The sequence below is a fragment of the Pseudomonas sp. NBRC 111131 genome, assembly GCF_001320525.1.
Lineage (GTDB): Bacteria > Pseudomonadota > Gammaproteobacteria > Pseudomonadales > Pseudomonadaceae > Aquipseudomonas > Aquipseudomonas ceruminis.
In genome coordinates this window covers 1-57,671 of sequence record NZ_BCBH01000015.1, presented here as the reverse complement: position 1 = coordinate 57,671, position 57,671 = coordinate 1, and the positions used below count along the sequence as shown (strand labels likewise).

Below are 57,671 nucleotides of genomic sequence, written 5' to 3'. Positions count from 1 at the left end.
CAGGCGCAGGTTGGGCAACGCGGCCACGGCGTTGGCCAGTGCCGGCAGGTCTGCCGGGGCGCAGCCAGATTTGCTCTGTTCGCCGCTGACATTTACCTGCAGGCAGATGTTCAGCGGCGGCAGGGCACTGGGCCGCTGTTCTGACAGGCGTTGGGCAATTTTCAGGCGGTCCACGGAATGTACCCAGTCGAAATGCTCGGCGATGGCTTTGGTCTTGTTCGACTGAATGGGGCCGATGAAGTGCCAGATCAAGGGCAGGTCGCGCAGTTCGACCTGTTTGGCCAAGGCCTCCTGAAGGTAGTTTTCGCCGACATCGCGCACACCTGCGGCATGGATCTCGCGTATCGCGCTGGCCGGTTTGGTCTTGCTCACCGCCAGCAGGTGGACGCTGGCCGGCTCACGCCCAGCGGCCCGGGCTGCGCTATCGATACGGGTGGCGAGGGCGGAAAGGTTGTCTGCTATGGTGGACATGGATCGATGCCGTCGGCTCAGGAGTCTGCGGCATTCTACCTGCTTGATGGCCTTTGGGGAGTCTCATGGACGTGACCGACCTGCTGGCCCGGGCTGCGGAGGCAGGGGCCAGTGACCTGCACCTGGCTGCGGGCGAAATACCGATGTTGCGCCTGGATGGCGAGCTGCACCGCATGAACCTGCCTTGCGTACTGCCGGCGGCACTGACCGATAGCCTGGCGCCCTGGCTCGATGACGACCAGCGCCAGCAGTGGGCGCAGGGTGATGAGCAGGATCTTGCGCTGGCGTTACCGTCGATCGGCCGCTTTCGTCTGAACCTGTTTCGTCAACTGAAGGGGCCGGCGGCGACCTTTCGCCTCATTCCAAAGCGAATCGCGACCCTCGAGGAACTGAACCTTGAAGAAGTGTTTCGAGCTGTTGCGCAGTGCACGGATGGTCTGATTCTGGTCGGAGGGCCCACTGGCAGCGGTAAATCCAGCACGCTGGCAACCCTGATCGACCAGATCAACCGCGAGCGGTCCTTGCATATCGTCACACTGGAGGACCCAGTAGAAGTTATCCACAGCAGCCAGCGCAGCCTGGTCAACCAGCGTGAGGTCGGTCGGCACTGCCGTGACTTCGCTCACGGGTTACGCAGCGCGCTGCGCCAGGACCCGGACGTGATCATGATTGGCGAGCTGCGTGATCTTGAAACCATTCGCCTGGCATTACGGGCGGCGGAGACGGGGCACCTGGTGCTGGCGACAGTGCATACACGCTCGGCGGCGAGCAGCGTCGACCGGCTGGTAGAGGTGTTCGCTGCCGAGGAGAAGCCATTGGTGCGGGCAATGTTGGCCGAATCACTGCGCATGGTGGTGGCTCAGGTGTTGGTAAAGCGTGTGGGCGGGGGCCGTGTGGCTGCCAGGGAGGTGCTCATGGCCACGCCTGCGGTGCGCAACCTGATTCGCGAAGGGCGGATGGCGCAACTGTGCTCGGTGATGCAGGCGGGGGCCTCAGAGGGGATGCGGACAATGGAGGGGGCGCTGCGGGGGTTGAGGGATAAAGGGTTGATCAGCCCGTGCTAAGGGCGATCAGGGCCTCTTGCGCCGAGTGACGCGAAGAGGCCCGAATTGTCAGCGCTTGGCCAGCGCCAATTGCTGTTGATCCTTCGGCAGCACCCGCTTGGCGACCACATAGTGCTGCTGCCAGTAGGGCTTGCTCAGGTTGTCGATGCTCACTCGCTTGCCGCGCCGCGGTGCATGGATGAAGCGGTCGTTGCCCAGGTAGATGGCAACATGGTTGACCCGGCGGCTTTTAATGTTGAAGAAGATCAGGTCGCCTGGCTTGAGGTCACCCTTGGCCACCTTCACGCCGTGGCCCTGGGCCATGGCATTGGAGGTGCGCGGCAAATCGACGTCAGCCACATCGTTGAAGGCGTATTTGACCAGCCCGCTGCAATCGAAGCCTTTTTTAGGGCTGCTACCGCCCCAAACGTAGGGCGTACCGAGCACGTTGACGGCGCGGCTAAGGACGTCGCTGCTCTGCTTGGGCGACATCGCCGCCACGGCCGGCAGGTTATGGGCCTTGGCGGAAGAGCCCGGGCGGGCGCGCAACGTGGTCTGTTTGACCGGGGCATGTTTCACCGTGGCGTTGCTGGTATAGCCGGTGAAACCGCTGGGAAGACGTTGCTCACGGTTGGTGGCATGAGCGGCCAGGGGCAATAATAGGCAGAGGGTCAGCCATGTCTTGAATAAAGGCGGCATAGATGAAGCTCTTATGAATGTTGTGTGTAGGCGCGCAACTTTATAACAGCTTTTTGATCAGTTTCTGGGCCGTTGGTCGATTGTCATGGTGCCGTACGTCGGGCTGTGACGGAAAAGTCACATTTTTTCTTAGAAAATTTTCAGATAACCCACGGGGGCTATGAATGAACAGTTATCAACAGGGGGCGCCGTATCACGACACCCACAGCAAGGTCATTGGCTACCTGCTGTGGATTTTCGGCTTTACCGGTTCGCACCGTTTCTATTACGGCAAGCCGATCACTGGGACGATCTGGTTCTTCACCCTGGGCCTGCTGGGCATAGGCTGGCTGATCGACCTGTTCCTGATTCCGTCCATGGATCGGGAGGCCGACATGCGCTTCCAGTCTGGGCGCATCGACTACAACATTGCCTGGCTCCTGCTGACATTCCTGGGCATTTTTGGCGCGCATCGCCTGTACCAGGGCAAATGGATCACCGCCATCATCTACTTCTTTACCGGCGGGCTGTTCCTGGTCGGTGTGCTGTATGACTTCTGGACGTTGAATGGCCAGATTTCCCAGGCCAACACCGAACGCCGCTAGGCAGAAAAAAGGCCTTGTCGCGCTGAGCGGCAAGGCCTTCTTCGTCACTGGCGCGTCTGGCGCTGTTGCAGCAACAGATTACTGAAACCTGCCCCTGCCAACTGCTTCTGCGCCACGGTCAGTTGTTCGCGGTTGCTGAATGGACCGACCAGCACGCGGTACCAGGTCTCATCCTTGACGGTGCCCGACTCCACCTTCACCGCCTGTCCGAGCAGAATGATCTGCGCTCGCACTTTATCGGCGTCGGCCTCCTTGCGGAACGAGCCGGCCTGCAGGAAGAACAGGGTGGTTGCCGCCGGCTTGATCACCGGAGGTGCTGGCGGTGGCGTTTGCCCCAGCAGGGCCGCCTGAGCCCGAGCGGTATCGATCTTCGCTGCTTCAGCAGGCGTAACCGGGGGCACCGGTTGTGCGGGCACGGGCGGCGTTTTTTCTGGCACCGCTTCTGGCGGCACGATCACTTCCGACTCGGGCAGCAAGGTGTAGAAGTCGTACTTCGGCTTCACGGGCTGCTGCTGTTGCTGCTGGGCGCTGGCAGGCGTGGACTTGCTGGACTCGACGACCTTCTCCGACTTTTGTGGCTCGGGCTTGGCGCGTTTGATGTCGCCGCCACCGGGCTCGAGCTTCATCAGGAAGACGATGAAGGCGCCGACGGTGAGACCGACCGCCAGCCAAACCCAGCCGGGTATCGGCTGTTTGGCCGGCGCCTGGGTGCGGCTGGCGCCGCGCTTGGGTGCGGGTTTTTTCTTGGCAGCCAACTTACATGCGCTCCAGGGTTTCCAGGCCGAGCAGCTCCAAGCCTTGTTTCAGGGTGCGACCGGTCAGAGCGGCCAGGCGCAGGCGGCTTTGCTGCTGCTGCGGGGTTTCGGCTGCGAGGATCGGGCAGTTTTCGTAGAAGCTGGAGAACAGACCGGCGAGGTCGTACAGGTAGCTGCACAGCACGTGGGGCGTGCCCTTTTCAGCCACGTTGTTGAGGATTTCGCCGAATTGCGCCAGGCGTGCGGCCAGGTCCTGCTCATGGGCGGCGTGCAGCTCGATCTTACCGTCCACCTCGTTGAAGCCTTTGCCCAACTTGCGAAACACACCCGCCACACGGGTATAGGCGTACAGCAGGTAGGGCGCAGTATTACCCTCGAAGTTGAGCATCAGTTCGAAGTTGAAGCTGTAGTCGCTGGTGCGGTGCTTGGACAGGTCGGCGTATTTCACCGCGCCGATACCCACCACTTCGCCGATGTGTCGCAGTTCTTCCTCGGCCAGGCTCGGGTTCTTTTCCTTGACCAGCGCGTAGGCACGGTCTTTGGCTTCAGTGAGCAGGTCGATCAGCTTGACCGTGCCGCCATCGCGGGTCTTGAACGGGCGGCCATCGGCGCCGTTCATGGTGCCGAAGCCCATGTGCTCCATCTGCATCGGGTGGCCGACGAAACCGGCGCGACGCGCAACTTCGAACACCTGGTTGAAGTGCAGCGCCTGGCGCTGGTCGACGAAGTACAGGGCGCGGTCGGCCTTGAGCACGTTGCTGCGGTAGCGCACGGCTGCCAGGTCGGTAGTGGCGTACAGGTAACCGCCGTCAGCCTTCTGCACGATCACTGGCAGCGGCTCGCCTTCGCTGTTCTTGAATTCATCAAGGAACACGCACTGGGCGCCCTGGTCTTCGACCAGCAGGCCCTTGGCCTTGAGGTCGGCAACCACGTTGGCCAGGTCGGCGTTGTAGGCGCTTTCGCCCATCACGTCGGCCATGGTCAGCTTGACGTTGAGCAACTCGTAGGTCTTCTGGCAGTGGGACAGCGAGATGTCTTTGAAGCGCGTCCACAGGGCCATGCATTCAGGGTCGCCAGCCTGCAGCTTGACCACCAGCCCGCGGGCGCGGGTGGCGAACGCTTCAGACTCGTCGAAGCGCTTCTTGGCGGCGCGGTAGAAGTTCTCCAGGTCCGACAGCTGGTCGCTGGTGATGGGATTCTCTTCCAGGTAGGCCAGCAGCATGCCGAACTGGGTGCCCCAGTCGCCGACGTGGTTTTGACGGATGACCTGGTCGCCGAGGAACTCCAGCACGCGGGCCACGCTGTCACCGATGATGGTCGAGCGCAGGTGGCCGACGTGCATCTCCTTGGCCAGGTTCGGTGCCGACATGTCGATCACCACCTTCTGGGCCGGGCCAGCCTTGCGCGCACCCAGGCGGGCGTCGGCCAGGGCGGCGTCCAGGCGGTTGGCCAGGGCATCGGTGTTCTGGAAGAAGTTGAGGAAGCCAGGGCCGGCGATCTCGACCTTGCTGATGTCGGCGCTGGCCGGCAGGGCGTCGATCAGTTTTTCGGCCAGCTCGCGCGGCTTCATGCCGGCCGGCTTGGCCAGCATCATGGCGATGTTGCTGGCGAAGTCGCCATGGGTCTTGTCCCGGGCGTTTTCCACCTGAATCGCCGGCGACAGCCCTTCAGGCAGCACACCGTCGGTGACGAGTTGGGTGAGGGCTTGCTGGATCAGCTGGCGAATGGTGTCTTTCATGGGGATCTCTTTTCGACCGCAAGCGCGGTGGAGCGCCTGGATGCGCAGGTGGAAAAACTGGGCATTATCCGTTGCCGGGGCCGGGTTGCCAACCTTTGAAGCGGTAAGCGTCAAGCGGCAGGCTGGTGGCATGCAGCCTGCTATTGTCTGCAGCTTAAGGCTCAGTACAGGTCCACCGGGTCCACATCCAGCGACCAGCGCACCTGGCGCCCACTCGGCATGTGCTCCAACACTAGCAACCAGGCACTGATCAGTCGATGCAGTGGCGCACGAGTGTTGGCCTGGATCAACAACTGGGCACGGAAACGCCCGGCTTTGCGCTCCATGGGAGCGGGCACCGGGCCCAACAGTTCAATGCCAGGCAGGTGTTGTTCAGTCACCAGGCGTTCTGCCGCGTTGCAAGCTTCGTCGAGGAAGCCTTCGGCTTGGCCCGGCTTGTGCGCTTCGGCGCGCAACAGTGCGAGGTGCGAGTACGGGGGCAGACCGGCAGCGCGACGCGCTTCCAGGGCCTGCTCGGCAAACGCGAAGTAGCCTTGTTCAGTCAACTGCACCAGCAGGGGGTGGTCAGCCAGATGGGTCTGGATGATTACCTTGCCGGGCTCTTCTGCGCGACCGGCACGCCCGGCCACCTGCACGATAAGCTGGGCCATGCGCTCGGTGGCACGGAAATCGCCGGAGAACAGCCCGCCATCGGCATCAAGGATGGCAACCAGGGTAACCCGCGGGAAGTGGTGTCCCTTGGCCAGCATCTGGGTGCCGACCAGAATGCTCGGCTGGCCACGCTGGATGGTGCTGAACAGGTTGTGCATGGCGTCCTTGCGCGCCGTGCTGTCGCGGTCCACCCGCAGGATCGGGTAGTCAGGGAACAGCACCTTGAGCCGCTCCTCGGCGCGCTCGGTACCTGCGCCCACCGGGCGAAGGTCGACGTGGCTGCACGTAGGGCACTGGTGCGGCAGGCGTTCGTCATAGCCGCAGTGGTGGCAGCGCAACACCCCAGAGCGCTGGTGCACGGTCATGCGCGCATCGCAGCGCGGGCATTCGCTGAGCCAGCCACAGTCATGGCACAACAGCGTCGGAGCGAAGCCGCGGCGGTTGAGGAACACCAACACTTGCTGGCCGGCTTCCAGGGTCTGACGAATGGCTTGCTGCAAGGGGCCGCTGATGCCGCTGTCCAGCGGCAGGCTTTTCACATCCAGGCGCAGCATGCGTGGCGGGCGCGCACCACCGGCGCGCTGGTCCATGCGCAGCAGGCGGTAGCGGCCGGTCAGTGCATTGTGCAGGGTTTCCAGCGATGGGGTGGCCGAGCCAAGCAGGATCGGAATGTTTTCCTGGTGGGCGCGCACCAGCGCCAGGTCGCGGGCGTGGTAGCGCAAGCCTTCCTGCTGTTTATAGGAGCCGTCATGCTCCTCGTCGATGATGATCAGGCCGGGGTTCTTCATCGGTGTGAACAGCGCCGAACGTGTGCCGATGATGATGTCGGCTTCGCCATCACGCGCCGCCAGCCAGGCATCGAGGCGCTCGCGATCATTTACCGCCGAATGCAGCAAGCCGATGCGGGCGTTGAAACGCTGCTCGAAGCGCGCCAGGGTCTGTGGGCCGAGGTTGATCTCCGGGATCAGGACCAGCGCCTGTTTGCCGGCTTCCAGGGTTTCGCGGATGAGCTGCAGGTAAACCTCGGTCTTACCGCTGCCGGTAACGCCTGCCAGGAGGAACGCATTGAAGCCGTCAAAACCTTCGCGCACGGCGTCGAACGCTTCACGCTGTTCCTCGTTAAGCGGCAGCTCCGGTTGGGCCAGCCAGTGCTCATGACGTTGCGCTGGCAGATGGCGGCGAACCTCGAGCTGGACCAGTTCCTTGGCCAACAGCAGGTCCAGGCTGTCCTTGTTCAGGTTCAGCTTGCCCAGCAGGCTGTGCGCTACCCCGTGCGGGTGCTGGGCCAGGGTCTTCAGGGCATCGCGCTGGCGCGGGGCGCGGGCGATCCGGGGGTCTTCGAGGCGCGCACCTGGGGCCACATGCCAGAAGCGCTCCTGACGCATCTCGGCCGGTTCACCCTGGCGCAGCAGCGTCGGCAAGGCCCAGCTCAGGGTATCGCCCAGGCTGTGCTGGTAGTATTGGGCGGTCCACAGGCACAGCTTGAACAGCGACGCCGGCACCGGTGATACGGGGTCGAGCAGGGAACTGGCAGGCTTGAGCTTGTCGGCGGGGACCTCGCTGTGGTCGCACACCTCGACCAGTACGCCGATCATCTCGCGACGGCCAAAGGGCACGCGAATCCGCATGCCTGGGGTAAGCGCCTGGCGCGCCATGCTCGCCGGTGCCCGGTAGTCGAACAGGCGACGCAGGGGAGAGGGCAGGGCAAGGCGCAGGATGACGTCGGACACGCGGAAGGTCTCGCAGGGCGTTTCAAGACTGGCGAGCCTAGCAGACGACGGTCGGTACAAGCGACAACTTGCGTCGACGCGGCGCTCTGGTATTATTCCCCGCCTAATTACGTGCGGTATTCAACAATTGGTGTTGGGTGGCGGCACGCAGCTCGAGGAAGTGACCATGAAAGCAGATATTCATCCGAACTACGAAGTAGTTGCAGTCACCTGCAGCTGCGGCAACAAATTCGAAACCCGTTCGACTCTGGGCAGCACCCTGGCGATCGACGTTTGCAACCTGTGCCACCCGTTCTACACCGGTAAGCAGAAAGTTCTGGACACCGGTGGTCGCGTACAGAAGTTCGCCGATCGCTTCGGTATGTTCGGTACCAAGAAGTAATCATGCGCATGGCGAATCCTTCGGGCTTCGCGTTGTTGCTGAAAAAGGCGCCCCTTGTGGGCGCCTTTTTTGTGGCCGCGATCTGGCACTTCCCGGCCCAGGCGTTCTGCCCGTTGCCGGGCAACCTACAAGCGGTGGCGGTGCGCCAGGTGGTCGATGGCGATACGTTGCGTCTCACCGATGGCCGTAGCGTGCGCATGATCGGCATCAATGCCCCGGAAATGGGGCGCAAGGGGCGCGCCAGCGAGCCTTACGCCGAGGCTGCCAAGCGGCGCCTGCAAGCGCTGGTCAAGGCCAGTGATGGGCGCGTGGGGCTGGTGCCGGGCGTCGAGTCCAAGGACAAGTACGGCCGCACCCTGGCGCACGTTTACGACCGTAGTGGTAACAATCTTGAAGCGCAATTGCTCAGTGAAGGGCTGGGTTACCGCGTGGCGATTGCACCCAATGTGCGCCTGGCTACCTGCCAGCAGATTGCCGAACAAGCGGCGCGCAAGGTGCGGGCAGGCTTGTGGCGCACGCCTGCGGTACGCCGTGCAAGCGACATCAGGCAATCGGGTTTTGCCCTCATCACGGGCCATATCCGCTCTATCGAGCGCAATCGCGGCGGCGTCTGGCTGGAACTGGACGGCACCGTAGTGCTGCAGATTCCCGCTCGTCTGCAACGCAACTTCCCGTCCAGCTTCTTCGATAACCTCAAGGGGCGCCATGTCGAGGCGCGCGGCTGGGTGCTGGATCGTTCCCGCAAGGGTGGGCTGAAGCCGGGTCAGCGACGCTGGCTGTTGCCAATCACCGATCCGAGCATGCTTGAGCGTGTTTCGAGCTGAAAGATGTAGACATTTCGCTATTGGATTGTACACACTGCTAATCCAACGCCCCCGCGGGTTATAGCGTAAAGTCGTAGGCTAAAGGCCTTGACACAAGTGACCGACCAGTCTTGTGGCTCCCCGGCTCTTTGCGTATCCTCGGCGGTCCGTCAGAACAGTAAATAGCGGAATGCCCACCATGTCAGACCTGAAAACCGCCGCTCTCGAATACCACGCTCACCCTCGTCCGGGGAAACTGAGCGTCGAGCTTTCCAAGCCCACTGCCACCGCCCGTGACCTCGCCCTGGCCTACAGCCCAGGCGTAGCAGAACCAGTGCGTGAAATTGGCCGTGATCCTGAGCTGGCTTACAAATACACCGGCAAGGGCAACCTGGTCGCGGTAATTTCCGATGGCACCGCCATCCTCGGTCTGGGTGACCTCGGCCCACTGGCCTCCAAGCCGGTCATGGAAGGCAAGGGTGTTCTGTTCAAGCGTTTCGCCGGCATCGATGTATTCGACATCGAAGTCGAGTCGGAAAGCCCACAAGCGTTCATCGATACCGTTCGCCGCATCTCGATTACCTTCGGTGGCATCAACCTCGAAGACATCAAGGCACCTGAGTGCTTTGAAATCGAGCGCACCCTGATCGAACAGTGCGACATTCCGGTTTTCCACGATGACCAGCACGGCACCGCGATCGTTACCGCGGCCGGCATGATCAACGCCCTGGAAATCGCCGGCAAGACACTCGAAGACGCCAAGATCGTCTGCCTGGGTGCCGGTGCTGCCGCGATCTCCTGCATGAAGCTGCTGGTCAGCATGGGTGCCAAGGTCGAAAACATCTTCATGATCGACCGTAGCGGCGTGATCCACGCTGGCCGTGACGACCTGAACCAGTACAAGGCGCAGTTCGCCCACGCTACCGACAAGCGCACCCTGGCCGATGCCCTGAACGGTGCCGATGTGTTCGTTGGCCTGTCCGGCCCGAACCTGCTGAGCCCGGAAGGCCTGAAGTCGATGGCGGCCAACCCGATCGTGTTCGCCTGCTCGAACCCAGACCCGGAAATCTCGCCAGAGCTGGCCCACGCTACCCGCAACGACGTGATCATGGCTACCGGTCGTTCCGACTACCCGAACCAGGTCAACAACGTACTGGGCTTCCCGTTCATCTTCCGTGGTGCCCTGGACGTTCGCGCCAAGCGCATCAACGAAGAAATGAAGATTGCCGCCGCCATCGCCCTGAAAGACCTGGCCAAGCTGCCGGTGCCTAAGGAAGTGTGCGAAGCCTACGGCGTCGAGGGGTTGGAATTCGGCCGTGAGTACATCATTCCGAAGCCGCTGGACGCGCGCCTGATCACCGTCGTTTCCGACGCAGTGGCCAAGGCAGCCATCGAGTCCGGCGTTGCCACCCTGCCGTATCCGACGCACTACCCGCTGAACAGCGTGGACGAAGTGTTCAACGGCTGAAGCAGGACGCAAAAAAAGAACCGGCTCTTATGAGCCGGTTTTTTTTGCGTCAGCTTTCTGCGTCGTTCGCCAGGCCACGCCATTCAGCACGGGCGCGGCCGACTTGGAGTGGCGGCTTAGAACAGATCCATCGGCGCGGCTTCGTCTGCCGGCAGCGGGCTGCCTGGCGCTGAACCGTTGCCCAGCTCATCCACCGACGGCGGCGAATCTTCAGCCTTGAATAGCTCGAAGTACGCATTCGGCGTGCTCGGTGAGGCCGCACGGCCGCTGACCGGATCAACGCGCAGGCTGAGGATGCCTTCCGGTTCCGCGGGCGGATGGTTCGGTTTGTCCTTCAGCGCCGCACCCATGAAGCTCATCCAGATCGGCAATGCCGCAGTACCGCCGTATTCGCGACGACCCAGGGTTTCTGGTTGGTCGAAACCGACCCACACGGTGGTGACGTAGTCGGCGTTGTAACCGGAGAACCACGCGTCCTTGGACTCGTTCGTGGTGCCGGTCTTGCCCGCCAGGTCGGTACGGCCCAGCGCCAGCGCACGGCGGCCTGTACCGCGCTTGATCACATCCTGCAGCATGCTGGTGAGGATGTAAGTGGTGCGGCCATCGATGATCTGCTCGGCGGCCACCGGCGCTTGTGGGGTTGGCGCCAGCTGCCCAGAGGCTGAAGGTGCCTCACCTGGCATGGCTGCAGTGCTGATCGGCTGTTCGGGTGCTGCCAGGCCCGCGTGGTCTTCGGCGCCTTGAGGCACCCGCGGCGGGTTGGCGATGAACAGCGTTTCACCGTTACGGCTTTCGATGCGATCGATCAGGTAAGGGGTGACCTTGTAGCCGCCGTTGGCGAAGGTGCTCCAGCCGGTGGCAATCTCCATCGGCGTCAGGGTCGCTGTGCCCAGCGCCAAGGACAGGTTGCGCGGCAGGTCCTGTTTGTTGAAGCCGAACTTGGTGATGTAGTCGATGGTGCGGTCAATGCCCATGGCCTGCAGCAGGCGGATCGACACCAGGTTACGCGACTTGTACAACGCTTCGCGCATCCGGATCGGCCCCAGGAAGGTGTTGGTGTCGTTCTTCGGGCGCCAGACCTTGTCCAGGTATTCGTCGACGAACACGATGGGCGCGTCGTTGACCAGGCTGGAGGCGGTGTAGCCGCTGTCCAGTGCAGCGCTATAGATGAACGGCTTGAAGCTCGAACCGGGCTGGCGCTTGGCCTGCATGGCGCGGTTGTAGTTGCTCTGCTCGAACGAGAAGCCGCCGACCAGCGCTCTAATGGCGCCATTGGCAGGGTCCAGGGTCACCAGTGCGCTTTGCGCGCCAGGTACCTGGCTGAACTTGAGCTTGCCGTTGTCCAGGCGCTGCAGGCGCACCAGGTCGCCAACTTGGGCCACGTCGGCCGGTGATTGCGGCGCGCGGCCCTGTGAGTTGCTGTTGATGAACGGGCGCGCCCACTTCATGGTGTCCCAGGCGACGGTTTCTTCCTCGCCGCTGCGTGTCAGTACCGTAAGGCCACTTTTGGCGACCTGGGTGACGATGGCCGGCTCCAGGCCGCCCAAGGTGCGCTGCTTGTTCAGTTCCTGCAGCCAGGCGGTGTGTGTCCTGCCTGGGAAGCGCGCCTCAGGGCCGCGGTAGCCGTGGCGCTCGTCATAGTCGCTGAGGCCGTTGAGGACAGCCTTGTTGGCCATTTCCTGCATGTCGCTAGGCACCGTGGTGGTGACACGGAAGCCTTCGGTGTAGGCATCGCTACCGTAGCGGCCAACCATTTCGGCCCGGGCCATCTCAGCCACGTAGGGCGCATTCACTTCAGGTGTCGGCACGTGGTAGCTGGCGTTGAGCGGCTCGGCCAGGGCGGCCTGGTAGCTGGCCTGGTCAATCTTGCCAAGCTTGTACATGCGCCCCAGGATCCAGTCGCGGCGTTCCTTGGCGCGCGTTGGGTTGGCCAGCGGGTTGAAGCGTGACGGCGCCTTGGGCAGGCCGGCGATCATGGCCATCTGCGCCAGGCTCACATCGCGGATCGACTTGCCGTAATACACCTGCGCGGCGGCATCGATGCCGTAGGCACGGTTACCCAGGTAAATCTTGTTGACGTACAGCTCGAGGATCTCGTCCTTGGTCAGCTCGCGCTCGATCTGCAATGCCAGCAGGATTTCGTTGGTCTTGCGCGAGAAGCTGCGCTCACTGGTCAGGAAGAAGTTCTTCGCCACCTGCATGGTGATCGTGCTGCCGCCGGTCTGGATGTGGCCGGTTTTCACCAACTGGGTGGCAGCGCGCATCAGGCTGCTTGGGTCGACCCCGTAGTGATTGAGGAAATTGTCGTCCTCGGCTGACAGCAGTGCCTGAATGAACTGTGGGGGAATTTCCGCAAAACGGATCGGCGAGCGCCGCATTTCGCCGAACTCGGCAATGAGTTTGCCGTCGCTGCTGTACACCCTCAGGGGGATCTGCAACTGGATGCTTCTGAGCGAGTCGACCGACGGCAGGCTGGGGCTAAGATACAGAAACGCACCGCTCACACCGAGTACGAGCGCGCAGATGACTGCGACAAAAGACCACCAGAAGAACTTCAGCAGGCGTATCAAGGCTTTTGGGTGTCCAGGTTGAGGGTGAATTGCGCACGGGGCCGGCGGACGAAAAAACGCTGGGCATTATAAGCATTTTTCGCCTCGCCGGGTGACCGGCCAGGCGGTCCGCTGCACCGTCTGGCCATGAAGGCCTGGCGCTGATGCGGGTTGATGAGTGTAACAAGGGAGCAGCGATGCTTGGACGCTTTGGCAGGGATGCCGGTTCACTGATGGGGGTGGAAATTGTCCCCGGTTCTGTACGTGTTTTACAGCTCAAACGCCGCAAGCGGCGCTGTGAGGTGGCTGCCTGGGCAACTGAAGCTTTCGAGCCGTGGGGCGGTGGTGACGGCTGGCACGACCCGGTCCGCATCGCGGCCGCGTTGCGCAATGCCCACAGGCGCAGTGGCAGCCTTCAGCGCCGGGTTGCGCTTGCGTTGCCAGCCTCGCAGGTCATCTGCAAGTTATGCCAGTTGCCGGCCGATCTGCCTGAAACCCAGATGGAGGCGCAACTGCTGGCAGACGCGGACAGGCTGTTCCCGTTCCCCTTGGACGATCTGGTAATCGATTTCCAGGTGCTCGCGCCTTGCCGAACGCAGGCGGGAATGCTGGATGTCATGGTGGCTGCCTGCAGGCAGAGCGCGCTGCAACCCCTTGAGCAGGTAGTCGATGAAGCCGGATTGCAACTGGGCGCGGTGGAGGTCGACAGCCTCGCCTTGCTACGGCTGTTGTCGCAACCGAGCGCTGGCGGCTCAGCAGTGCTGCGCATCGAACCCGACACGGTGACACTGCATTGCTGGTCGCCGGAAATGTTGCCGCTGAGGCGGGAATTGCCTTTGGAAGGGGCGGTGGGCCGGCTTCATGAGCTGTTTGACCAATGCCTGCAGTTGGAGGAATTGCTTGTTGCCGGTGCTTCATTGATCGAGCAGAACCGGCTTCGTGAGCTGGGCGAGTACCTGCAGGTGCAATGCCGACCTCTGCCGCCGTTGGCTGGCCTTGAAAGTAGCGAAAACATGGCCCTTGCCTGGGCCTTGGCGCTGGGAGGTGTGCAGTGATGCTGCGTATCAACCTCTTGCCGTGGCGCGAACAGCAGCGCCTGGCAGCGTTTCGGCGCTTGCGGCTGATGGTACTGGGAGGGGTGGTCCTGGCGTTGGGTGCCGTGCTGTTGATGGACCAGTTGGCGCGTCAGCGTGCGCATCATCAGGCGCTGGCCAATGCCAGCCGCCAGGCTGCTGTGGCCGAGCTGGATGCGCAACTGGAGCAACTGGACGGTATCAGGCTTGCGCTCGAGTCTGTGCGGGGGCAAACGGACACCCTGGCCAGCCTGCATGCTGAACGCGGGCTTTTAAGCGTACTGCTTGCCGACCTGGAGCGGGCATTGCCGGAGGGGGTGCAGGTCATCGAGCTGACACTTGAGCACGCGCGGTTGCAGATCGTCGGGGTGGCTGTTTCTGGCGCCGTGGTGGCGCAATTCATGCGTGACCTTGAGCGCTCGAGCGGGTTGTTCGACCTGGAACTCAAGGGTTTGAAAAGCGTGGCAGCGGGCGATGAGTTTGTGCTGCTGGCGCGTGTGGCGGCGTCCTGGTCGTGAGCCTGCTACCCCCTCTGGATTGGCAGACGTTCATCGTTCGCTCGCGCTTGATCAGGTGCACATTGCCTGTGCTCGCGGCGTTTCTGGTGCTTGCGGTGGGTTGCCTGGTTCGCCTCCCAGAGTGGCAGCAGCTGCAGCAACGAGAGCACGCCAGGCACAAGGCATTGGATGAGGAGCATGAAGGCAAGGCCACGCGGATGCAGGCACTGGCGCAAAGCCGCGAGGCCCTGGTTGGCGCCGAACAGCTGCTGCAGGAAGCGCGCTGGCGCCTTGCGGCAGGGGGCAGCATGAGCGATCTGCTCGACCAGTTGGCAGCGTCAGGGCAAACCCATGGGCTGCACTTCGAGCGGCTCGATGTACTGGATGAGGTGAGGCAGGCGGGCTTTGTGCAAACGCCGTTGGATGTGCGCGTTGTGGGGCGTTATGCGGCGTTACGCCTGTGGCTAGAGGACTGGCTTGGGCAAATGCGCCTGCTGCGGGCTGGTGAACTGCACTTGGCCAGCGCTGATGGCAAGCCTGGGTTGTTGCGTTTACGCCTACGGGTCAACGCCTTTCACGCCCAGGGGCCCGTATCGGCACCCGCCTCGCTGGCCCTGGTGCCCGCCCGTGCAGCGGCGCTGCCGCCGGCGCTCGACCCCTTTTCGGCCTGGTCTACCCGTCGCGTCCGGGAGGGGTTGGCCCAGGTTCCGCTGGCTCAGTTGGAAATGGTCGGCAGTTTGTCCCGGGGGTTGGAGCACGAGGCGTTGCTGGCATCGGCCGGGCGCTTGTACCGCGTGCGGCCCGGGGACCGGCTCGGGCGCGATGAAGGCGTGGTGGTGCACATAGGCCCGCAGCAGGTCGCGGTGCGTGAACGGTTGTTCGTAGGGGGCATGTGGCGCGAGCGCATGACATCGCTAACGCTCAGGAAGGGCGTGGACAGGGAGGTCAAGGAAGATCATGAAGAGGCTGATGACGTGGCTGGCGCTGGCCCTGGTGCCGATGCCATTGCTGGCGGCTACCCCCCATCGGGGTGAGCCGATTTCGCTGAACTTCCAGGATGTGGAAGTGCGTGCAGTGCTGCAGGTGCTGGCCGATTACGCGGGTATCAACCTGGTCGCCAGTGACTCGGTGCAGGGCAACATTACCCTGCGTCTGCAGGACGTGCCCTGGGATCAAGCCTTGGCGCTGGTGTTGCGCAGCAAGGGGCTGGCCCGGCGTGAAGAGGGCAATGTACTGCTGGTGGCACCAGCGGCCGAGCTTGCCGAGCAAACCGTTGGTGCCCGCATCGGGCAGGCGCTGGACGCCCAGTTGCAACCGTTGCGCCGAGAGTTGCTGCCCATCCACCACGCTGACGCCGCGGCGCTGGCCGAGTTGCTGCTGGCCACGCTGGCTGACGACGGTATCCTGACCGGCCGCGGCAGTTTGAGTGTCGACGCCCGTACCAACACCTTGGTCGCGCATCAGCCCGAGGAGCGGTTGGCCGAGTTGCGACAGCTGGTTGCGCAACTGGACGTGCCGGTGCGTCAGGTAGCGATCGAGGCGCGCATCGTCGAGGCCAATGTCGACTACGAAAAAAGCCTTGGCGTGCGCTGGGGGCGACAGCTTTATGGCGAGGTCGCGCAACTGGGCAAGGACATGTTTGTCGATCTGGGGGTCGAGCGGGCGACGTCCAGCGTGGGCGTGGGGGTGTTGCGCGGCGGTGTGCTGCTCGACCTTGAGCTCAGCGCCATGGAAAAAAGCGGGAATGGTGAAATCATCTCCCAGCCCAAGGTGGTCACCGCCGACAAGGAAACCGCACGAATCCTCAAGGGCACCGAGGTGCCGTACCAGGAAACCACAAGGAGCGGTGCTACGTCTGTCGCATTCCGCGAGGCGTCGTTATCCCTTGAGGTGACCCCGCAAATCACCCCAGGCGGGAATGTCATCATGACGGTCAAGGTGACCAAGGACGAGCCCGACTTCGTCAATGCACTGAACGATGTGCCGCCGATTCGCAAGAACGAGGTGAACGCCAAGGTCCGTGTGGCCGATGGCGAAACCATCGTCATTGGTGGCGTGTACTCGACCACGCAAAACAATGTGGTGGACAAGGTGCCATTTTTAGGCGATCTGCCGTATGTTGGGCGGCTGTTTCGACGCGATGCATTACAAGAGAAAAAATCCGAGCTGCTGGTCTTCCTGACTCCGCGTATCATGAGTGACCAGGCGATTGCTGTGAGTCGTTGATTCTGTGCGAAATTTGATACTTGTAGGGCCCATGGGGGCGGGTAAGAGCACCATCGGGCGCCTGTTGGCCAAAGAACTGCGTCTGTTGTTCAAAGATTCCGACAAGGAAATCGAACTGCGGACCGGTGCCAACATCCCGTGGATTTTCGACAAAGAAGGCGAGCCGGGCTTCCGTGACCGTGAGCAGGCGATGATCGCCGAGCTTTGCGCGCTCGATGGCGTGGTCGTGGCAACCGGTGGCGGCGCTGTCATGCGCGAGGCCAATCGCCGAGCGTTGCACGCCGGAGGCCGGGTCATCTACCTGCACGCCTCGGTGGAGCAGCAGGTTGGGCGTACCGCACGCGATCGCAATCGCCCCTTGTTGCGCACCGCCAACCCGGAAGCGACGTTGCGTAACCTGCTGGAGACGCGCGACCCGCTTTACCGTGAGATCGCCGACCTGGTGGTAGAAACCGACGAACGGCCACCGCGCATGGTGGTGCTCGACATTCTCGAGCGCTTGCAGCAGTTGCCGCCCCGCTAAGCCGGGACTATTCTCGGCCAGCGCCGGGGCGAGGTTCAACGTTAGTGCGTGGGTCGCTCAGCCGGCGCCGCGCCCAAGTACATTGTGGGGATACATGCAGACACTAAAGGTCGACCTGGGCGAGCGTAGCTACCCGATCTACATTGGCGAAGGCCTGCTGGACCAGCCCGAGCTGCTGGCGCCGCACATTGCCGGCCGGCAAGTCGCCATCGTTTCCAACGAAACCGTCGCCCCTCTGTATCTCGAACGTTTGAGCAAGACCCTCGGCGCCTACTCGGTACTGCCGGTGATCCTGCCGGACGGCGAAGCCCACAAGAATTGGCAAACCCTGCAACTGATCTTCGACGGCCTGCTGACTGCCCGGCATGACCGCCGTACCACCGTGGTGGCGCTGGGGGGCGGGGTTATCGGCGACATGGCGGGCTTTGCCGCCGCCTGTTACCAGCGTGGTGTCGATTTCATCCAGGTGCCGACGACCCTGTTGTCCCAGGTCGATTCCTCGGTGGGCGGCAAGACTGGCATCAACCACCCGCTGGGCAAGAACATGGTAGGTGCCTTCTACCAGCCCAACGCTGTGCTGATCGATACCACCAGCCTCAAGACCCTGCCCGAACGCGAGCTGTCGGCAGGCCTGGCGGAGGTAATCAAGTACGGCCTGATCTGCGACAAGCCATTTCTGGGCTGGCTCGAAGACAATATGCAGGCCCTGCGCGCCCTGGAGCCTGCAGCCCTGACAGAGGCCATTCGCCGTTCCTGTGCTGCCAAGGCAGCCGTGGTGGGCGCTGACGAACGTGAGTCCGGAGTGCGGGCCACGCTGAACCTTGGGCATACCTTCGGGCATGCCATCGAAACGCACATGGGTTACGGCGTCTGGCTACACGGTGAAGCCGTGGCGGCGGGCACCGTGATGGCCCTGGAGATGTCCATGCGCCTGGGCTGGATCGACCAGGCCGAGCGTGATCGCGGGATCCGCCTGCTGCAGGACGCAGGTTTGCCGGTGGTGCCACCACAGGAAATGACCCCGGCGCATTTCATGGAGCATATGGCGGTCGACAAGAAGGTGCTCGACGGTCGCCTGCGCCTGGTGCTTCTGCGCCAGCTGGGCGAAGCCGTGGTCACCGACGACTATCCGAAAGAGATTCTTCAGGCCACGTTGTCGGCGGACTACCGCGCGCTCGTGGCCCAGCTTTGAGGTTGTGACAGCGCAATGACCAGTTTGCATGCCGATGAGGCGTTTCTCGACCACTATCAGTTGAGCCACGATCCGTTCGCGCCGCGTGTGCCCGGCTTCAAGTTCTTCCCTGCCCAGCGCAAGCCTGTGCTCGGTCAGTTGCATCACCTGGCCCGCTACAGCCAGCTGATGCTGGTTGTCACCGGCCCGGTGGGCAGCGGCAAGACCTTGCTGCGCCAGGCCTTGGTGGCCAGTACCAACAAGCAGTCGGTGCAAAGCGTGGTGGTGTCTGCCCGGGGCGCAAGCGATGCTGCGAGTGTGCTGGCGCAGGTGGCCCAGTCGCTGGAGGTGGCCCAGCCTGAGGTCCAGACCATTCTGTCCAAGGTGGTGCAGCTGGCGCTGACCGGGCAGGAAGTCTATTTGCTGGTGGACGATGCGGAACAACTTGACGAGTCGGCACTCCAAGCGTTGCTGGAACTGGCAGCGGGTGTTCCGGAAGGGCGCCCGCACGTGTTCCTGTTCGGCGAGCCGTCACTGATTGCCGGGTTGGAAGAGCTCAATGTCGAGGAAGAACGCTTCCACGTCATCGAACTCGCCCCCTACAGCGAGGAGGAGACCTGCGAGTACCTGGAGCAGCGCCTGGAAGGTGCCGGTCGGGGCCTGGAGGTGTTCACCCGTGAACAGCTTGTCGATATCCATGAAAACTCCGACGGCTGGCCTGGCAATATCAACCAGGTCGCCCGCGATACTTTGATCGAAGCCATGATCGCCAGCCGTACCACGGCCAAGCGACCATCCATGGGGTTCAAAATGCCTAAGAAACACGTGCTCGCGCTGTCCGCTGTGGTCGTGGTCGCCGTTGCTGCCGCGGTTCTCATGCCCAAGAAAGGCGACAAGGCGCCGGCTGAAGCGCCAGCGGCCCAGGCTCAGTTGCCATTGGGTGACGGCAAGTCGAACAACGGTAACCCGGCCATCGAATTCTCTGGCTCGTCGCAGCCGATGCCGCTGCCGCTGGTTGGCCAGTCGCAGCCGGTGATGCGTGAGCCGCTGGCGCAGGCCGCGGGCATGGGCGATGGGGATGAAAGTGGCCCGGCCGGTAACACGGCATTGCAGCCTGGTAACCCGCCGACGGTGACCACTATTGCGCCGCCGCAAGGCGTGGCGGCGGGGCCGGCACCGACCATGGCCCAGGCCACCACCAGCGCACCGGCGCAGCCGGTTGCGCCGGCCCAGAAGCCTGTAGCTACCCAGCCGGCCAAGCCAGTTGCACCTGCCAAGCCTGCCCCGGCGCCTGTCCAGGTCGCCACCGCCAAGCCTGCAGCCAAGCCTGTTGAAAAACCGGCGGCCGGTGGCAGTGGCAGCGGCGGTTGGTATGCGGGCCAGAAGCCAGGCAATTATGTGGTGCAGATCCTGGGTACCAGCTCGGAGGCATCCGCCCAGGCCTTCGTCAAGGCGCAGGGTGGCGACTATCGCTACTTCAAGAAAAACCTCCAGGGCAAGCCGCTCTACGTGGTCACGTATGGCAGCTTCGCCAACCGTGATGCGGCGGTTGCGGCAATCAAGAACTTGCCAGCGAAGGTCCAGGCTGGTAAACCTTGGCCACGTACCGTTGCCAGCGTCCAACAAGAGCTGGCGTCGGCCCGCTGATACCTTCCGGGCGGCATTACCCCGCCGCCCAGTTGCTGAGCGAATCCTGAACTTCGATTAGCCTGCTGCGCCACTTCGCGGCAGGCTTTTCTGTCCCAGACTGCCGGCCACAAGCCAATCTTGCAGTCATGGCTGAAACGCTTCAGACTCGAGCCAGGCCGCTATCACGGCGAATGGCGCAAAAACATTCAAAATTGCGACATAAATTTTCAATGGTGAGACATGAAAATTTGTGGGCATCGCTGTCGCTGTGCAACAATGGTTTTCCATGGCCACCGCAAAAAAGCTGGCATTTGATCGGCGTGGATGGTAAGTGGTTGTTAAAAAAGAGATTTGCCTCCGGTTGAGAGGTGAACCTGGTGAGAAAGTGTCTATGAAAACAGGTCTGTACCATCCCGAAGAATTCAAGGACAACTGTGGTTTTGGCCTGATTGCCCATATGACGGGCGAACCGAGCCACCACCTTCTGCAAACCGCCATGCAGGCGCTGACTTGCATGACCCACCGCGGTGGTATCAACGCCGACGGCAAAACCGGCGACGGTTGCGGCCTGCTCATGCAGAAGCCCGATCAATTCCTGCGTGCCATGGCCCAGGAGCACTTTGCAGTCGAGCTGCCCAAGCAGTACGCCGTCGGCATGGTGTTTTTCAACCAGGACCCGGTAAAAGCCGAAGCCGCCCGTGCCAACATGGACCGCGAAATCCTGGCTGCTGGCCTCACGCTGGTTGGCTGGCGCAAAGTCCCGATCGACACCCGCGTGCTTGGCCGCCTGGCCCTGGAGCGCCTGCCGCAGATCGAACAGGTGTTCATCGGCGGTGAAGGCCTGAGCGATCAGGACTTCGCCATCAAGCTGTTCAGTGCCCGTCGCCGTTCGTCCGTAGCCAACGCCCACGATGCCGACCACTACATCTGCAGCTTTTCGCACAAGACCATCATCTACAAAGGCCTGATGATGCCGCGCGACCTCGCGGCCTTCTACCCGGACCTGGGTGACGAGCGCCTGCAAACCGCGATCTGCGTGTTCCACCAGCGCTTCTCCACCAATACCCTGCCGAAATGGCCGCTGGCTCAGCCGTTCCGTTTCCTCGCCCACAACGGCGAGATCAACACCATCACCGGCAATCGCAACTGGGCCATGGCCCGTCGCACCAAGTTCGCCAACGACCTGATCCCCGATCTGGAAGAGCTTGGTCCGCTGGTCAACCGCGTGGGCTCCGACTCTTCGAGCATGGACAACATGCTGGAGCTGATGGTCACCGGTGGCATCGACCTGTTCCGTGGCGTGCGCATGCTGGTGCCGCCAGCCTGGCAGAACGTCGAGACCATGGACGCCGACCTGCGCGCCTTCTACGAGTACAACTCCATGCACATGGAGCCGTGGGACGGCCCGGCCGGCATCGTCATGACCGAAGGCCGCCACGCGGTGTGCCTGCTCGACCGTAACGGCCTGCGTCCGGCGCGCTGGGTGACCACCACCAACGGCTACATCACCATCGCGTCGGAAATCGGCGTATGGGATTACAAGCCGCAAGACGTTATCGCCAAGGGCCGGGTGGGCCCAGGGCAGATCTTCGCCGTCGACACCGAGACTGGCCAGATCCTCGACACCGATGCCATCGACAACCGCCTGAAGTCGCGCCACCCGTACAAGCGCTGGCTGCGTCAGCACGCCACGCGCATCCAGGCGACCCTGACCGATGACCAGGGTGCGGCCAGCTACGATGCTGACCAGCTCAAGCAATACATGAAGATGTTCCAGGTCACCTTCGAGGAGCGTGACCAGGTGCTGCGTCCGCTCGGCGAGCAGGGCCAGGAAGCCGTGGGCTCGATGGGCGACGACACGCCGATGGCAGTGCTGTCGCAACGCGTGCGTTCCCCTTACGACTTCTTCCGCCAGCAGTTCGCCCAGGTCACCAACCCACCGATCGACCCGCTGCGCGAAGCGATCGTGATGTCGCTGGAAATCTGCCTGGGTGCCGAGCGCAACATCTTCCAGGAGTCCCCGGAGCACGCCTCGCGGGTCATCCTCAGCTCGCCCGTCATCTCGCCCGCCAAGTGGCGTTCGTTGATGAGTCTGGAGCGCGAGGGTTTCGATCGCCAACTGATCGACCTCAACTACGAACAGGGCGTCGGCCTGGAAGCCGCCATCCGCAACATCGCCGACCAGGCAGAAGAGGCGGTGCGCAGCGGCAAGACCCAGCTGGTGCTGAGCGACCGCTACATCGCCCCGGGCAAGCTGCCGGTGCATGCTTCGCTCGCCGTCGGCGCGGTTCATCACCGCCTGACCGAGCAAGGCCTGCGTTGTGACAGCAACATCCTGGTCGAAACTGCCACCGCGCGTGACCCGCACCACTTCGCCGTGTTGCTGGGCTTCGGCGCTTCGGCCGTGTACCCGTACCTGGCGTATGAAGTGCTGGCCGACCTGATCCGCACCGGCGAAGTACTGGGCGACCTGGACGAGGTCTTCAAGTACTACCGCAAAGGCATCTCCAAAGGCCTGCTCAAGATCCTGTCGAAGATGGGGATTTCGACCATCGCCTCGTACCGCGGTGCCCAGTTGTTCGAAGCCGTGGGCCTGGCTGAGGAAGTGGTCGGCCTGAGCTTCAAGGGCGTCTCCAGCCGCATCAAGGGCGCGCGCTTCGTCGACCTGGAAGGCGACCAGAAGCTGCTCGCCGCCGAGGCCTGGAGTGCGCGCAAGCCGATCCAGCAAGGTGGCCTGCTCAAATTCGTCCACGGTGGCGAATACCATGCCTACAACCCGGACGTGGTCAACACGCTGCAGGCTGCGGTGCAGCAGGGCGACTATGCCAAGTTCAAGGAATACACCACGCTGGTCGACCAGCGCCCGGTGTCGATGATCCGCGACCTGCTGAAAGTGAAAGTGGCCGACCAGGCCCTGGCGCTGGACCAGATCGAGCCGCTGGAGGCGATCCTCAAGCGCTTCGACTCCGCCGGTATCTCGCTCGGCGCACTGTCGCCAGAAGCGCATGAAGCGCTGGCCGAGGCGATGAACCGCCTGGGCGCGCGCTCCAACTCCGGTGAGGGCGGGGAAGACCCATCGCGCTACGGCACCCTGCGCAGTTCGAAGATCAAACAGGTGGCCACCGGCCGTTTTGGGGTGACTCCGGAGTACCTGGTCAACGCCGAAGTGCTGCAGATCAAGGTCGCCCAGGGCGCCAAGCCAGGCGAAGGCGGGCAACTGCCGGGCGGCAAGGTCAACGGCCTGATCGCCAAGCTGCGCTATGCGGTGCCCGGCGTGACCCTGATCTCGCCACCGCCGCATCACGATATCTATTCGATCGAAGACCTGGCCCAGCTGATCTACGACCTCAAGCAGGTCAACCCGCAAGCACTGGTTTCGGTCAAGCTGGTGGCAGAGGCAGGTGTCGGCACCATCGCCGCCGGCGTGGCCAAGGCCTATGCCGATCTGATCACCATCTCCGGTTACGACGGCGGCACCGGCGCTTCGCCGCTGACGTCGATCAAGTACGCCGGCGCTCCGTGGGAACTGGGCCTGGCTGAAACCCACCAGACCCTGCGCGGCAACGACCTGCGCGGCAAGGTGCGGGTACAGACCGACGGTGGCCTGAAGACTGGCCTGGACGTGATCAAGGCCGCCATCCTCGGCGCCGAGAGCTTCGGCTTTGGCACCGCGCCGATGATCGCCCTGGGCTGCAAATACCTGCGTATCTGTCACCTGAACAACTGCGCCACTGGCGTGGCGACCCAGAACGACAAGCTGCGCAAGGACCACTACATCGGCACCGTCGACATGGTGATCAACTTCTTCACCTTCGTCGCCGAAGAAACCCGTGAATGGCTGGCCAAACTGGGCGTGCGCAGCCTGGGTGAGCTGATCGGCCGCACCGACCTGCTCGAAGTGCTGCCTGGCGACACTGAGCGCCAGCAGTACCTGGACCTGACGCCGCTGTTGGGCAGCTCGCACATTCCGGCTGACAAGCCGCAGTTCTGCGAAGTCGACAAGAACCCGCCGTTCGACAAGGGCGAGCTGGCCGAGAAGATGGTCGACATGGCCCTGCCGGCCATCCGCGACCAGGCCGGGGGTGAGTTCGCCCTCGACATCTGCAACTGCGACCGTTCGATCGGTGCCCGTATCTCTGGCGAAATCGCCAGGCTGTACGGCAACCAGGGCATGGCTGACAAGCCGATCACCTTCCGCTTCAAAGGTACTGCGGGGCAGAGCTTTGGCGTGTGGAACGCCGGTGGCCTGAACCTGCACCTGGAAGGTGACGCCAACGACTACGTCGGCAAGGGCATGACCGGCGGTAAGGTCACCATCGTGCCGCCAGTTGGCAGCCCGTTCGAAACCCAGCACAGCGCCATCGTCGGCAACACCTGCCTGTATGGCGCGACGGGGGGCAAGCTGTTTGCCGCCGGTACTGCGGGCGAACGCTTCGCTGTGCGTAACTCAGGTGCCCACGCCGTTGTCGAGGGCACTGGCGATCACTGCTGTGAATACATGACCGGCGGCTTTGTCTGCGTTCTGGGCAAGACCGGTTACAACTTCGGTTCTGGCATGACTGGCGGCTTCGCCTACGTGCTCGACATGGACAACACCTTCGTCGACAAACTCAACCACGAGCTGGTGGAAATCCAGCGTATCAGTGGTGAGGCGATGGAGGCCTACCGCAGCCACCTGGCGCGCGTCCTTGCCGAGTACGTTGAAGAAACCGGCAGCGAGTGGGGGCGTGAGCTCTCGGAAAACCTGGACGACTACGTGCGGCGCTTCTGGCTGGTCAAGCCGAAGGCGGCCAATCTCAAGCAGTTGCTGTCCAGCACCCGTGCCAACCCGCAGTAACAACAGCTGCAAGTGGCAAGCCTCACGCTGCACATCCAGCAGCGTGAGGTTTGCCGGACCCAAGTGATCGACTTGCAGCTTGCAGCTTGTAGCTTGCGACTGCGGTAAAGAGGTTTTGAAAAATGGCTGAACGTCTGAGCAACGACTTCCAGTTCATCGAAGTGGGCCGCAAGGACCCCAAGAAAAAGCTGCTGCGCCAGCGCAAGAAGGAGTTCGTGGAGATCTACGAACCGTTCAAGCCGCAGCAGTCCGTAGAACAGGCGCACCGCTGCCTGGGCTGCGGTAACCCGTATTGCGAGTGGAAGTGCCCGGTGCACAACTTCATCCCCAACTGGTTGAAGCTGGTGTCCGAAGGCAACATCCTGGCCGCGGCAGAGCTGTCGCACCAGACCAACACCCTGCCGGAGGTGTGCGGCCGTGTCTGCCCGCAGGATCGTCTGTGCGAGGGGGCCTGCACCCTGAATGACGGTTTTGGCGCGGTAACCATCGGCTCGGTGGAGAAGTACATCACCGATACCGCCTTCGCCATGGGCTGGCGCCCGGACATGTCCAAGGTCAAGCCGACCGGCAAGCGTGTTGCCATCATCGGTGCTGGCCCTGCTGGCCTGGGTTGCGCCGATGTGCTGGTGCGTGCCGGCGTAACCCCGGTGGTGTTCGACCGAAACCCGGAAATCGGTGGGCTGCTGACCTTCGGCATCCCCGAGTTCAAGCTGGAAAAGACCGTGCTGAGCAATCGTCGCGAAGTCTTCACCGGCATGGGTATCGAGTTCCGCCTGAACACCGAAGTGGGTAAAGACATCACCCTGGAACAACTGCTCGCCGAGTACGACGCCGTGTTCATGGGCATGGGCACCTACACCTACATGAAGGGCGGCTTTCCGGGCGAAGACCTGCCGGGTGTGCATGACGCACTGGATTTCCTGATTGCCAACGTCAACCGCAACCTGGGCTTCGAGAAGTCGCCGGAAGACTTCGTCGACATGCAGGGCAAGAAGGTTGTGGTGCTGGGCGGTGGCGACACTGCGATGGACTGCAACCGCACCTCGATCCGCCAGGGCGCCAAGTCGGTAACCTGCGCCTATCGCCGTGACGAGGCCAACATGCCCGGCTCGCGCAAAGAGGTGAAGAACGCCAAGGAAGAAGGCGTGAAGTTCCTCTACAACCGCCAGCCCATCGCCATTGTCGGTGAGGACAAGGTCGAAGGTGTGAAGGTGGTCGAGACGCGTCTGGGTGAGCCAGATGCCCGTGGCCGCCGCAGCCCCGAGCCGATTCCGGGGTCTGAAGAGATCCTGCCGGCTGATGCCGTGGTAATCGCTTTCGGCTTCCGCCCAAGCCCAGCGCCGTGGTTTGAGCAGCATGGCATCCAGATGGACAGCCAGGGCCGCGTCGTGGCACCGGAGAAGGGCAAGTTCAAGCACCAGACCAGCAACCCGAAGATCTTCGCAGGTGGCGACATGGTGCGCGGTTCTGACCTGGTGGTGACGGCCATTTTTGAAGGCCGTACGGCTGCTGAAGGCATCCTGGACTACCTGGAGGTCTGATCCATGGCATTCGCCGGGCACGCTCGCCCTTACAGGTTCCACGCCGAATCTATGCGGGCGGGCTTGCCTGGCGAAGGTTTTGTATACAAAAACGCTTGATCTATGGCATCCAATAGACAAAACGCATGGCCATGGCCGTGCCTTTTGGGCTGGCGTCTGAGAAAATGCCCGCACTTTTTTGCCGGATGCCGACATGACTGCCCTGAAGAACGATCGTTTCCTGCGTGCACTGCTCAAGCAACCCGTAGACGTGACCCCGGTCTGGATGATGCGCCAGGCTGGCCGCTACCTCCCGGAATACCGCGCCAGCCGCGCCAAGGCCGGGGACTTCATGAGCCTGTGCATGAACCCGCAGTTCGCCTGCGAGGTCACCCTGCAGCCGCTGGACCGCTATCCACTGGACGCAGCGATCCTGTTCTCGGACATTCTCACCATCCCCGACGCCATGGGCCTGGGCTTGTACTTCGAAACGGGTGAAGGCCCGCGCTTCAAGAAGATCATCAGCACCCCGGCCGATATCGAAGCGCTGCCGATTCCAGACCCGCAGAAAGACCTTGGCTATGTGATGGATGCGGTCAGCACCATTCGTCGCGAGCTCAACGGCCGCGTACCGCTGATTGGTTTCTCTGGCAGCCCCTGGACCTTGGCCACCTATATGGTCGAGGGCGGTTCGTCCAAGGACTTCCGCAAGACCAAGGCCATGGCCTACGACAACCCACAGGCGTTGCACCTGCTTCTGGACAAGCTGGCCCAGTCGGTGACCAGCTACCTCAATGGCCAGATCCTGGCCGGCGCCCAGGCGGTGCAGATCTTCGATACCTGGGGCGGCAATCTGTCGGCGGCGGCCTACCAGGAATTCTCCCTGGCTTACATGCGCAAGATTGTCAGCGGCCTGATTCGCGAGCACGAAGGCCGCAAGGTGCCGGTGATCCTGTTCACCAAGAACGGCGGCCTGTGGCTGGAAAGTATCGCCGAAGCCGGTGCCGACGCCCTTGGCCTGGACTGGACCTGTGACATTGGTGAAGCCCGCCGCCGTGTCGGCGACAAGGTGGCCTTGCAAGGCAACATGGACCCAACCGTGCTGTACGCCAAGCCCGAAGCCATCCGTAACGAAGTGGCACGCATCCTGGCCAGCTATGGCAAGGGCACAGGCCATGTGTTCAACCTGGGCCACGGCATTACGCCGGAAGTCGACCCTGAGCATGCCGGTGTGTTCATCAATGCCGTGCATGAACTGTCGGCGCAGTATCACCAGTGACCTGATGCACGAAAAAGAACCGGCCTGCGTGCCGGTTTTTTTGCATTAAGTTATTCAGGCATGTGGCGTAAGAGCGGGCATGGCCCGTGGACCAGGCAACGCGGTGGTTGGCCCCGGCTTGGCCGCGGTTCGCGGGGCCAGCCCGCGCCCACAGAAGCCCTGCGTCAGGCGGTCTTGGGCGCCAGCTTGCTCAAGCGCAAGGCCACCAACAACGCCACCGTCAGCAAACTGCCAATGAACAGCCCGATGCCATTCCAGCCCCATTGGTGCCAGAACACCCCACCCGCCGTCCCCGCCACGCTCGACCCTGCGTAATAGCAGAACAGGTACAGCGATGAAGCCTGCCCCTTGGCCGTCAGTGCCCGGCGGCCAATCCAGCTACTGGCCACCGAATGCGCGCCAAAGAAGCCAAAGGTGAATACCAGCATGCCGAAAATTACCAGTACCAAAGGCGTCGCCAAGGTCGTCAGCAAGCCGCCTGCCATCACCACGATACTGGCCCAGAACACCTTGCGCCGGCCCAGTTTGTCGGCCAGGGCGCCGACCTGCGCCGAGCTGTAGATACCCGACAGGTAAACCACCGACAACAAGCCGACCAACGCCTGGTTCATGTGGTAAGGCTCGGCCAGCAGGCGGTAACCGATGTAGTTGAACAGGGTGACGAAGGCGCCCATCAGCAAGAAGGCTTCGAGGAACAGCCAGGGCAGGCCGGCGTCCTTGAAGTGCATGACGAAGCCATTGAGCAGGCTGCGCGGGTGAAGCGTCTGCGGGCGGAAGTTGCGTGATTCGGGCAGTACCTTCCAGAACACCAGTGCTGCGAGCAGCGCCAGGCCACCGATGGTCAGCATCGCCGTGTGCCAGCTGACGAAGTCGATCAGCACGCCGGTAATAAGCCGGCCGCTCATGCCGCCGATGGCATTGCCACCGATGTACAGGCCCATGGCCAGGCCGATGTGCTGGGGATGGATTTCTTCACTCAGGTAGGTCATCGCCACGGCCGCCAGGCCACTGAGTGACAGGCCCACCAGCGCGCGTGTGGCGAGCACCCCTTCCCAGGTCGGCATCACGGCGCTGACCATGGTCGATAGCGCGGCGCACAGCAACGCGAACACCATGACTGGCTTGCGCCCGATACGGTCGGAGATTGGCCCAGTGATCAGCAGGCCGAATGCAAGCATGGCGGTCGAGACCGACAGCACCAGGCTGCTCTGCGCGGCGTTGATCGAAAACTCCTGCGACAGCAGGGGCATCATCGGTTGTACGCAATACAGCAGGGCGAAGGTGGCGAAGCCGCCGCTGAACAGCGCCAGCACGGTTTTCATGAAGGCAGGCGTGCCTTTTTCGATCCAGATCTCGTTCAGCGTGGCAGGTTCGGGGTCGGCGGAAAGGGGGGCTACAGCAGTTTTCACGGGTGGGTACCTCAGGCGCAATGAAAAAAGCATATAGCTGGCTAATGATTAGATCCAATATATTGTTCGACCTATTTAAGAGCTTTTGCGACTCGTTTGGAGCCCTCTATGGAACTGCGCCATCTGCGTTATTTCATCGCCGTTGCCGAAGAGCTGCACTTTGGCCGCGCCGCCCAGCATCTGGGGATCTCCCAGCCGCCACTTAGCCAGCAGATCCAGGCCCTGGAGCAGGAGTTGGGGGCGCGGCTATTCGAGCGGACCAATCGTCGGGTCGAACTGAGCGAGGCCGGGCGGTTGTTCCTCGACGAGGCCCGGCAGGTCATGGCGCAAGTGGAAAAAGCGGCCGATGTCGCGCGCCGTGCGCAACTGGGTGAGCTGGGCGAGATGAAAATCGGCTTCACCTCGTCCGCCCCGTTCACGTCGAAGATCCCCAAGGCCATTCATGCATTTCGCCAGCGGTTCCCCGCGGTACACCTGAACCTCAAGGAAATGAGCAGCCGTGACATTGCCGAGGGCGTCTTCGACGAGTCCATCGAGGTGGGGCTGATGAGGCCCATGCCGCTGCCGGACGGGCTGGTAGCCACCGAACTGTTTCGCGAGCCGCTGGTAGCCGTAATCAATGCGTCCCATCCGCTGGCCGAGGGGGCCGAGCAGGGTGTGTACATGACGGCACTGGCGCAAGAGCCGTTCGTGTTCTTTCCACGCAGTTATGGCAGCGGGTTGTACGCGCAGTTGCTCAGCCTGGCGCGGCAGGCGGGCTTCAGCCCGCATTTTGCTCAGGAGGCCGGGGAGGCGATGACCATCATCGGGTTGGTGTCGGCGGGTCTGGGCGTGTCGGTGTTGCCGGCGTCGTTCCAACGCATGCGTATCGAGGGCGTGGTGTATCGCACGCTGCTCGATGAGGATGCAACATCGGCGGTGTGGCTGGTGCAGCGAACACAGGGTGGCTCGGCGATGGCAAAGGCGTTCGCCGAGCTGTTGACGGGGCGACCGCTGGGCTCAGGTGAGGTGTAGCGACCAGTGGCGCTCAGCGATACGCCGCAGGCACAGGCGCAAGTCGCTTTCCAGGGCACGGTCCTCGATGACGGGAGGGAAATCCGCCAGCAGGGCTGCGTGCATCTGTGCCAGGGGCGGTGGCAACGGTCGGCTGCCTGTCTCGCGGCCACGTAGCCAAACGCCCTGGTTGGCAGCCAGCAATGCTGCGGCGGCGACTTGCTCGCTCAGCTCCAGCACGCGCAGGGCATCACGGGCCGCGATGGTGCCCATGCTCACTTTGTCCTGGTTGTGGCATTCCGTGGAGCGCGAAAACACGCTGGCCGGCATGGTCTGCTTGAGGGCCTCGGCGGTCCAGGCGCTGGCGCCGATCTGCACGGCCTTGAAACCATGGTTGAGCATGGCCCGCTCGGCCTGGGCTCCGGACAGGTTGCTCGGCAGGCCATGGTTGTAGCGCACGTCCACCAGCAGGGCGAGTTGGCGGTCGAGCAGGTCGGCGACGTTGGCCACCAGCGTCTTCAGGCTGTCCATGGCAAAGGCGATATGGCCTCCATAGAAATGCCCGCCATGCAGCACTCGTTCGGCATCACCGTCGATGATCGGGTTGTCGTTGGCGCTGTTGAGTTCCGTCTCGATGAAGCCGCGCAGCCAGCCCAGGCTGTCAGCCAGCACGCCCAGCACGTGCGGTGCACACCGCAGGGAATAGCGGTCCTGCAAGCGGTGCAGCGGTGGCAGCGGGGCGTCGACGGCCAGGTCCTGGCGTAGCCAGGCGGCGACCTGGGCCTGGCCTGGGTGCGGCTTGGCGGCGAACAGCCGTTCGTCGAAGTGCTCCGGGTTGCCCTGCAGGCCGATCACGTTGAGCGCGGTGATGCGGGTGGCCAGCTTGAGCAGGTAGTCGGCGCGGGCAAACGCCAGGCAGGCCAGGCCGGTCATTACCGCGGTGCCGTTCATCAGTGCAAGGGCTTCCTTGGGGCGCAGCACCAAGGGCTGCCAGCCGAGCTCACGGTGCACCTCGGCACTGTTACGGCGTTGCCCTTGGTACATCACTTCACGTTCACCGGCCAGGGTCGCGGCGACGTAGGACAAGGGCGTCAGGTCGCCACTGGCGCCCACCGAGCCTTCTTCGGGGATCAGCGGCAGGACGTCGTGGGCCAGGAAGTCGCGCAGGCGCTCCAGCAGCACCAGGCGCACACCCGATACGCCATGGCTCAGCGAGCGTAACCGCGCAGCCAGTACGGCGCGGGTGGTGGACGCATCGAGCAGGCGCCCCAGGCCGCAACCGTGGAAGGTGTAAAGGTGGCGTGGCAGGGCTTCTACGTGCTCCAGGGGCACGGCGACCACACAGGAATCGCCGTAGCCGGTGGTGACGCCATAGATCACGCCTTCCTTGTCCAGCAGCGTATCCAGGAAGCGGGCGCCGCGTTCGATACGCTCGCGATACGCCCCATCGTCCTGCAGGGTTACCGTGGCACGGCGTTCGGCCAGGGCCAGGACGTCTTCGATCACCAGCGGCAGCTCGCCGAAGGTTACAGGCTCATGCGGGTGCATCGTCATCGGTCTTCCGTCGTGTGTGGCGATTGATCTCGCGGGCAGGGTACCGTTGCCATCGGTGTCCGGCAATTGCTGCTGGCCATTGCTGCCGCGCCGCCACATACTCGGGCATTCGTTGATACACGGAGGTCTCTCATGCGGCGCGTGGTGTTCAATCAGAAAGGTGGCGTGGGCAAGTCGAGCATCGCTTGCAACCTGGCGGCGGTGAGTGCCAGCGAAGGCTACCGGACCCTGCTGATCGACCTGGATGCCCAGGCCAACTCGACTCAGTACCTGACGGGCCTGACCGGTGACGACATACCCATGGGTATCGCCGACTTCTTCAAGCAGAGCCTGTCCAGTGGGCCGTTCAGCAAGAAGAACAAGGTGGATATCTACGAAACGCCGTTCGACAACCTGCATGTGGTCACCGCCACCGCGGAGCTGGCCGACCTGCAGCCCAAGCTTGAGGCCAAGCACAAGATCAATAAGCTGCGAAAGTTGCTCGACGAGCTGGACGAGGATTACGAGCGAATCTACATCGATACCCCACCCGCGCTGAACTTCTATGCGGTTTCCGCGCTGATCGCGGCCGATCGAGTACTGATTCCCTTCGATTGTGACAGTTTCTCGCGCCAGGCCCTGTATGGCCTGCTGGCAGAAATCGAAGAGCTCAAGGACGACCACAATGAAGACCTGGTGGTCGAAGGCATTGTGGTCAACCAGTTTCAATCCCGCGCCACACTGCCCCAGCAGATGCTTGACGAACTGCTCGCCGAGGGGTTGCCGGTGCTACCGGTGTACCTGGGCAGCTCGGTGAAGATGCGCGAATCGCACCACGCCAGCCTGCCGCTGATTCACCTGGAGCCCCGGCACAAGCTGACCCAGCAGTTTGTCGAGCTGCACGATCTGCTGGAGCGCGCTGACTGAGTCGAGCGATTGGGCGCTGGCATACCGGTAGGTGGCGGTCTTGGGCATGAAGCCTAGACCCCTTGGCTACGCAGCCACTCGAGCAATGACTGCAGTGGAAATGCGCCTGCCTGGCGGCTGATTTCGCGGCCGTTCCTGAACAGGATCAGGCTGGGGATCGAGCGGATACCCAGTTGCCCGGCCAGGTTGCGGTTGGCTTCGCTGTCGAGCTTGGCCAGGCGGCAGCGGCCGTTGAGCTGGCGGGCGGCCTGCTCGAAGGTGGGGGCGAAGGATTTGCACGGGCCGCACCAGTCGGCCCAGACGTCGATCAGCAGCGGCAGGTCGCCTTTGATCTGGCTGGCGTAGTTGCCTTCGCTGAGCTCGAATGGGTGGTTCAGCAGTACATCCTGTTTGCAGCGCCCGCATTTCGGTGCATCGCCCAGGCGCGCGGCGGGCAGGCGGTTGAGGCCGTTGCAGTGGGGGCAGGGGATCAACAGTGGCTCGGTCATGTCATTTCCTTGTGTTGTTCGTCCAGGCCTCGTCATGAGGAACAGCTGATTTCCAGATGCTTGCCCCATTCTGGTGGTCGCTCGGCGTAGCCCTGCATGCCGGCCTGTTCCTCGAACGGCTTGCTCAGCACCTGATGCAGCTGCCGTACTTCACTGTAGTCGCCGGCCTCGGCTGCTTCGATGGCTTTTTGCGCCAGGTAGTTGCGCAGCACGTAGAGCGGGTTCACCGCATGCATCCGTTCCCGGCGGCCCTCTGCGTTACCGGTTTCGCGCGCGCAGCGGGCCAGGTAATCGGCACCCCAGGCATCGAAGCCTGACAGGTCGATGAAATCATCGCGCACCACCTTGAGCGCCTCGTCCACCGGCAGCTCGCCCAGTTTGCGGAAGAACAGGTTGTAGTCCACGCCGCCGTTCTGCATGCGCTGCAGCAGGCGCTCGACCAGCGCCATGTCGTCGTCCTCGGCGGTGGTCAGGCCCAAGCGGCGGCGCATCAGGTCCAGGTAATGCGCCTGGTACAGCGGCAGGAACAGCCCCAGCGCTTCCTTGAGCGGTTCGACTTCGACGACCGTGGTCATGGCCTGGGCCAGTGCACTGAGGTTCCAGTGGGCGATAGGCACCTGATTGGCGTAGCTGTAGCGGCCGCGATCATCGGAATGGTTGCAGATGAAGTTGGCGTCGAAGTCATCCAGGAAGGCGTAGGGGCCGAAGTCGAAGGTGATGCCGAGGATCGACATGTTGTCAGTGTTCATCACCCCATGGCAAAAGCCATAGGCCTGCCATCGTGCGATCAGCTCGGCGTTGCGCTCGACGAGGGTACGGAACAGGGCCAGGTACGGTTGCTCGGCGTCGCGGCATTCAGGGTAATGCTGTTGCAGCACATGATCGATCAGCACGCGTTGCTGCTCGGGCTGGCGGGTGTAGTAGAAGTACTCGAAATGGCCGAAGCGCACGTGGCTTTGTGCCAGGCGCGTGAGCATGGCGGCGCTCTCGCGGTTTTCGCGCCAGACCGAGGTGCTGGACCCGATCACGCATAGCGCCCGGCTGGTGGGGATACCCAAGGCGTGCAACGCTTCGGACGCGAGAAATTCGCGAATCGACGAGCGCAGTACAGCGCGGCCATCGCCCATGCGCGAATACGGCGTCTGGCCGGCCCCTTTGAGATGCAGGTCCCAATGCTCGCCGTGGTCGTTGAGCACTTCAGCCAGCAACAGGCCGCGGCCATCGCCCAGGCGCGGGTTATACGAGCCGAACTGGTGGCCGGAATACACCATTGCCCGTGGATCTGCTGCTTCCCAGAGCTTTTGCCCGCTGAACAGCTCGGCAAAGAGCGGAGAGTCGACTTGGGCGGGGTCAAGGTCGAGCAGGGCCATGGCCGATTCGCTTGCGACCACCAGGCGTGGGTCTGCGATGGGGTCGGGCAGCACCTGGGTGGAGAATGCATCGCCCAGGCGGGCGAAGCGGTTGTCGAAAGTGAGTTGGTCGAGGGCTTTCACGGGCTGCTCCTGGGGTGGGTACCAAGGGGCCACCTTGCGGCCCCACCGCCGGCTTGCCGGCGATCGAGGGCGCAGCCCCCGCAGGCATTCTGGGCTTTCATGCCCTATGGAGTCTACTTACACCGGTTGAGTGCCATCGGGTTTGGGCTGTTCCAGGGGAATCAACTGCTGCTTGCCGCCCTTGGGGTCCATCAGGAACACCTCGACCTGGCGTACCGAGATCTTGATGTTGTGCGCCTTGAACTCGCGGTTGATGAAGCGGTTGATCTCGTCCAGCGTCGGGTTGCGGTCGCCAAGATCGCGCACATGCATGCGCAACTCGTGGTCCAGCGAGCTCTCGCCGAAGTTCAGGAAGTACACGATTGGCTCCGGGTCCTTGAGTACCCGTGGGTTTTCGTGGGCGCCCTTGAGCAGCAGCTCGCGTACCAGGTCCAGGTCGGAGCCGTAGTCGATGCCCAGTTTCAATGTCACCCGGGTTACCGTGTCGGTCAGCGACCAGTTGATCAGTTGGCCGGTGATGAAGGTCTTGTTGGGGACGATGATGTCCTTGCGGTCGAAATCGGTGATGGTAGTGGCGCGGATGCGGATCTTGCTAACCGTGCCGGACAGGTTGCCGATGGTGATGGTGTCGCCGATCCGTACCGGGCGCTCGAACAGGATCATGATGCCGGAGATGAAGTTGGCGAAGATTTCCTGCATGCCGAAGCCCAGGCCGACTGACAGCGCGGCCACCAGCCACTGCAGTTTGTCCCAGCTCACCCCCAGGGTAGACAGGGTGCTGACAATGCCGACCCCGACGATGGTGTACGAGAGCAGCGTGGTGGTGGCGTAGGCGCTGCCCTGGGCCAGGTTCAGGCGCGACAGCACCAGCACCTCGAGCAAGCCCGGCAAGTTGCCGGCCAGGGCGAAGGTGATGCCGACGATCACCAGCGCGCCAAGCAGGTCGCCGAGGCTGATGGGCACCATGCTGGCAGCGGTGCCGGTGCCGCTGGTGTATTCGTACAGGGTGAAGTTGTTGAGGTAGGCGAATACCGAGATCAGGTCCGACCACACCCAGTACAGGCCGGCCATGAACCCACCCAGCAAGGCCAGGCGGATTAGGCGCAGTGACTGTTGGTTGACCTGTTCGATGTCCAGCGTCGGCTCTTCGGTGATGACCTCGCCATCCAGCCCTTCCTTGGCTGCCGCACGCTTGCTCAGGGCGCGTTGGTAGGCCAGGCGCCGTGCGGCTACCGACAGCCCGCGCACGAATGCCGCTTCGATCACCAGCCAGAACATCAGCAGGTAAAGGGTGTAGATCAGGCGGTCGGTGAGCTTGAGTGCGGTGTAGTAATAGCCGAAGCACACCGCCACGAACAGGGCGATCGGCAGCGCGGTGAAGGCCACCCCCACAGCCTTGCGGAACAGTGAGGTGTCGCGGTGCGCCGGGCTGCTCAGCAGCAGGCGGCTGAGCAGCCACGCCATCAAGGCGTAGCAGGTCAGCACCACGCCGATGCCCAGCACATCGTCGGCCAGCGCCGATGGCTGATGCTCGGCGACCGCCACCACGCCGACCAGGGCCAGTACCACGGTGCCCAGCCTGCGCACCCAGCCCCGCAGGAACTCGACCTGGGGCTTGTGCCAGCGGAAGTGGATTTCCGCCACCCCGCCGGGGGCAAGGATGCGGTACGCGGTATAGAACACCAGCCAGGCCTGAGCCAGTTGCCACAGCGCTGCGCCCAGGTTGGCGTTCTGCCCGCGGGCGTCGATCTGCAGGGCATAGCTGCACAGGGCCAGGCCGAGGCTGACGGGCATCGCCAGCAGGATGTTGATCAGGATCGCCTGGGGGGTGTGCCACTGGCTGTCTCGGCGGAAGTGGCCGATGTCCTGGTGCACCTTGCTCAGCCGCTGGTAAAGGTACTTGCGGCGCCAGAGCAGGGCACCGATGACCAACAGCAGCGGCAGGAACAGCAGTGGGCGCTGGCTCAGGCCATCGGCCAGTTCCTTGAGGCCGGATCCCCAGGGCAGGTCAGCGACCTGTTTGGCGAAACGCTCCGGTACATAACTCAGCCAGTCCCAGTCCAGCGGCTTGTTGCTGGGGATCCAGAACATCTGCTCGTCCAGCGTGGTGCGCAGGCCCTGGGCGGTGCCGAGCAGCTGCTTCTGGTTGAGCTGCAGGGTGATCGATTCGTTGAGCAGGGCTGACAGTTCACGGTTCAGGCGTTCGAGCAGGTCGCTGCGGGTGATGGCAACTTCCAGCAGTGCCTTGCGCAGCGCCGGTGTCGCATCTTCCTGTGGCTGGTTGGCCAGCAGCTTGTCGACATAGGCTGCGGGGCTGCTCATCTGCTCGCGCTGCTGGTTGATCTCGAACTGGTACAGGCGAATGTCGGCGATCTGGTCGGCCAGGTCGCGGTCCACCTTCAGGTGCGGCAAGGCCTGCTTCTGCTTGTAGAGGATCTTCGACAGCAGCAGGCTGCCCTTGAGCACGCTGATCTGTTCGTCCAGGGCCTGGTCGGCCTGGGTCAGGCTGTCGAGCTGCTGCTTGGTGCGCAGGTTCTGTTGGGTCAGTTCGTTGAGGCGGTCGGTGCTTTTGAGCAGGTAGTCGGACAGCTTCAGGTTGGCGGCGCTTTCGCTGGCCAGCAGGCTGCTGCCGCCTGCCTTCTGCGCTTCGATCGACTGCTGGGTGACCGTCTCCTGAGACTGGGCCAGGCGCTTTTCGTTGATCAGCGTCTGCAGGTCCTGGATTTCCTGCTCCAGGCGGGCGGCGCGTTCGATCAGCAAGTCATGCCGCGCGTTGCCAAGGTCCTGCAGCAGGCCATTGCCGGCCAGTTCCTGGCGGCGCAGCAAGGTCACTGCATTCAGCGAGGCAAGTTCGGCGGCGAGCTGGTTACGCTGGTCGGCGTTGAGCGTCTTGCCGCCGTCCTTGCCGCTTTTGAGGCTGTTGTTGATCTGTTGGGTACGGGTCTGATTGTTGCTGATTTCGGCCTGGGCACGCTCGGGGCGTGTCTGGGAGTTGATGATCAGGCTGTTGGCTTCAGACAGCGCCTTCTGCAGCTCCCCCTGTTGGGTGTTGCGCTCGCTGAGCATCTGCTCGAGCTGCGGCACTGTGAGCGTGGCATAGCGTTGGGCGACCGGCTGCGGTTTGCTTTCCTTGAGCTTGGCCAGTTCTTTCTGGCTGTCGCTGGTCTCTTTTGGTGCGCTGGCCAGCTGTTGCTTGAGCGCAGCGAGCTTTTTCTCACTGTCCTCTTTGTTGGCCAGCAGGCCCAGGGTCTGCTCCAGTACCTGCTGCAGGGCCTTCTGATCGGCTTCCGGAAGTTTGCGCTCGGCGATCTTGTCGAGGCTGTGCTGAATACTGGCAGTGGTAGGGGTTTCGGCCGCTACAGCCGCGAACGAAAGGGACAGGCACAGCCCGAGCAGGGCTGTGCGAAGGTACACGCGCAGAGACATAGGCAGACTACTTGTGGATCAGGCGAAATCGGAGTTTAGAGGAACAATCCTGGTCCGGGTCGCGTTCCTTCGGGGAATCTGACGCCCACTTTCTGGATCTTGTTCCCGTCCATGGTCGCCACGGTCCAGATCGTGCTGTGCCATTCGACCTGGTCACCTACTACTGGAGCGCCTCCGACCTTCTGTCGGATGAACTGCGCCAGCGGCATTTTCGCGTCCAGGCCGTCGAGTTTCAGGCCATACAGCGCGGCCACAGCACCCAGTTCGGCATCGCCTTCGAGCACGAAGTCGCCGAAGAAACGCAGGTCCAGGCCGCGCTGGGGCGCTTGGCTGAACAACTTGCCCAACGCCGGCAGGTCATGTTCATGGCCGATCACGCAGAGCATGTCGCCGACCTCCAGCACGGTACTGCCCGACGGGTGTAGCAGTTGCTCGCCACGGAACAGCGCGGCGATACGGGTGCCTTCAGGCATCTTCAGTTCGCGCAGGGCTGCGCCGATGCACCACTTTTCCGCACCCAGGCGGTACACGAACAGCTCCCACTCGCTGGTGATGTGCACCTCGAGTGCCGAACGCGAGATGGGGGCCGGGTCCGGCGGTACCGTCACTTTCAGCAGCTTGGCCATCCACGGCAAGCTGGTGCCTTGCACCAGCAGCGACACCAACACGATGAAGAAGGCCAGGTTGAAGAACAGCTGGGCGTCCGGCAGGCCGGCCATCAGCGGGAACACGGCCAGAATGATCGGCACCGCACCGCGCAGGCCGACCCACGAGATGAAGCCTTTCTCGCGGCCATGGAAGGCTTTGAACGGCAACAGCGCGGCCACGACCGACAGTGGGCGGGCGACCAGGATCATCCACAGCGCCAGGCCCAGTGCCGGCAGGGCAATGGGCAACAGGTCATGGGGTGTGACCAGCAGACCCAGCACCAGGAACATGCCGATCTGCGCCAGCCAGGCCATGCCATCGAGCATGTGCAGGATGCCATGGCGGCTGCGGATCGGCTTGTTGCCCAGCACCAGGCCGCACAGGTACACGGCAAGGAAGCCGCTGCCGTGCAGGGCGTTGGTCAGCGAAAACACCACAAGCCCGCCGGCGACCACCAGAATCGGGTACAGGCCCCCGGCCAGGTTAATGCGGTTGACCAGTTGCAACATCAGCCACCCACCGCCCAGACCGAGCAGGCCGCCGATGCCGAACTCGCGCAGCAGGTGGGTGAGCAGGCTCCAGTGCAGGCCGGTCTGGCCGCTGGCGATCATGTCGATCAGGGTTACGGTGAGGAACACCGCCATCGGGTCATTGCTGCCCGATTCGATTTCCAGCGTGGCGGTTACCCGTTCGTTCAGGCCTTTGCCGCCGAGCAGCGAGAACACTGCTGCCGCGTCGGTAGAGCCGACGATGGCACCGATCAGCAGGCCCTGGATCAGGCTCAGGTCGAACAGCCAGGCTGCCACCAGGCCAGTGAGCGCAGTGGTGATCATCACGCCGACGGTGGCCAGCGACAAGGCCGGCCACAAGGCCACGCGGAAACTGGCCACGCGGGTACGCAGGCCACCGTCGAGCAGGATTACCGCCAGTGCCAGGTTGCCCACCAGGTAGGCCGTCGGGTAGTTGTTGAAGATGATGCCGCCACCGTCTACGCCGGCGACCATGCCGACGGCGAGGATGATGACCAGGATCGGAATACCCAGGCGCGATGACAGCGAACTGACCAGGATACTTGCACCCACCAGCAATGCGCCGATCAGGAACAGGCTGTTGATGGTGCTTGCATCCAAAGGCAGGTACTCCGGGACGGCGGGGGGAAAATGAACTGGGTAGCATGCTTTTCGGCAAAAGCTAGCAGGTCGCGTGCCAATCGATTCTAACCTGATGAATTGGCAGCATGTAAAGCGTTTCTGCAGATGTAGAAAAGGCACCGCGGTGGGTGCCTTTTCTACGTGTGCCTGGGCGGGCCTCACCGCCGGCTTACCGGCGACCGGGCCTGTCAGCCTTGCTTCACTTCCCGCATCGGCTTGCCTTTCACCGGCGCACCGTTGGCCACATAGTACTTGGCGGTGCTACGCGGCAGCGGCTTGCGGCCACGGATCTTGTCCGAGATTTTCTCGGCGATCATGATCGTGGTGGCGTTCAGGTTGCCGGTGATGATGATCGGCATGATCGAGGCGTCGACCACACGCAGGCCCTGCATGCCATGCACGCGGCCTTCGTTGTCGACCACGGCCATGTCGTCGGTGCCCATCTTGCACGAGCACGATGGGTGGAAGGCGGTTTCGGCGTGCTCGCGGATGAACTTGTCCAGCTCTTCGTCCGTCTGTACGTGTTCACCTGGGCTGATCTCGCGACCGCGGTACGGGTCCAGCGCCGGCTGGGCCATGATTTCGCGGGTCAGGCGGATGCCGTCACGGAATTCCTGCCAGTCCTGCTCGGTGGCCATGTAGTTGAACAGGATGCTCGGGTGCTGGCGTGGGTCCTTGGACTTGGCCTGGATGCGGCCGCGGCTTGGCGAGCGCATCGAGCCCATGTGGGCCTGGAAGCCGTGCTCCTTCACGCCGTTGGAGCCGTTGTAGTTAATTGCCACCGGCAGGAAGTGGTACTGGATGTTCGGCCACTCGAACTCAGGGCGGGTACGGATGAACCCACCGGCTTCGAACTGGTTGCTGGCGCCGATGCCGGTACCTTTGAACATCCACTCGGCACCGATGGCCGGCTGGTTCCACCACAGCAGCGATGGGTACAGGGATACTGGCTGGGTGCAGGCGTACTGCAGGTAGAGCTCGAGGTGGTCCTGCAGGTTTTCGCCGACGCCCGGCAGGTCGTGCACCACCGGAATGTCGAGGCTTTCCAGCAGGGCGCGGGGGCCGACGCCGGAGCGTTGCAGCAGTTGTGGCGAAGCGATGGCGCCGGAGCTGACGATGACTTCCTTGCGGGCGCGGGCTTCGACGCGCTCTTCGCTGTCGCCGACCAGGTAGGTCACGCCAACGGCACGCTTGCCGTCGAACAGCACGCGGTCGCTCAGGGCATGAGTGACGATGGTCAGGTTAGGGCGTTTCTTCGACTGGTCCAGGTAGCCGCGGGCGGTGCTGGAACGGCGGCCGTTCTTGGTCACGGTACGGTCCATCGGACCGAAGCCTTCCTGCTGGTAGCCGTTGAGGTCTTCGGTGCGCGGGTAACCGGCTTGCACGCCGGCTTCGACCATGGCGTGGAACAGCGGGTTGTTGCCGGCTTTAGGCGTGGTGACGCTGACCGGGCCTTCGCCGCCGTGGTAGTCGTTCGGGCCGATGTCGCGGGTTTCCGCTTTGCGGAAGTACGGCAGGCAATCCAGGTAGGTCCAGTCTTCCAGGCCTGGCAGTTTTGCCCAGCCGTCGAAGTCCAGGGCGTTGCCACGGATGTAGCACATGCCGTTGATCAGCGAGGAGCCACCCAGGCCCTTGCCGCGACCACACTCCATGCGGCGGCCGTCCATGTGCGGCTCTGGGTCGGTCTCGTAGGCCCAGTTGTAGCGGCGGCCCTGCAGGGGGAAGGCCAGGGCGGCAGGCATCTGGGTACGGAAGTCGAAGCGGTAGTCGGGGCCACCGGCTTCCAGCAGCAGTACGGTGACGCCGGCGTCTTCGGTCAGGCGGGTAGCCAGGGTGTTACCGGCAGAGCCGGCACCGACGATGATGTAATCGAATTCTTGGGACATGTGAGTACCCTCGTTTGGCGGTGATCAGGGAGCGCAAACGCCCGTGCGCAGTGGCACGGGCGTGGCTAGACAGGGTTTAGAAAACCGAGTTGTAGCCGCCCAGCTCGACCTGGACCGACTTGATGCGAGTGTATTGCGCCAGCGAGCTGACGCCGTTTTCACGGCCGACGCCCGATTGCTTGTAGCCACCGACCGGCATTTCGGCTGGCGACTCACCCCAGGCGTTGATCCAGCAGATGCCGGCTTCGAGCTTGTGGATGATGCGGTGGGCACGGGTGATGTCATTGGTGCACACGCCCGCGGCCAGGCCGTATTCGGTGTCGTTGGCGCGGCGGATGACTTCCTCTTCGGTCTCGTAGCTGAGGATGCTCATCACTGGGCCGAAGATTTCTTCCTTGACGATGGTCATGTCGTCGGTGCAATCGGTGAACACGGTCGGTGCGACGAAGGCGCCCTTGGCGAAGTCACCGGCAGTCAGACGCTCGCCACCGCACAGTACGCGTGCACCTTCTGCTTTGCCCTTGGCGATGTAGCCCAGCACGCTTTCCATGTGCTGGAAGCTGACCAGAGGGCCGAAGTTGGTGTTTTCGTCTTCTGGGTTGCCAACACGGATGCGGGCAACGCGCTCGGCGATCTTGGCTTCGAATTCGGCCTTCATCGCGGCAGGGATGAACACACGGGTACCGTTGGTGCAGACCTGACCGGAGCTGTAGAAGTTGGCCATCATCGCGATGTCGGCAGCCTTGTCCAGGTCGGCGTCGGCGCAGATGATCAATGGCGACTTGCCGCCCAGTTCCATGGTCACTTCCTTGAGCGAGGAGCTCGAGGCGCTGGCCATGACCTTCTTGCCGGTGGTGGTGCCGCCGGTGAAGGAGACTTTCTCGATGCGCGGGTGCTCGGTCAGCAAGGTGCCGACTTCGCGGCCGCTGCCGGTCAGGACGTTGAACACGCCGTCCGGCAGGCCGGCTTCGGTGTAGATCTCGGCCAGTTTCAGGGTGGTCAGCGAAGTGACTTCCGACGGCTTGAAGATCATCGCGTTGCCAGCGGCCAGGGCCGGTGCGGATTTCCACAGGGCGATCTGGATCGGGTAGTTCCACGCGCCGATACCGACGGTGACGCCCAGCGGCTCGCGGCGGGTGTAGACGAAGGAGCTTTCGCGCAGTGGGATCTGCTCGCCTTCGATGGCGGGCACCAGGCCTGCGTAGTATTCCAGTACGTCGGCACCGGTGACGATATCGACGTAGCGGGTTTCGGAGTACGACTTGCCAGTGTCCAGGGTTTCCAGCATGGCCAGCTCGTCGTTGCGCTCACGCAGGATGTCGACAGCGCGGCGCAGGATGCGCGAACGCTGCATGGCGGTCATCGCCGCCCAGACTTTCTGGCCGCGCTCGGCGCTCTCGACGGCGCGCTCGACGTCAGCCTCGGTGGCACGTTGCACGTGGGCGAGGACTTCGCCGGTAGCCGGGTTGATGGCTTCGAAAGTGGCATCGCTGCCAGCGTCGACATAACCACCATCGATGTAGAGTTTTTGCGTTCCGAAACGGGCCATAGTGTCCTCGCAAGTGCAGTGTGTGATTGGCTATCCGCGTAGCGCTCCTGCCTGTTGGGCAATGCCTGCGCGCGGTTGTTCAGAGGCCTGGTCGTTTGCGTTCAGGCACTGCTGCTTAGCCAGTTGTAGTTCCAGGTATTCATAAGCAATTCGTATTGCCTGGTCGGTATCGAAAGCATCCCCTGACAGGGCGCCACGCAACCACAAACCGTCGATCAAGGCAGCCAGACCGCGGGCTGCGCTACGCGCTTCGTCCTGCGGCAACACCCGGCGAAACTGGAAGCACAGGTTGGAATACAAGCGGTGATCGTTGATCCGCTGCAGCCTGTGCAAGGACGGCTGGTGCATGCTCGCGGCCCAGAAGGCCAACCAGGTTTTCATTGCCGGGCCGCTGACCTGGCTGGCATCGAAGTTACCCTCGATGATGACTTTCAGGTGCGCCCGCGGGCTGTCGTCGACGAGGGCCTGCCGACGTGCGACGGTACCTTCGCTCAACGCGTTCATGAGGTAGCGCATGGTCGCTGCGATCAGGCCGTTCTTGTCCTGAAAGTAGTGACTGATGATGCCGTTCGACACACCGGCCAAACGGGCAATCAGCGCAATGCTGGCATCCCCCAGGCCGACCTGGTCGACAGCCTGCAATGTGGCGTCGATCAACTGCTGGCGGCGAATGGGTTGCATACCGACCTTGGGCATCTTGCGAATCTCCTCAGGCCTGCGGGCAGACGACAAGCGGCTGCCTCGGCGAAGGCCAGTCTATTTTGTTTTGATTGAACGTTCAATCAATAAAGAATAAGCTCTGCGACAATTTGTGCCATTGACAGTTTTTCAGGCTGTTTCGAAGGCACGGATTGACACCCCAGGAAATCGTGTAACCCCCGGAATACAAGGCGTTGACGGGCAAGAGCGATGCGAAACACAGATTCTGCCAAACGGTCGTGGACCCTGCGGCGGGCCCTTGGAGCGGGCGGGGTGCTCTGTGGCCAATGCGCGCACCTGAACACAGGATGCGGCTCGGCCGGCAGACCACCTGTCTGGTTTTTGCAACGTTTCGATTCGGGATCACGGTTTCCAGGGTGCTTTTATAACACCTGAAGCAGTGGGGCTATTGCACCAATTGCTCGGGAAAAGACTGATTAGCCTCCACAGCCGTACTGCCCGGAGCATTCGTGCAATGAGTTCTGCCTCCCTAACCAAGCCCCCCGCCGAGAGGGTACGGGTCAACCGCGTGGTGTTCCTCACCTCCGCGCTGATGATCCTTGTTCTGACTGCCTTGCTTATCGCTGTACCCGAAACCGCCGGCCAGGTGCTGGGCGTGGCCCAGAAGTGGCTGACGCGCACCTTCGGCTGGTACTACATGCTGGTGATCTGCGGTTACCTGACATTCGTGGTTTACCTGGCCTTCTCCGACTACGGCAAGCTCAAGCTTGGTGGCAAGGACGATGAGCCAGATTTCAGCTATGGCGCCTGGGCCGGCATGCTGTTTTCCTCCGGTATCGGCATTTCGTTGCTGTATTTCGGTGCCTCCGAGCCCCTGGACCATTATTTCAACCCACCAGAAGGCACCCCTGCCAGCCTCGAAGCGGCGCGCCAGGGCCTGCAACTGACCTTCCTGCACTGGGGCCTGCACGGCTGGGCGATCTACGCCCTGGTCGGCCTGGCCGTGGGTTATTTCGCCTACCGTCACAACCAGCCGCTGGCGCTGCGCTCTGCGCTGTATCCGCTGGTCGGGGAGCGTTGGGTCAAGGGTGCTGCCGGCAACGCCGTGGACATTTTCGGCATGTTCGTCACCCTGCTTGGCCTGGTGACCAACCTGGGTATCGGCTCGATGCAGGTGTCCTCCGGGCTTGAGTACCTGTTCGGCATGGACCACAGCAAGACCAACCTGCTGGTGGTCATTCTGGTGATGGCGGGCGTCGCGACCGTGGCCGCGGTGTCGGGTGTGGAAAACGGCATTCGCCGTCTGTCCAACCTGAACATCATGCTCTTCAGCGGCCTGTTGATATTCGTGCTGCTGGGCGGCGAAACCCTGCACCTGCTCAACAGCTTCGTGCAGAACGTCGGCGATTACCTCAACGGCATCGTACTGAAGACCTTCGACTTGTATGTCTACGAAGACGAAGCCGGCAAGTCGGAACGCTGGCTGGGCCTGTGGACCGTGTTCTACTGGGCCTGGTGGATCTCCTGGGGCCCGTTCGTCGGCATGTTCATCGCGCGGATCTCCAAGGGCCGCACCGTTCGCCAGCTGGTGTGTGGTGTGCTGCTGATCCCGCTGGGCTTCACCCTGGCGTGGCTGTCGATCTTCGGCAATACCGCGCTGGATCTGGTGCTTAACCAAGGTGCCGTAGAACTGGGTAAGACAGCCCTCGAACAGCCCTCGATGTCGATCTACCAGCTGCTGGAGTACTTCCCTGCCGCGAAGATCGTGATCGGCGTGGCGGTGTTCGTCGGCTTCGTGCTGTTCCTCACCCCCGCCGACTCCGGCGCGGTGATGATGGCCAACCTGTCGTGCAAAGGCGGCAAGGTGGACGAAGACGCGCCGCACTGGATGGTGGTGTTCTGGTCGGTGGTCATTACCCTGGTTACCATCGGCCTGCTGTTCGCGGGCAACTTCGAAGCCATGCAGACCATGGTGGTGCTGGCCGGCCTGCCATTCTCAGTGGTGCTCGTGCTGTTCATGTTTGGCTTGTACAAGGCCATGAAGCAGGACGTGGTAGTGGAGCAGGAGCGTGCTGAGCTGGCCGCCCGTGGCCGCCGCGGTTTCAGCGAGCGCCTGACCCAGCTGGAGCTGCAGCCAACCCAGGCGGTGGTCCAGCGCTTCATGGACAAGCACGTCAGCCCGGCCCTGAAGGAAGCTGCCGAGCAAATGCGCACGCTGGGCTTCGAGGTCGAGAGCCGTGTGGGCCAGTCGCGCAACATGATGGGCCTGCGCGTGATGATGGAAGAGGGCAACCCCTTCGTTTACGAAGTGAGCCTGGATGGCTACCTGGCCGCGCCAAGCGAGGCGCCCGTGGAAGGCGAGCCGGAAGTGCGCCAGCGCTTCTACCGCGCCGAGGTGTACCTGCATGACGGCAGCCAGGAGTACGACCTGATGGGCTTTGCACCGGAGCAGATCGTGCGCGACGTGCTGGATCAGTTTGAAAGCCACCGCCAGTTGCTGGGGCGTGTTTACAGCTGATGCAATGAATCAGGCCCTGCTGTGAAGCAGGGCCTTTTTTCTTTTCCAGGCATGCAATAAGTAGCACCGTGACCGCAAACGCTCGCGCCACGCTTCTGGTTCCTCTACCAGAAGGTCACGCGTATGCCCCGTTCCGATACCTCGACATTCGATTTCAGGCGAGCTGCAGCCCTGCAGTTCGCTGACCGCCCCACCTTGCGCCAGGTCGTCAGCGAACAGTTGCTTAAACTGATGCTGGCCGAGCTTCCATGGTTGGCATCGGTGCATCCGGCCTTGCCGTGCGCCGATGTGCTCACGCTCGACAGCCCGGACCCTGCGTCGACTTACTGGACCACTCAGCCATTGGTCGATCGTGTGCTACAGGCCATGCTCGAGCGCAACCCTATCGACCTGGAGCCCATCGCCGGCCGTCATCATAATCTCGGCGTGCTCGATCCCTACCGCTTCGCTGGCGCCAATAGCCCGTTCGCCACTCGGCAGCTCAGTGGCCTGACAGACCCAGTGAATGAACTGATCGCGCAACTGCCGCAGCATTTCTGCCAGGCTCAACTCGACTACTGGCGCGCTCAAGGCAGTGCCGGGGTAAGCCGTGACGAATGGCTTCAGTTGCTGTTGAAGGCCGCCTTGTTGCGCGGCTTGCCCCTACAAGGCCTGGACAGCCAGGAGCAGGCATGCCTGCGGGGTCTGATCCGCGGTGGCGCCGACCAGCCGCCAGTGAGTTTTGTACAGGCGCGCCTGGTCAGCGGCGTCGAGCCTGCCGACGAGATGCTGTGCCACCTGCTGGTCAGCGCAGAGTGGGATGAGCGGCAAGTGGTGCTGTGGTGCGCGCCATCCGGCAACGTGAGCCGTTTTGCTTCATTGGCTGCGTTTGCCGTGGGGCTGCGTGATGAGCTGGCGCAACGCTACAGCTTCAACGGTATGTCGTGGCAGCGTTACCCAGTCGAGGGCAATGTGTTCGCTCAGCAGGCCGCATTGCTGCACGAGGCCATGTGCGACCGGGTGCATCGAGTACGCTACGGGCGTATCGCCGACATTGCAGCCCTTGAGCGGTTGTTCGCTCAATTGAGCGACCCGGCACAGTGGTTTGGTAGCTACCTTGACGAAAGTGCCGCTGTCAGCCCCCCGCCTGGTCTGCTGGCCAGCACTGGCAGCGACAGTTTTGCTTATCAGGCGGGGTTACTGCAGCTAGCAGCCGATCAGTTGGACGCTGAAGGGGTCGCTGCCTTGGAGGGGGTCCAGTCCCTGGCCGACTACACCCGTGAGCAGCTTGCCGAGCCCTTGCGCAAGGCGACCGGGGGCGACCTGTGTGCGGACGAACTGGTCCTTGAATTTTTCGTGGCGCAAGGCATGCCGGGTGGTGCCGCAACCGGAGCAGGCGGGGGTGAGCCTCTGGTCTTCGAGGGGCAGAAGACTTTGACCGAGTTTGCAATCGGCAGCCTCGGCGAGCTCAGGAACGCAACGATCAGGCGGATTCGCCGCCGAGACGGCGCGGACCTTCCCTTGGGGCTGAGTGTGGGCGCTGTGAACCAGATGGTCAGCCAGATCGATGTGGGGGGCCGTTACCCCCTCTATGTCGCGCGTAAGCTGGACGACCCGCAACAACGGCCGCAGCGCATCAGGCGTTTTGCCCGTGAATGGCGCAGTGCGATGCGCTTCAGTGCACTGCATGCCAAGCTCGACGGCAAGCTGAGCGAAGCCGGGCTGCAATGTGTGAATGATTTCTGCGCAGGCCATGACAACCCGTTGGCGCCGCGCATGATGCTGATGCCGTTGACGTTCAAGCGTCAGCCCGACTCGCACCAGCAGGACACTGTACGGGGCATGTACCTGTTGTTCTGTGCCGAGCCGGCGTTGGTGCTGTTGTATCGGCCTTTGTATGCCCAGGACACATTGCGCGAGTATGCAAGCTTTGACGCACTGCTGGAGCATATCCAGGAATCCGTCCGGCTGCAGTCGAGCATACTGGACTGGCTCGACCCTTTCGTTCGCCCTATCTACGATAACGGCGGGTTTCGCGAACCGCATGTCGGCAGCCTCGGTGTCGACCCTTATGACCTGCCTGAAAAACCGCTGCCACCAGTGATTGATCCGCCATTCTGGCGCTCCGGCCTCGACGACAAGCTGTATGACGCCAATCGCGATCTGCTGGTAGAGCTGGCAGACCTGCACTCCACCTCCAACGCAGAACGACGTTGGCAAGCCCTCGCTCAGGGTGCCTGGTTGCTGTTCGATACCGTCAGTCTGGTGCTCAGCGGCCCCATCGCCGCCGTGGCATGGCTGGTGCAATTGCTGGGGGCGTTGGAGGACGATCTGCTGGCGATCGAGCAGGGTGGCGCATTCGAGCGCTGCGCGGCGGTGGCGGACCTGATCGTGAACCTGAGCATGGTGCTGCTGCATGCGCGGCAGCCGCCGCTGACGCCTGGCCCGGTTGCAGAGCCGCCCGAAGCTGGGCTGTTCGAGGGGCCGGCGGCGCAGCGCGGGGCATTCGGCGAAGTCAGCGTGTTGCCGACCGGGGGTGAAGAAGCAGCCCTCGGCACCCTGGCAAGGTTGCCGGAGCGCCGGCTGGATTTGTCCTGGCGTGGCAACCATGGCTTCAACTGGTTGCCGCCTGCGCAGCGGCAGGTATTGCGGGCGATGCGTTCTGGTATAGCGCTGGAGGAGTCGATGTTGCAGGCCGACGGGGCGGCGCAGGGGCTGTATCAGGTCGACGACCGCTTTTATGCGGCGATGGGCGCCGATGTTTATCCCGTTCAGGTGCTACCTGAGGGGGTACGGGTGATCGATGGCCATGGTGGATATGGGCCGTGGTTGAGCTTTGCCAGGGGGGCCTGGCGGGTGGACACGTCACTGCGCCTCGCTGGCGGAATGAGGCAAGCCGGCACGCGAGCGAGCCTGGTGGCCCGCTTGAACAAACTGGAGAAAGCTGCCGATGCACTCACGCGTCAGGCCAATGCAGCGTCGGAGCGTTTCACGATGGCGGGGGCGGACGTTACACAACTGCGCGAGAAAATAACCAGGCTGGAAGATTTGCGTGCGCGGGAACAGGCCAAATTGGACAACGGCATGGACGATACCCAGCGCACTACGTCAACAGCCCTTATCGACCGGTACGATACGCGAATCGCCGAGTGGCGGACGGAACTATCCACCAAGCGCGAAGAGGCGGTTCGGGATCTAGAAGCAGCAGTGCGCTGCGACAACGAGGTGCTGGTCAAATATCAGGCGATTCTGGAACCCAAATTCGCCTCTGTTCGCCCAGCGATGGCGGAGCAGGTCCTCCCAGAGCAGGTGAATGTTATTCGCACCGCGCTCATTCGCCACAACGATTTTATCTACAACGAGTTGTTGAGCTTGGCGGACTACCCAGGTTTGGCTGAACTGCAACAGGCCCTCCACGGCCGTTCCCTGCACGAGGGACTCGAAACCTATCGTGCGTTTCGCCTCAAGCTCCAAGGGGTGGTTGATAGACAGGAGCGCATGCTGGCGGCGTACGAATACCTCGACCAACTGTTGACCGATGCGCCGCTGGACTTGCTCATCAGCCACCCCGACACAACGCCACGGCGAACGGTCGCCTCGCTCATTGCCGAACGCGAGTTGAGCACGGTGCAATTGCGTTTTCATCAGGTGATGAACCTCGCCGACCTGGCTTTGCACCTGGATTCCAGCACCGGGCGGGGGAAGCTTCGTGGTTTCAGGGATGAACTGATGGGCCTCGGCCTGCGCAGTGCTGCAGGGGCCCATGGTGACCTTGGGTTCGCCAGGCTGCCGCTGGATGACCGCATCACAGTCCTTCAGGAGGCCTGGGACGAATATGCCGCAGCACTGCTTAACAGTGCGCGGATTCGCGATCAGGGGGGCGCGCTGGTGGAGGTGTCGATGCTTGACCGTTATCGCACCCATCTGGAGAAGCTCAAGCTCGATGCAGGGCGTCGGCTGGTTGATGCCATGAAGGAGCAGGAGGGTGCCAGCGTTACCCCGGGCCGTGTTCCCTACGCTATCGCCAACACGCCACAGCGGGCGGTGCGCAACAGTGAGGGGCAACTGCTCATTGGCAACGAGGTCGTTGTGAATGGCCAGCCCATGGTTGAGGTGCGCGAGCCCTTCACCAAGGAGATCCTCACCCGTTTCGAGCAGCGGGATGGCCGGTGGGTCGAACAGGTGTCGGAGCCAGCGCCAGTGGACGCCGAGCAGGTGCCGGCGGATACCGCTTTTCGGGTGCAGGCCTTGCAGGATGAAGCCAGGGCGCTGTCACAGAAAGCAGATGAATACGTCAGCTACGACCTCAACGGCATGAAGATCAGGCGGATGTTCGAACGACTGATCAACAAGCTCGGCCGAGAAGCAGCCTCGCTGACTGAGGAGGGCGCGGCCGCAGGCTTGATAAGGATCGTGGAGAATGCCGCTGACCAACTGCGTTCTGACATGAACTACAAGTTGACGAAGCTCTATACCGATACGAAGTATCCGACGGCTGAGGGCCTGCAGTTCTTGCACGAGCAGAAGTTGATCAGGGTGGAGTATGTCAGCCCGAGAAAGACCATGGCCAACGGCAGTGCATTTGACGAGTACAAGGTCCTGCGCTTGACGGGGGCAACAGGGGGGCGACCCCTGTGGGTTGCGCATTTTCACCTGCCCACGCTCGACGCCAATGCGCAGGACTTCACCCAGGGCCATCTGAAGACGTGGAGCCAGCGGCGTATGAGTGGCCGTGAAGAAGCGGCTCTGGGGCAGCGGGTACACCGCGGCAAGCTGACCCTGGAGCAAGCGCGCGGCATCATCCCGTTCGATTGAGGCGCGTCAGCGGTTGCTGTAACGGCCATGCCTGCCATGGGCTGGCATGGCCTGATTACCGCGTTCGGCGATCATCTGGTGCAGCCCGATGAGGACAATCCCTTGTGCCTGGAGCCGAGGTAATTCCCGCTCCAGCACCTGCAGCGTCTGAGGATAGGGGTGCCCGATCAGCACCGCCGACCCCTGCCGACGCGCCAGCTCGACCCCTTGCTGCAATTGGCCGGCGATTGCCTCGACCGTACGCTCGTCATCCAGGAACACATCACGCGATACGTGCGCCAGCCCGACTTCCTGAGCTTGGGCTGCCGCCACGGTGGCTGCGCTGGTACGGCTGTCGACGAAGAACAGGTGACGCCGCTGCAACTCGCCCATTAGCCAGGTCATGGCATCACGTTGCGAGGTCATACGGCTGCCCATGTGGTTGTTGATGCCCGCGGCGTAAGGCACTTTGGCCAGGGCGGCGTTCAGACGCTCGGCCAGTTCCGGGATTGCCAGGCCGGGGTGCCAGGCGTAAGGCCCGGTCGCAGGGTCCATGGGCATGTGCAGGATCACCGTCTTGCCGGCCTTGTGCGCCTGCCGGGCGAAATCGCTGGCGTGCGGGGTGTCGGGCATGATCGCCATGGTCACCGGGCCAGGGAGCGCGAGGGTGCGGCTGTCGCGCTCGGTGCTTTGGCCCAGGTCGTCGATGATGATGCTCATGTAGGCCTTGGCGGGCGCCGCATGAGCAGCGCCCGCCAGCAGGCATAACAGCGTGAACAGCAGAGAACGCATGGCGGGTATCAATGGCCCTTGGTGACGTTCAGGCCCTTGAGCAGGCTAAGGGCCTGGCTCAGCTGGAAGTCGTCGTCCTGCGGGCGTTCCTTGCGCTTGCTGCTACCGGTCGGCCGGTCGGCACCGCCGTTGCCGTTGCCCAGGTGGCCTTGCAGGTCGGCTTCCTTGAAGTTGTCGGTATCGACTTCGGCAGTCAGCTTGGCCTGGCGAACCTCGATGTCCGGCACGATGCCCTGTGCCTGGATCGAGCGGCCGTTGGGGGTGAAGTACAGCGCGGTGGTCAGCTTGAGGGCGCGGTCGTTGGCCAGCGGCAGTACGGTTTGCACCGAGCCTTTGCCAAAGCTGTCGGTGCCCATCAGCACGGCGCGTTTCTGGTCTTGCAGGGCGCCGGCGACGATTTCCGAGGCAGAAGCACTGCCGCCGTTGATCAATACCACCAGTGGCACACCTTCGCTGGCGTCGGCCGGGTCGGCAGAGAAGCGCAGCTCGGAGTTGGCGATGCGGCCCTTGGTGTAGACGATCAGGCCTTTGGTCAGGAAGTGGTCGGCCACTTCCACCGCCGATTGCAGCACGCCGCCTGGGTTGTTGCGCAGGTCCAGCACCAGTCCGCGCAGCTTCTTGCCGTTGTCCTTGCGCAGTTTGGCCAGCGCCTTGCCCACTTCCTCACCGGTCTTGACCTGGAATTGGGTGATGCGAATGTAGCCGTAGTCGTTCTCCAGCAGTTGGCTCTTCACGCTCTTGACCTGGATTACCGCGCGGGCAAGGGTCACGTCGAACGGGTTGCCGCCATCGCGTACCAGGGTCAGGGTGATCTTTTCGCCAATCTTGCCGCGCATCTTGTCCACGGCTTCGGTCATCGTCTGACCACGGGTCGGGGCACCGTTGATCTTGACGATCAGGTCGCCCGCCTGCACGCCGGCACGGGATGCCGGGGTGTCATCGATGGGTGAAACCACCTTGATGAAGCCGTCTTCCTGGCCCACTTCGATGCCCAAGCCGCCGAACTCGCCGCTGGTGCTTTCCTGCAGCTCCTGGAAGTCTTCAGGGCCAAGGTAGGCCGAATGCGGGTCAAGGTTACTGAGCATGCCCTTGATGGCGTTCTCCAGCAGGGTCTTGTCGTCTACCGGTTCGACGTAGGCTGCCTTGATGCGGTCCATGACCTCGGCAAAGGTACGCAGCTCCTCCAGCGGCAGCGGCGCCTTGGCCGTCACCTCGGTGGCCGGCACCGAGGCCGGCTTGGCTGGCTTGACCGCAGCCGGCTCGGCGGCGAGGGCCACGGGCGCGCCGACCGCCAAGGCGATGGTCAGGGCCAGCTGGGTGAGACGAGGCGAGTGCAGCATGTCGAACGAACTCCTGATCCTGTAGGCGCTCCCTGCGGAGCATCGGTGCAGCGCTGGCGCTACCCCGTAAAATTTGACTAGGCTTGAGCCCTAACCTCTGCACCACTGCGATGGGTCGGTAGGCCGCCCCTGCTGGCGAATGGCGAAATACAAGCCCGCGGCATCCTGGCCGCCGCTGTCGCCAACGGTGGAAATGGCTTCGCCGGCCTTGACGATGTCGCCGGCATTCTTGAGCAGGCTCTGGTTGTGGCCGTACAGGCTCAGGTAACCATTACCATGGTCGAGAATGACCAGAAGTCCAGCGCCACGCAACCAGTCTGCGAACACCACGCGCCCGCCATGCACGGCGCGCACCTGGGTCCCAGGGTTGGCGCTGATCATCACCCCATCCCACTTGGCGCGGGCATCGCTGCCGCGGGCATCACCAAAACGCGCCAGCAATCGACCATTGACCGGCCAAGGAAGTTTTCCCCGGGCAGCAGAAAATGCACCGCCGTAGTTCGCACCATCGCTGGACACCATCGGGCCGAGGGTGGTGCGGGCCTTTTTCGGCGGTTCGGCATCGTCGCGGGCTGCCAGGGCGGCTTGCTGGCGGCGCTTCTCGGCTTCCTGTTGGGCGAGCAGGGCTTTCTGGCGTGCCTCTTCTGCTTCGCGGGCCTGGCGAGCGAGGGTTTCCTCGATGGTCTTGAGGACCTTGGCCAGGTCAGCCTGGTCCTGTTCGCGAGCCTGGAGTTTCTGGTCGCGGTCCTTCATGTCACCGTTGAGCTTGGCCAGCACCTGCTGGCGCTTGCTGCGTTCGGCTTCGAGTGCCTGACGACGGCCGTCGAGGTCTGCGCGCTGGGTCAGCAGCTGTTCTTGCTGGCGGCCGATGTCTTGCTCGACATTGGCCAGCTGGCGCAAGGTTTCGTTAAAGGCGCGCAGTTGCTCCATGCGCGCCTTGCTCAGGTAATCGTAATAGGTGAGGGTGCGGGCAAACTTCTCGGGGTTCTGCTGGTTGAGCAGCAACTTGAGGTATTCCTCGCGACCATTGTTCTGGTAAGCGGAGCGGGCCTGGACGGCGATCAGTCGCTGTTGTTCAACGCGGGCGCTCTGGAGTTTTTTTTTCTCGGTATCAAGGCGCTCCAGCTCGCCCTCGGTCTTTTTTAGTTCTTGCTGCAGGGCCTCCACCTGCTTTTCCAGCTTGCCGATGTCGGTCTCGGTGGATTTGAGGTCTTTCTGTACGCCGGCCTTTTCTTCCTGGAGCTTGCCCAGCGTCTTTTTGAGCTCGGCGATATCCTGGCGGGTGGCGTCCAGTTGTTGCTGGGTCTGCGCACGCTCATCGGCGAAAGCCGGGCTGAGCAGGCAAGACAGGGCTAGGAGGATCAGGGCGCGAAGCATGGGGTTGGGCGTACCAAGGATGGAGACTGGCCTAGTATGCCCGCGCGGGCTGGCAAAAAAAACGCCCCACCGCAGATGCGATGGGGCGTTTGTCTGGAATGCGATGGTTTCAGGCATCCACGAGGATTGAAGTCCCGGTCATTTCCGCAGGCGTCTCCAGCCCCAGCAGCTTGAGCATGGTCGGCGCCACGTCGGCCAGCACGCCGCCTTCGCGCACCTTGACCTTGCGCTTGCCCACATAGATGAACGGTACCGGCTCGGTGGTGTGCGCGGTGTGCGCCTGGCCTGTGCACTCGTCTTCCATCTGCTCGACATTGCCGTGGTCGGCGGTGATCAGCGCTTCGCCGCCCACCTTGTCCAGTGCTTCGACGATGCGCCCGACGCAGCTGTCCAGCGCTTCCACGGCCTTGACTGCGGCGTCGAACACGCCGGTGTGGCCGACCATGTCGCCGTTCGCGTAATTGACCACGATGACGTCATAGCGCTGCTGCTCGATGGCCTCGACGATTCGGTCGGTGACCTGCGGCGCGCTCATTTCCGGCTGCAGGTCGTAGGTGGCCACCTTCGGCGACGGGATCAGAATGCGCTCTTCGCCTTCGAACGGCTCTTCACGGCCGCCGGAGAAGAAGAAGGTGACATGGGCGTATTTCTCGGTCTCGGCGATACGCAGCTGGGTCTTGCCGTTCTTGGCCAGGTACTCGCCCAGTACGTTATTCAGGCTGGCCGGGGCGAATGCGGCAGGTGCCGGGATCTTCGCCGAGTACTGGGTCAGGCCGATATAGGCTGCCAGTTTCGGCATGCGGGCCCGGGGGAACTCGTTGAAGTCGGGTTCGACGAACACGCGCGACAACTCGCGGGCCCGGTCTGCACGGAAGTTCATGAAGATCACGGCATCGCCATCTTCGACCTTGACCGCTTCGCCGATGCGGGTGGCCTTGACGAATTCGTCACTCTCGTCGCGGGCATAAGCTGCTTCGAGGCCGGCCACGGCGCTGTCGGCAGCGTATTCGGCAACGCTGTCGACGATAAGGTTGTAAGCGGCGCTGACGCGGTCCCAGCGATTATCGCGGTCCATGGCGAAGTAACGGCCAATCAGGCTGGCGATACGGCCTTTGCCCAGCCTGGCAAAGGTCGAGTCAAGCAGCTCGATGGACGATTGCGCGCTGCGCGGCGGGGTGTCGCGGCCGTCGAGGAAGGCGTGCAGGTAGATTTTCTCGGCGCCGCGCTGCGCGGCCAGTTCGGCCATCGCGACCAGGTGGTCCTGGTGGCTGTGCACGCCACCGTCGGAAAGCAGGCCGAGGATGTGCACGGCCTTGCCTGCACCCGCGGCCTTGTCCACAGCGCCCGTGAGCACAGGGTTCTGGAAGAACTCGCCATCACGGATGGCTTTGGTCACCCGCGTGAAGTCCTGATAGACGACACGGCCGGCGCCAAGGTTCATATGACCGACTTCGGAGTTGCCCATCTGCCCGTCCGGCAGGCCGACATCCATGCCTGAGCCGGAGATCAAGCCATGCGGCTGCTCGGCGCGCAGGCGGTCATAGACCGGGGTGTTGGCGGCAAAGATGGCATTGTATTCGGGGCTTTCGCTGTGACCGAAACCATCCAGGATGATCAGGACAAGGGGTTTGGGCGTGCTCGTCATCAATCAAACTCACGGTTGTTCAAAGATGATAAAGACACGCATTTTAGGGCAAATGCGCCATCAGCGGCGAATATTCGTCCCATAACCGTCAAACGGCAAAGATGAAGGTGAATTTGCTGCCGGCCTGCCGGGCTTTGGTGGTCATGGGGGGCTGTGTATACTGGCCGACATTTTCAATCGCCTGGAACACCGCTGATGGTTGCTCACCTGATTCAATTCGCGACAGATCACTACATCCTGGTTGCGATCTTCGTTGTTCTGCTGGTCCTGCTGCTCCTCAACGAAGTCCGCCGTGGCGGCCAGAGCCTGAGCAACGGCCAGTTGACCGCCCTGGTCAACGCCGAGAAGGCCCTGGTCATCGACATCCGTCCGGCCAAGGAATATTCCGCCGGCCACATCGTCGGTGCGGTGAACATTCCTCAGGACAAGCTGGCCAATCGCATGACCGAGCTGGATAAGCACAAGGAAAAGACCCTGATCGTCGTCGACGCCATGGGCCAGCAGTCCGGCACCATCTGCCGCGAGCTGCTAAAGGCTGGTTACAACGCCGCCAAATTGAGCGGTGGCGTTTCCAGCTGGAAAGCCGATAACCTGCCCCTGGTGAAGTGATATGAAGCCCGTCATCGTCTACTCCAGCGACTACTGCCCCTACTGCATGCGTGCCAAGTACCTGCTCGAGAGCAAGGGCGTGGCCTTCGAGGAAATCAAAGTCGACGGCAAACCGCAGGTTCGCGCCGAAATGAGCCAGAAGGCCGGCCGTACTTCGGTGCCACAGATCTGGATCGGCAGCACCCATGTCGGTGGATGCGATGACCTCTATGCCCTGGAGCGCGCCGGTAAGCTCGACGCGCTGCTGGCGGCCTGATTTGCACTGCATTCAAAAACATTAGGATAAGGACCTGCCATGACTGACCAACAGACCAACGGCGCCGCCGCAGAAGACAACGGCCCTCAGTTCTCCATGCAGCGCATCTACGTGCGCGATCTTTCGTTCGAGGCCCCGAAAAGCCCGCAGATCTTCCGCCAGACGTGGGAGCCGAGCGTCGCCCTGGACCTCAACACCAAGCAGAAAGCCCTGGAAGGCGACTTCCATGAAGTGGTGCTGACCTTGTCGGTAACCGTCAAAAACGGTGACGAAGTGGCGTTCATCGCTGAAGTCCAGCAGGCCGGTATCTTCCTGATCAAGAACCTCGACGCCTCCTCGATGAGCCACACCCTCGGTGCGTTCTGCCCGAACATCCTGTTCCCATACGCCCGCGAGACCCTGGACAGCCTGGTGACCCGTGGTTCGTTCCCGGCCCTGATGCTGTCGCCGGTCAACTTCGACGCCCTGTACGCGCAAGAAATGCAGCGCATGCAGGAAGCGGGCGAAGCGCCGACCGTTCAGTAATCGCGGTTTGGTAACAAAGAGGCGACCCTGAGGGGTCGCCTTTTT

The 57,671-nt window shown here is 62.7% G+C and carries 41 protein-coding genes (1 of these 41 running past the window's edge); 22 read left to right on the top strand and 19 right to left on the bottom strand.

Annotated features, from left to right (window positions below):
• Positions 1–471 carry the 5' portion of a YggS family pyridoxal phosphate-dependent enzyme gene (locus APH34_RS15265; RefSeq protein ID WP_054901871.1) on the bottom strand. Its footprint begins 216 nt before the window's first position, so the window shows 471 of its 687 coding nt (coding positions 1–471); it begins with the start codon at positions 469–471; the stop codon falls past the left edge of the window.
• 65 nt (positions 472–536) lie between these two features.
• On the opposite strand from APH34_RS15265, the gene APH34_RS15260 reads away from it, so the two are divergent.
• On the top strand, positions 537–1,535 hold the full coding sequence (locus APH34_RS15260; RefSeq protein WP_054901870.1) for a type IV pilus twitching motility protein PilT: 999 nt from the start codon (positions 537–539) through the stop codon (positions 1,533–1,535).
• 48 nt (positions 1,536–1,583) lie between these two features.
• On the opposite strand, the gene APH34_RS15255 is transcribed toward APH34_RS15260, so the two are convergent.
• Positions 1,584–2,213: a C40 family peptidase gene (locus APH34_RS15255; protein WP_054901869.1), complete on the bottom strand. Its 630-nt coding sequence runs from the start codon at positions 2,211–2,213 to the stop codon at positions 1,584–1,586.
• Between the two features lie 164 nt (positions 2,214–2,377).
• Here APH34_RS15255 and APH34_RS15250 point away from each other — a divergent pair, with 164 nt between their 5' ends.
• Positions 2,378–2,797, top strand: coding sequence for a TM2 domain-containing protein (locus APH34_RS15250; RefSeq protein WP_054901868.1), 420 nt, complete (start codon positions 2,378–2,380; stop codon positions 2,795–2,797).
• Between the two features lie 44 nt (positions 2,798–2,841).
• Here the strand turns inward: APH34_RS15250 and APH34_RS15245 are convergent, their stop codons facing one another.
• The 3 genes from APH34_RS15245 to APH34_RS15235 all read right to left on the bottom strand — a co-directional run bounded on the left by APH34_RS15245 (position 2,842) and on the right by APH34_RS15235 (position 7,671).
• Positions 2,842–3,552 (bottom strand): SPOR domain-containing protein, encoded by a 711-nt coding sequence (locus tag APH34_RS15245; RefSeq protein WP_054901867.1) that lies wholly within the window; start codon positions 3,550–3,552, stop codon positions 2,842–2,844.
• A gap of 1 nt (position 3,553) precedes the next feature.
• Positions 3,554–5,290 (bottom strand): arginine--tRNA ligase, encoded by a 1,737-nt coding sequence (gene argS / locus APH34_RS15240; protein ID WP_054901866.1) that lies wholly within the window; start codon positions 5,288–5,290, stop codon positions 3,554–3,556.
• Positions 5,291–5,451: 161 nt separating this feature from the next.
• Positions 5,452–7,671, bottom strand: coding sequence for a primosomal protein N' (locus APH34_RS15235; RefSeq protein WP_054901865.1), 2,220 nt, complete (start codon positions 7,669–7,671; stop codon positions 5,452–5,454).
• A 166-nt stretch (positions 7,672–7,837) separates the two neighbouring features.
• On the opposite strand from APH34_RS15235, the gene rpmE reads away from it, so the two are divergent.
• The 3 genes from rpmE (at position 7,838) to APH34_RS15220 (ending at position 10,324) form a co-directional block, all read left to right on the top strand.
• Positions 7,838–8,053 (top strand): 50S ribosomal protein L31, encoded by a 216-nt coding sequence (gene rpmE, locus APH34_RS15230; RefSeq protein WP_003257833.1) that lies wholly within the window; start codon positions 7,838–7,840, stop codon positions 8,051–8,053.
• 2 nt (positions 8,054–8,055) lie between these two features.
• Entirely contained in the window at positions 8,056–8,877 is an 822-nt protein-coding gene (locus APH34_RS15225) for a thermonuclease family protein (RefSeq protein WP_054901864.1), read from the top strand.
• Between the two features lie 178 nt (positions 8,878–9,055).
• Positions 9,056–10,324 (top strand): malic enzyme-like NAD(P)-binding protein, encoded by a 1,269-nt coding sequence (locus APH34_RS15220; RefSeq protein WP_054901863.1) that lies wholly within the window; start codon positions 9,056–9,058, stop codon positions 10,322–10,324.
• A 116-nt stretch (positions 10,325–10,440) separates the two neighbouring features.
• Here APH34_RS15220 and APH34_RS15215 read toward each other — a convergent pair whose 3' ends face one another.
• The gene (locus APH34_RS15215; RefSeq protein WP_371263309.1) at positions 10,441–12,891 is read right to left on the bottom strand and encodes a penicillin-binding protein 1A; all 2,451 of its coding nucleotides are present in this window, start codon (positions 12,889–12,891) and stop codon (positions 10,441–10,443) included.
• A gap of 179 nt (positions 12,892–13,070) precedes the next feature.
• Here APH34_RS15215 and pilM point away from each other — a divergent pair, with 179 nt between their 5' ends.
• The 10 genes from pilM (at position 13,071) to hemE (ending at position 27,628) form a co-directional block, all read left to right on the top strand.
• A complete protein-coding gene (pilM, locus tag APH34_RS15210) occupies positions 13,071–13,928 on the top strand; it encodes a type IV pilus biogenesis protein PilM (RefSeq protein WP_054901861.1) in 858 nt (285 codons plus the stop codon).
• Complete coding sequence (locus APH34_RS15205) at positions 13,928–14,464, top strand: PilN domain-containing protein (RefSeq protein WP_054901860.1); 537 nt, start codon at positions 13,928–13,930, stop codon at positions 14,462–14,464. Before pilM ends, APH34_RS15205 begins: the two co-directional genes overlap by 1 nt.
• Positions 14,461–15,477, top strand: coding sequence for a pilus assembly protein PilP (locus APH34_RS15200; RefSeq protein ID WP_082422823.1), 1,017 nt, complete (start codon positions 14,461–14,463; stop codon positions 15,475–15,477). Before APH34_RS15205 ends, APH34_RS15200 begins: the two co-directional genes overlap by 4 nt.
• The gene (locus APH34_RS15195) at positions 15,401–16,669 is read left to right on the top strand and encodes a type IV pilus secretin PilQ (RefSeq protein ID WP_082422822.1); all 1,269 of its coding nucleotides are present in this window, start codon (positions 15,401–15,403) and stop codon (positions 16,667–16,669) included. The genes APH34_RS15200 and APH34_RS15195 overlap by 77 nt, the downstream gene beginning before the upstream one ends.
• 4 nt (positions 16,670–16,673) lie before the next feature.
• Positions 16,674–17,192 carry a shikimate kinase AroK gene (gene aroK / locus APH34_RS15190; protein ID WP_054901858.1) on the top strand — a complete coding sequence of 173 codons (519 nt, stop codon included), beginning with the start codon at positions 16,674–16,676 and terminating at the stop codon, positions 17,190–17,192.
• A 94-nt stretch (positions 17,193–17,286) separates the two neighbouring features.
• The gene (gene aroB / locus APH34_RS15185; RefSeq protein ID WP_054901857.1) at positions 17,287–18,384 is read left to right on the top strand and encodes a 3-dehydroquinate synthase; all 1,098 of its coding nucleotides are present in this window, start codon (positions 17,287–17,289) and stop codon (positions 18,382–18,384) included.
• A 15-nt stretch (positions 18,385–18,399) separates the two neighbouring features.
• Positions 18,400–20,010, top strand: a complete 1,611-nt coding sequence (locus APH34_RS15180; RefSeq protein ID WP_054901856.1) for an SPOR domain-containing protein — start codon at positions 18,400–18,402, stop codon at positions 20,008–20,010.
• 373 nt (positions 20,011–20,383) lie between these two features.
• The gene (gene gltB / locus APH34_RS15175; RefSeq protein ID WP_054901855.1) at positions 20,384–24,829 is read left to right on the top strand and encodes a glutamate synthase large subunit; all 4,446 of its coding nucleotides are present in this window, start codon (positions 20,384–20,386) and stop codon (positions 24,827–24,829) included.
• A gap of 122 nt (positions 24,830–24,951) precedes the next feature.
• A complete protein-coding gene (locus APH34_RS15170) occupies positions 24,952–26,370 on the top strand; it encodes an FAD-dependent oxidoreductase (protein WP_054901854.1) in 1,419 nt (472 codons plus the stop codon).
• Positions 26,371–26,563: 193 nt separating this feature from the next.
• Positions 26,564–27,628 carry a uroporphyrinogen decarboxylase gene (gene hemE / locus APH34_RS15165; protein ID WP_054901853.1) on the top strand — a complete coding sequence of 355 codons (1,065 nt, stop codon included), beginning with the start codon at positions 26,564–26,566 and terminating at the stop codon, positions 27,626–27,628.
• A gap of 164 nt (positions 27,629–27,792) precedes the next feature.
• Here the strand turns inward: hemE and APH34_RS15160 are convergent, their stop codons facing one another.
• A complete protein-coding gene (locus APH34_RS15160; RefSeq protein WP_054901852.1) occupies positions 27,793–29,037 on the bottom strand; it encodes an MFS transporter in 1,245 nt (414 codons plus the stop codon).
• Between the two features lie 108 nt (positions 29,038–29,145).
• Here APH34_RS15160 and APH34_RS15155 point away from each other — a divergent pair, with 108 nt between their 5' ends.
• On the top strand, positions 29,146–30,051 hold the full coding sequence (locus APH34_RS15155; protein WP_054901851.1) for a LysR family transcriptional regulator: 906 nt from the start codon (positions 29,146–29,148) through the stop codon (positions 30,049–30,051).
• On the opposite strand, the gene hutH is transcribed toward APH34_RS15155, so the two are convergent.
• Positions 30,037–31,584: a histidine ammonia-lyase gene (gene hutH, locus APH34_RS15150; protein WP_054901850.1), complete on the bottom strand. Its 1,548-nt coding sequence runs from the start codon at positions 31,582–31,584 to the stop codon at positions 30,037–30,039. The two genes, APH34_RS15155 and hutH, sit on opposite strands and share 15 nt — an antisense overlap.
• Before the next feature lie 132 nt (positions 31,585–31,716).
• On the opposite strand from hutH, the gene APH34_RS15145 reads away from it, so the two are divergent.
• Positions 31,717–32,490, top strand: coding sequence for a ParA family protein (locus APH34_RS15145; RefSeq protein ID WP_054901849.1), 774 nt, complete (start codon positions 31,717–31,719; stop codon positions 32,488–32,490).
• A gap of 53 nt (positions 32,491–32,543) precedes the next feature.
• Here APH34_RS15145 and trxC read toward each other — a convergent pair whose 3' ends face one another.
• The 7 genes from trxC to betI form a co-directional block, all read right to left on the bottom strand.
• Positions 32,544–32,978 carry a thioredoxin TrxC gene (trxC, locus tag APH34_RS15140; RefSeq protein WP_054901848.1) on the bottom strand — a complete coding sequence of 145 codons (435 nt, stop codon included), beginning with the start codon at positions 32,976–32,978 and terminating at the stop codon, positions 32,544–32,546.
• A 32-nt stretch (positions 32,979–33,010) separates the two neighbouring features.
• Positions 33,011–34,471, bottom strand: coding sequence for a protein adenylyltransferase SelO (gene selO / locus APH34_RS15135; protein ID WP_054901847.1), 1,461 nt, complete (start codon positions 34,469–34,471; stop codon positions 33,011–33,013).
• A gap of 117 nt (positions 34,472–34,588) precedes the next feature.
• On the bottom strand, positions 34,589–37,897 hold the full coding sequence (gene mscK, locus APH34_RS15130) for a mechanosensitive channel MscK (protein WP_054901846.1): 3,309 nt from the start codon (positions 37,895–37,897) through the stop codon (positions 34,589–34,591).
• A 35-nt stretch (positions 37,898–37,932) separates the two neighbouring features.
• Positions 37,933–39,675, bottom strand: a complete 1,743-nt coding sequence (locus APH34_RS15125) for a potassium/proton antiporter (protein WP_054901845.1) — start codon at positions 39,673–39,675, stop codon at positions 37,933–37,935.
• Between the two features lie 209 nt (positions 39,676–39,884).
• Positions 39,885–41,582, bottom strand: a complete 1,698-nt coding sequence (gene betA / locus APH34_RS15120) for a choline dehydrogenase (RefSeq protein ID WP_054901844.1) — start codon at positions 41,580–41,582, stop codon at positions 39,885–39,887.
• Positions 41,583–41,658: 76 nt separating this feature from the next.
• Positions 41,659–43,131, bottom strand: coding sequence for a betaine-aldehyde dehydrogenase (gene betB / locus APH34_RS15115; RefSeq protein ID WP_054901843.1), 1,473 nt, complete (start codon positions 43,129–43,131; stop codon positions 41,659–41,661).
• 30 nt (positions 43,132–43,161) lie between these two features.
• Positions 43,162–43,827 carry a transcriptional regulator BetI gene (betI, locus tag APH34_RS15110; RefSeq protein WP_054901842.1) on the bottom strand — a complete coding sequence of 222 codons (666 nt, stop codon included), beginning with the start codon at positions 43,825–43,827 and terminating at the stop codon, positions 43,162–43,164.
• A 478-nt stretch (positions 43,828–44,305) separates the two neighbouring features.
• Here betI and APH34_RS15105 point away from each other — a divergent pair, with 478 nt between their 5' ends.
• Both APH34_RS15105 and APH34_RS15100 read left to right on the top strand, forming a co-directional pair.
• Positions 44,306–46,309, top strand: coding sequence for a BCCT family transporter (locus APH34_RS15105; protein ID WP_054901841.1), 2,004 nt, complete (start codon positions 44,306–44,308; stop codon positions 46,307–46,309).
• A 123-nt stretch (positions 46,310–46,432) separates the two neighbouring features.
• Entirely contained in the window at positions 46,433–51,103 is a 4,671-nt protein-coding gene (locus APH34_RS15100; protein WP_054901840.1) for a dermonecrotic toxin domain-containing protein, read from the top strand.
• 6 nt (positions 51,104–51,109) lie between these two features.
• Here APH34_RS15100 and APH34_RS15095 read toward each other — a convergent pair whose 3' ends face one another.
• The 4 genes from APH34_RS15095 to gpmI form a co-directional block, all read right to left on the bottom strand.
• Positions 51,110–51,874 (bottom strand): divergent polysaccharide deacetylase family protein, encoded by a 765-nt coding sequence (locus APH34_RS15095; RefSeq protein ID WP_054901839.1) that lies wholly within the window; start codon positions 51,872–51,874, stop codon positions 51,110–51,112.
• An 8-nt stretch (positions 51,875–51,882) separates the two neighbouring features.
• On the bottom strand, positions 51,883–53,214 hold the full coding sequence (locus tag APH34_RS15090) for a S41 family peptidase (protein WP_054901838.1): 1,332 nt from the start codon (positions 53,212–53,214) through the stop codon (positions 51,883–51,885).
• Between the two features lie 90 nt (positions 53,215–53,304).
• A complete protein-coding gene (locus APH34_RS15085) occupies positions 53,305–54,591 on the bottom strand; it encodes a murein hydrolase activator EnvC (RefSeq protein WP_054901837.1) in 1,287 nt (428 codons plus the stop codon).
• Between the two features lie 109 nt (positions 54,592–54,700).
• Positions 54,701–56,236 (bottom strand): 2,3-bisphosphoglycerate-independent phosphoglycerate mutase, encoded by a 1,536-nt coding sequence (gpmI, locus tag APH34_RS15080; RefSeq protein ID WP_054901836.1) that lies wholly within the window; start codon positions 56,234–56,236, stop codon positions 54,701–54,703.
• A 195-nt stretch (positions 56,237–56,431) separates the two neighbouring features.
• On the opposite strand from gpmI, the gene APH34_RS15075 reads away from it, so the two are divergent.
• From APH34_RS15075 to secB, 3 genes are read left to right on the top strand one after another with little or no spacing between them, the layout of a single operon-like run.
• Positions 56,432–56,845, top strand: a complete 414-nt coding sequence (locus APH34_RS15075; protein ID WP_054901835.1) for a rhodanese-like domain-containing protein — start codon at positions 56,432–56,434, stop codon at positions 56,843–56,845.
• 1 nt (position 56,846) lies between these two features.
• Positions 56,847–57,101 (top strand): glutaredoxin 3, encoded by a 255-nt coding sequence (gene grxC / locus APH34_RS15070; RefSeq protein WP_003249204.1) that lies wholly within the window; start codon positions 56,847–56,849, stop codon positions 57,099–57,101.
• 39 nt (positions 57,102–57,140) lie between these two features.
• Entirely contained in the window at positions 57,141–57,626 is a 486-nt protein-coding gene (secB, locus tag APH34_RS15065) for a protein-export chaperone SecB (protein ID WP_054901834.1), read from the top strand.
• Positions 57,627–57,671: the final 45 nt, after the last annotated feature.

Coding starts and splice junctions, on each gene's coding strand:
- betI (WP_054901842.1), bottom strand. CDS start 43,827: ATGCCCAAGGTCGGTATGCAACCCATTCGCCGCCAGCAGTTGATCGAC.
- argS (WP_054901866.1), bottom strand. CDS start 5,290: ATGAAAGACACCATTCGCCAGCTGATCCAGCAAGCCCTCACCCAACTC.
- trxC (WP_054901848.1), bottom strand. CDS start 32,978: ATGACCGAGCCACTGTTGATCCCCTGCCCCCACTGCAACGGCCTCAAC.
- APH34_RS15170 (WP_054901854.1), top strand. CDS start 24,952: ATGGCTGAACGTCTGAGCAACGACTTCCAGTTCATCGAAGTGGGCCGC.
- rpmE (WP_003257833.1), top strand. CDS start 7,838: ATGAAAGCAGATATTCATCCGAACTACGAAGTAGTTGCAGTCACCTGC.
- betB (WP_054901843.1), bottom strand. CDS start 43,131: ATGGCCCGTTTCGGAACGCAAAAACTCTACATCGATGGTGGTTATGTC.
- aroB (WP_054901857.1), top strand. CDS start 17,287: ATGCAGACACTAAAGGTCGACCTGGGCGAGCGTAGCTACCCGATCTAC.
- APH34_RS15145 (WP_054901849.1), top strand. CDS start 31,717: ATGCGGCGCGTGGTGTTCAATCAGAAAGGTGGCGTGGGCAAGTCGAGC.
- APH34_RS15095 (WP_054901839.1), bottom strand. CDS start 51,874: ATGCGTTCTCTGCTGTTCACGCTGTTATGCCTGCTGGCGGGCGCTGCT.
- APH34_RS15260 (WP_054901870.1), top strand. CDS start 537: ATGGACGTGACCGACCTGCTGGCCCGGGCTGCGGAGGCAGGGGCCAGT.
- APH34_RS15220 (WP_054901863.1), top strand. CDS start 9,056: ATGTCAGACCTGAAAACCGCCGCTCTCGAATACCACGCTCACCCTCGT.
- APH34_RS15075 (WP_054901835.1), top strand. CDS start 56,432: ATGGTTGCTCACCTGATTCAATTCGCGACAGATCACTACATCCTGGTT.
- APH34_RS15105 (WP_054901841.1), top strand. CDS start 44,306: ATGAGTTCTGCCTCCCTAACCAAGCCCCCCGCCGAGAGGGTACGGGTC.
- APH34_RS15085 (WP_054901837.1), bottom strand. CDS start 54,591: ATGCTTCGCGCCCTGATCCTCCTAGCCCTGTCTTGCCTGCTCAGCCCG.
- APH34_RS15195 (WP_082422822.1), top strand. CDS start 15,401: ATGAAGAGGCTGATGACGTGGCTGGCGCTGGCCCTGGTGCCGATGCCA.
- mscK (WP_054901846.1), bottom strand. CDS start 37,897: ATGTCTCTGCGCGTGTACCTTCGCACAGCCCTGCTCGGGCTGTGCCTG.
- APH34_RS15180 (WP_054901856.1), top strand. CDS start 18,400: ATGACCAGTTTGCATGCCGATGAGGCGTTTCTCGACCACTATCAGTTG.
- gpmI (WP_054901836.1), bottom strand. CDS start 56,236: ATGACGAGCACGCCCAAACCCCTTGTCCTGATCATCCTGGATGGTTTC.
- APH34_RS15100 (WP_054901840.1), top strand. CDS start 46,433: ATGCCCCGTTCCGATACCTCGACATTCGATTTCAGGCGAGCTGCAGCC.
- hutH (WP_054901850.1), bottom strand. CDS start 31,584: ATGACGATGCACCCGCATGAGCCTGTAACCTTCGGCGAGCTGCCGCTG.
- APH34_RS15090 (WP_054901838.1), bottom strand. CDS start 53,214: ATGCTGCACTCGCCTCGTCTCACCCAGCTGGCCCTGACCATCGCCTTG.
- hemE (WP_054901853.1), top strand. CDS start 26,564: ATGACTGCCCTGAAGAACGATCGTTTCCTGCGTGCACTGCTCAAGCAA.
- APH34_RS15255 (WP_054901869.1), bottom strand. CDS start 2,213: ATGCCGCCTTTATTCAAGACATGGCTGACCCTCTGCCTATTATTGCCC.
- gltB (WP_054901855.1), top strand. CDS start 20,384: ATGAAAACAGGTCTGTACCATCCCGAAGAATTCAAGGACAACTGTGGT.
- betA (WP_054901844.1), bottom strand. CDS start 41,582: ATGTCCCAAGAATTCGATTACATCATCGTCGGTGCCGGCTCTGCCGGT.
- grxC (WP_003249204.1), top strand. CDS start 56,847: ATGAAGCCCGTCATCGTCTACTCCAGCGACTACTGCCCCTACTGCATG.
- pilM (WP_054901861.1), top strand. CDS start 13,071: ATGCTTGGACGCTTTGGCAGGGATGCCGGTTCACTGATGGGGGTGGAA.
- APH34_RS15155 (WP_054901851.1), top strand. CDS start 29,146: ATGGAACTGCGCCATCTGCGTTATTTCATCGCCGTTGCCGAAGAGCTG.
- secB (WP_054901834.1), top strand. CDS start 57,141: ATGACTGACCAACAGACCAACGGCGCCGCCGCAGAAGACAACGGCCCT.
- APH34_RS15225 (WP_054901864.1), top strand. CDS start 8,056: ATGCGCATGGCGAATCCTTCGGGCTTCGCGTTGTTGCTGAAAAAGGCG.
- APH34_RS15250 (WP_054901868.1), top strand. CDS start 2,378: ATGAACAGTTATCAACAGGGGGCGCCGTATCACGACACCCACAGCAAG.
- APH34_RS15205 (WP_054901860.1), top strand. CDS start 13,928: ATGCTGCGTATCAACCTCTTGCCGTGGCGCGAACAGCAGCGCCTGGCA.